A 57,081-nucleotide genomic window follows, 5' to 3' on the forward strand; every position below is an offset into this window, starting at 1 on the left:
CTTAAAACCCCAAACCCCCGAAAGAGCCTGAGATCGCAAGGCCAACGCCGCCTACGCTTCCCTTCCTTCAATAATCAAATTGTCAAAGAACCATTCGCCAATCAGCAAATGCGGCTTGAAAGCCTTCAACCAGAGACGCCTAACCACTATCCTGTTGCCAGGTCGATGCGGCAAAGTTGTCTGGTAGAACCAACAGCGAAGAGCGCCGTGTTGGCGGCGCCGCCGTCGATGGAGGGCGTTATACGCATGGCCTGAAGATGAGTCAACAGACTTTGTCAAAAAAGATTCACATAGCCAGAAACGCCCGGAATCCCCGAGGTAAATCATAGCCTTACCCCCCGTGGCATCACCGTACCTCGCGATTTTTTCTGGATTCTTTTGCCTCGTTTCTGACTGGGGCGGACCGATTGCTCCAAGCCGGCTGCACGAGCCCCTTATAAAGATGGTGTCAGGTCTCCTTGCGACCACAGAACCGACAAATTCTGCTCGTAACCCACCTTCGCAACGCAGTTCGCCCGTTGGGCATCCGTGCAGAAACAATTGACGATTTAAATCAAACACTGCATGTAGCAGGATCTGTTATGTTTATCGCTGCTGAAACAAACTGGCCGCACCTAAAGGATGCGGCCTTCGGATTGACGCGATAGCTTAAAAGGACCGGACAGGTATTAATGCATTTTGGGCCCTTCCATAGCGCGCAGTCCCATAGCATAGAGTTGGGTGAGGAACCGCCTCTGCGCGGTTACGAAGGCCGTAGTGGCATGTCTGACCGGCGTCAGGTGTCTCTGCGCTGGTTTGCCGGCACCGTCCTGACTGGCGTCACGTCACTGTTTCTGATGGGTGGCGCTCTCATGGCCGCGCTCGACGGACAGTATAGTGTCGAAGCCGCGCCCTCTTCCGAGGCATTTTGGAACGGCTTTTCTCTGTCCAGCGGCGGCACCAAGGGTGACCGGGCCCTGCGCACCGCTGCCGAATACTCCAGCAAGCATGTCATTGACGTCAACGTAGTCACACGCGACGGCGACCGGGATCATATCCGCGTCCAGCCGCATATCTTCGTCAGTGCAACTCTCGCGACCCGCAAGGATCCTGAACTCGCCGAGCAAATTCCGCCGTTCAATCCATTGAACATGTTCGCCGACAACGACGATGACGGCGGTGCAAATGTTGCGGAAACCGGCACCCCCCTTCCGGCAGATTCCATATACGGTGCGAAACTGGAAAGCGAAGTCAGCATTTCGCTTGCCCCCTTCCCATCCTCCAGTGAGGATATCGACCTGGACCGGACACCATCTGAGACCGAGGTCGAGCTGGCTGTTCGCGAAACCGCGCGCACCATGTCCATTGACGCTGTCGAAATGGCGGCGAAAACGCTTGTTGACCCGGGTCGCTTCGATTTCAATCTCGCTCTTCAGCCGGATCTGGAACGTTACGCCGTGCGTATCACGCCGGAAAACGTCTCCTTCGTTTCCAAGCAGGACGAGGATGTCCGCTTCGCCGGCATGGACGAAAGCATCGTCCCCGTGACCAAGGACCAGGATCTGGTCGATGTCATGATGGACTACGATGCCACCGAGGACGAAGCCGTTGCCATTTCGGACGCCTTCTCGAACCTGTTCGGCATAACCGAGCTGACAGAAGGCCAAAGGTTGCGGATCGCCTATGCGCCTTCGCCGGACGATATGGAGCGGATGCGGCCCGAGCGCGTCAGCCTCTACGAGAATACCGAACACCAGGCCACCGTCGCCCGTTCCGACAGCGGCGCCTATATCGAAGCCAAGGAGCCGAGCACGTTCCTGGCCGATGCGTTTGAAGAAGCCGACCGCGTCTCCTATGGCGGCCCGACGCCGGCCATCTACGACAGCCTCTACCAGACCGCGCTCGAGCAGGACATGCCGGAAGAAATCATCAACGATCTGGTGCGCATGTTCTCCTTTGATGTCGATTTCAATGCGCGCGTCCAGCCTGGAGATGCTGTCGAGCTGTTCTTTACCGATGGCGACGCCAATTCCCCGCCGAAGATCCTGTACGCCGCGCTTAACACCGGCAACACCACGCGGGAATTCTACCGCTTCCGCACACCTGACGACGGCGTGACCGATTTCTATGACGAAACCGGCCAGAGCGCGAAGAAATTCCTGATCCGCAAGCCGCTCAACGGCGGCAGGTTCCGCTCCGGCTTCGGCATGCGCCGGCACCCGATCCACGGATACACCAAGATGCACACGGGTGTGGACTGGGCGGCTCCGCGCGGGACACCGATCATGGCGGCAGGCAACGGCACGGTCATCAAGGCCGGCTGGAGTTCCGGCTACGGCCGCCGAGTGGAACTGCGCCACACCAACGGCTACACCACCACCTACAACCACATGAGTGGCTTCGGCAAAGGCATCAAGCAGGGGGCACGCGTCACCCAGGGCCAGATCATCGGCTATATCGGCTCGACCGGCCTGTCCACGGGGCCTCATCTCCACTATGAAGTGCTGGTCAACGGTCGCTTCATGGATCCAATGCGCGTCAAGCTGCCCAAGGGCCGGACGCTGGAGGGTGAAATGCGCACCGCGTTCGAAGCCGAACGCTACCGTGTCGATGCCTTGCTGGACCGTGTCCGCAAGCCTTCCCGGATCGCTGCAGTCAACTGACACGCGCGACACCTGTTCGGCCGGGTCTTCCTGACCACGGCCGAATAGAGGTATGTGTGATTTCCTGAAAAGTACCGATAGACGCATCGAACAATTCCGGTGCGACCCGTCCTTAGGCACCGGTCGGTTTTCGACCTGCGCTCAGGAGCGGGACAAAGGTCCAACCAGCCAGCCTGCCGCGCCCCGGCTGTTTGGAGCCGGGCGACGCTGAATGCTGCGGCGGCCCGTCAACTTTCCGCCTGTCCCGTTTCGGAAATCGGTTCCTGAGGCACCCGCCCATGGCGCAACGCCATATAGATGGCGGGAATCACCAGGACCGTCAGGATTGTCGATGACGCCAGACCGAACAGCAGCGAGATCGCCAAACCCTGGAAGATCGGATCGCTCAGGATCACCGCAGCACCGATCATGGCGGCAAGCGCCGTCAGCAGGATCGGCTTGAAGCGGATTGCCCCAGCTTCCAGCAAAACGTCCAGAAGCGGTTTTTCCGGTGTGCGCGAATGCTGGATGAAATCGACCAGCAAAATGGAATTGCGTACGATGATGCCGGCAAGCGCGATAAAACCGATCATCGATGTCGCCGTGAACGGTGCCGCGAACAGCCAGTGCCCCAGCATGATGCCGATCAGCGTCAGCGGAATAGGCGTCAGAATAACCAGCGGCAGCTTGAAGGAACCGAACTGGGCGACCACCAGAAAATAGATGCCCAGGATCGCGATCATGAAGGCGCTGCCCATATCCCGGAAGGTGACCCAGGTGACTTCCCATTCGCCATCCCAAAGCAGGGTCGGCCGTGTTTCGTCTTCGGGCTGACCGTGAAATGCGATCACCGGTGCTCCGTCGGCGCCCCAGTCCATATCACGGATCTTCTGGCCAACCGCCAGCATTCCATAGACGGGCGCTTCGAACGCACCGGCCAGTTCGCCGGTCACCATTTCAACCGCACGACCGTTGTGACGGAAGACGGGATAGGACGTCTTTTCCCGGCGAACCGTTACCACATCGCCAAGTTCGATCACGCCCCGGCCGCCGGGCAGAGCGTTGGCCGGCACCGGCGTTGCAAGCACCGCCTCCCCCATCACCATGTCGCCCTTGGCAAGATGGATCCGGATCGGAACGGGATAGCGCGCGCGTCCCCGGTGGGAATAGCCAACGTCGGTTCCAGCATAAAGACGCCGGATCGTGTCAAACACATCACCCTGTTCGACGCGGTGATATTCCAGCCGGTCCTGATCAATAGCGATGCGCACCCGGTCAGCCTGGGCTCCGAAGCTGTCGTCAACATCAACAATAAACGGCACATCCTCGAAGGCCTGGCGAACCTTGCTTGCAACAGCGCGTCTGCTGTCGGCATCGGGTCCATAGACTTCCGCAAGCAGCGTTGCCAGAACCGGCGGCCCGGGCGGCGGTTCCACAATCTTCAGAACGGTGCCGTCAGGCAGGTCGACGTCGGCAAGCATGTTCCGGATATCCAGCGCAATCTGATGGCTGGTCCTGTCCCGTTCGCCTTTCTCGGTGAGATTGATCTGCACGTCGCCCTGCTCAGGCAATGCCCGCAGGTAGTAGTGGCGCACTAGACCGTTGAAATTGAAAGGCGATGCGGTGCCGGCATAGGTCTGGAACGACAGGATCTCCGGAACCTCTCCCAATCGGGCAACAATCTCCTGCAGAATCCTGTCCGTGTCCTCGACAGAAGCCCCTTCCGGAAGATCCGCAAGCACCTGCAGTTCCGCCTTGTTATCAAACGGCAGCAGCTTCACGGTGACGTCGGTGGTGTAGAACAGCGCCAGCGAACCTATGGTGCAGATCCCGACGAGCAGCAAAAAGATCCAGGACCGCAGGCGCGAGCCGATCAGCGGCCTGGCTGCCAGAACGTAAAGCCGGCCAAGAGCCCCGCCATGGGCGGCCGGAACGTGGCTATGCCCTCCATCGCGGCCCGCGAATTTCATCATCAGCCAGGGTGTCAGTATCACCGCAACGAAAAAGGAAAACAGCATCGCTGCCGAAGCATTGGCCGGGATCGGTGCCATATAGGGTCCCATCAGGCCCGAAACGAACAGCATCGGCAGAAGCGCGACGATCACCGTCAAAGTTGCAATGATGGTCGGATTGCCGACTTCCGCCACGGCCTCCACCGCCGCTTGAGTACGGCTGCGGCCATCCGCCATGCCCCAGTGCCGGGCGATATTCTCGATCACCACAATGGCATCGTCCACCAGAATACCGATGGAAAAGATCAGGGCGAACAAACTGACACGGTTGATGGTGTAGCCCATCAAATAGGCTGCAAAAAGCGTTAGCAGGATCGTGGTCGGGATCACCACCAGCGTGACCAGCGCTTCACGCCAGCCAATTGCAAGCGCGATCAGGACAACGATGGAGACTGTTGCAAGGCCAAGGTGAAACAGAAGTTCGTTGGCCTTTTCGTTGGCTGTCTCGCCGTAGTTCCGGGTGATCTCCATATCCACGTCTTCAGGAAACAGATCTCCTCGGATCGCCTCCAGCCGGGAGACGATTTCATCGGAAATCACCACCGCATTTGTGCCCGGGCGCTTGGCGATGGCCAGCGACACGGCCGGAGCCCGGGTCAGTTGGCCCTCATCTTTCCGGATGTTGGCAACCCTGTGCTCCGCCGCGTGGGTGGTCAGGCCAATGCGGGCGACATCGCGCACATAAACCGGCCGGGCATCGCGGGCGGTCAGGAACAGGTTGCCGATCTCTTCGGCCGATTGCAGCGTCTCGCCAGCCACCAGCACACGCTGTTCGCCTGCCTCGCGCACATAGCCTGCGCGAAAGGACTTGTTGGCCCCTTCGATCTTGGCAGCCAGTTGCTGCAGCGTGATGCCATAGAGCGACAGCTTTTCAGGATCGGGCTCCACCTGGATGGCTTCCGGCTGCTCTCCGACAATGAAGGTCAAGCCGATGTCCGGCAGCTTGGCGATTTCAGTCTGAAGTTCGCGCGCAATCCGGGTCAACCCGTTCGCGGTCCATCGGTCCGCCGCCTCCGGTGCGGGTGTCAGCGTGACGACGACAATGGCAACATCATCGATACCCCGACCGACGATAAGCGGCTCGGGAATACCGACAGGGATCCGGTCCATGTTGGCGCGGATCTTTTCGTGCACCCGCAAAATGGCGGCATCCGCATCGGTCCCGACGAGGAACCGGGCCGTTACCAGCACACGGTCGTCCTGGGTCTGGGAATAGATATGCTCAACCCCGTCGATCGCCTTGACGATTGTCTCCAGCGGCTCCGTCACCAGTTTGACCGCATCTTCCGCATTCAGCCCATTGGCCTCCACATGAATGTCGACCATAGGCACGGAGATTTGCGGCTCTTCTTCACGCGGCAGAGCGACGAGAGCAATCAGCCCCAGAGCGAGGGAGGCCATCAGAAACAGGGGGGTGAGCGGCGACCCGATGAAAGAGCGGGTCAGCCATCCGGCAAGTCCAAGCCTCATGGCAGCACCACCAGGTCGCCTGCGCGCAGTCCGGTCAGGATCTCGACCAGAACCGTCCCGTCATGAAGAACACGGGCGCCCGGAACAACGGCAACATCCTGTGCGCCGCCGTCTACGGCAACCTGCACGTAATCGACACCGTGCCGGATGGAAAGGGCCGCCTCCGGCACGGCAATGACTTCGCGCGTGCCGACTGGAACATGAACGAGCGTGCGTTCGTTGACGAAATAGTCTCCCAGCCCCTCGACCTCGACGTCCGCCGTGACGCGGCCTTCGGCTATTTCAGGATAGATCTTGACGATGGTTCCGAAGGTTTGCTGGTTCCCGTCTGCATTTTGCGTTGGATCCAGGCCACGCCCGCCCAGCAGAACTTTCGCACCTGACGTGATTTGGGCGGCATGTCGCTCGGGAATGGAGAGGCGCAGGAAATAGCGGCCGCTCGCAATTCTGGCAACTTCCTCTCCCGGCAGAATAACCGAGCCTTCCGTGACCGGCACCGTCAGAACACGTCCGGCATTCGGCGCCAGGATATTCCCTTCGCTGGCACGCTGGCGAATGACCGCCATCTCCGCTTCCGCCGCCACCGTCTGGTTGGTGACCACATCAAACTGGGTCCGTACCTGATCAAGCCTGCTTTGCGCCGCGCTGCCGCGCGCAACCAGTTGCTCGGCCCGTTCAAGCTCGGTGCGGGCGTTGTGAAGCTGGGAGTGCAGAACCTCGATCCGGGCCTTGGCGGCCTCCAGTTCCAGTGCAATTTTTTCGTCGACGACCACGGCGATAACCTGATCCGCCGTCACCATGTCGCCTTCGCGCACGGAAATGGTCTTGATGGTTCCGCCTATCCGGGCGCGGGCGGGCACCACCGTCCGGCTCTTGACCTTGGCAAACACTGCCTTGGTTTCCGGCACGGTGATCGGCTCGGCCAGAAAGTCGTCGGCACGAGCCACCGACACGGCACCGGACGTTACCGCCAGCATCAGCAGCAGGAAAATGGAGATACCGCGCCTCATTTTGTCCCCCACCTTACGAGAAGGCCACTCCCGGCTTCATACCGAGCTTCTTGAGGATGATCGCCGCCGGGCAAAAGCCGGTGACAGATGCCTGCATCAGGTTCAGGCCGACAAAAGCATTGAGAAGGTACCAGTAGGGCGAAACGTAATATCCCAATGCCAGGGACAAGAGCACCATGGCACCCGCGAACATCATTACCGCACGATCGACTGTCATTTGACCCTCCTAAACCGAATTGGCCACCCTCGCGGTTACATCAAGGTACGGCTCTAGTTTCATATTTATGAATGTATGAATACCACATCTTTTCTCGGGCCCGTTTGACAAAACGCAAATGAGGCAGGCAATCGAAGCGCAAAAAGAAAAACCCGCGGAAGTTTCCTTCCGCGGGTTTTCTGTTCAATCGGTGCAGGCGGCGCTGATTAGGCGGCGACGCTTTCCGATCCGTCCACCTGGAACATCAGGCGGTCCGAACCGGCCGAGACTTCGACCGTCTGGCCGTCGAGGATTTCGCCGGCGAGCAGTTTCTCGGCAAGCGGATCCTGAACGTCCTTCTGGATCACCCGCTTCAGCGGCCGGGCACCATAGGCAGGGTCGTACCCCTTCTGCGCCAGCCAGCCGAGAGCACCGTCGTCCAGCTTCAGCGTGATCTTGCGATCGCTGAGGAGAGCCCGCAGACGCTCCAGCTGGATCTTGACGATATCGGCCATCTGCGCCCGCTGCAGGCGATGGAACAGCACGATCTCATCGAGACGGTTCAGGAACTCGGGCCGGAAATGGCCCCTCACGGTGCTCATGACCTCGTCGCGAACACCATCTGTATCCTGACCTTCCGGCTGGTTGACCAGATACTCGGCCCCCAGGTTCGAGGTCATGATGATCAAGGTGTTGCGGAAGTCGACCGTCCGGCCCTGACCATCGGTCAGGCGGCCATCGTCCAGAACCTGCAACAGCACGTTGAACACATCGCTATGCGCTTTTTCGATCTCGTCGAAAAGCACGACCTGATACGGCCGCCGGCGAACGGCTTCCGTCAACGCGCCCCCTTCCTCATAACCGACATAACCGGGAGGTGCGCCGATCAGCCGGGAAACGGAGTGCTTCTCCATGTATTCCGACATGTCGATCCGCACCATTGCGCTGTCGTCATCAAAGAGGAACGACGCAAGTGCCTTGGTCAGCTCGGTCTTGCCGACACCGGTCGGTCCGAGGAACATGAACGAGCCGATAGGCCGGTTCGGATCCTGCAGACCGGCACGGGACCGGCGCACCGCAGTGGCAACCGCATGGATGGCTTCTGCCTGGCCAATGACCCGGTTCGCCAGCATGTCTTCCATCTGAAGCAGCTTTTCGCGCTCACCTTCCAGCATCTTGTCGACCGGGATACCGGTCCATTTCGAAACCACCTGGGCAATATGAGCCGGCGTTACGGCTTCATCGACCATGGCATCGGCATCCTCGGAAGCTTCCGCTTCCGCGAGTTTGCGCTCCAGCTCCGGAACCACGCCATAGGCAAGCTCACCGGCCTTGGCCAGATCGCCGCGCCGCTGCGCGATTTCCAGGTCGATGCGGGCCTGTTCCAGCTGTTCCTTGATCTTCTGTTCAAGGTGCAGCTTTTCCTTCTCGCCCACCCAACGGTTGCTGAGTGCCTGCGATTTCTCTTCCAGATCCGTCAGCTCTTTCTCGAGCCTCGTCAGACGGTCCTTGGACGCGTCGTCGCTTTCGGCCTTCAGGGCTTCGCGCTCGATCTTCAGCTGGATGATCCGGCGGTCCAGTTCATCCAGTTCCTCCGGCTTGCTGTCGACCTGCATCCGTAGCCGGCTGGCGGCCTCGTCCACAAGGTCGATTGCCTTGTCCGGCAGGAACCGGTCGGTGATGTAGCGGTTCGAAAGAGCAGCAGCCGAAACAATGGCACTGTCGGTGATACGGACCCCGTGATGGAGCTCGTATTTCTCCTTGATGCCCCGCAGGATCGAGACCGTATCTTCAACCGTCGGCTCGCTCACGAACACCGGCTGGAACCGGCGGGCAAGAGCGGCGTCCTTTTCGACGTGCTTGCGGTACTCATCCAGCGTGGTCGCACCGACACAGTGCAGCTCGCCGCGGGCCAGCGCAGGCTTCAGCAAGTTGGACGCATCCATGGCCCCGTCTGCCTTGCCGGCTCCCACCAGCGTGTGCATTTCGTCGATGAACAGGATCACCTTGCCCGCAGCCGCCTGGACTTCGGACAGAACGCCCTTGAGGCGCTCCTCGAACTCACCGCGGTATTTCGCACCGGCAATCAGAGAGCCCATGTCGAGCGCCAGAAGCTGCTTGTCCTTGAGCGATTCCGGCACGTCGCCATTGACGATCCGCAAAGCGAGACCTTCGGCGATCGCGGTCTTGCCGACGCCGGGTTCACCGATCAGCACCGGATTGTTCTTGGTACGGCGCGACAGAACCTGGATGGTCCGGCGGATTTCCTCGTCACGGCCAATCACCGGGTCGAGCTTGCCTTCCCGGGCCACCTGGGTCAGATCCCGCGCAAATTTCTTCAGCGCATCGTACTGGTTTTCAGCAGTCGCGGTATCGGCCGTCCGGCCCTGACGAAGCTGGTTGATAGCCTCGTTCAGTGCATTGGGGGTGATGCCGTGCCGCTTCATCAGCTTGCCGGTTTCACTGTCGGTGTCCATGGCAAGCGCAAGCAGCAGTCGCTCGACGGTAACGAAACTGTCTCCCGCCTTGTCGGCGATCTTCTCCGCCTGCTCGAACAGCCGGGCAGTTGCCTGGCCCATGTAAAGCTGTCCGGAACCACCGGATACTTTCGGCATCTTGTCCAGAAGGCCTTCGAGATCGCCCTTCAGTGCCTTGGCGTTGCCGCCGGCACGGTCGATCAGGCCGCTGGCCATACCTTCCTGATCATCCAGAAGCACCTTCAGGATGTGTTCGGGTGCGAATTGCTGATGGCCCCGCCCCAGGGCAAAGGTCTGAGCAGACTGGACAAAACCGCGTGCACGCTCAGTGTATTTTTCAAAGTTCATAAGATACCTCCTACCCGTTCGCACCACCCGAAGCGTGGGGAACGATCTGGAATACGGACCCCTGATACGGGCATCCGCACAGCCTTTTACCGGGCTGCTCCTTCTATATAGTGTTGCATTTTCACCACAAAAGCCCCTGCGGCATCTTATTCTGCACTGCTGGGACAGATCGCAACAAGCCAAACAAAAACGGCGCCCATCACGGACGCCGTTTTATCTGTTTCAGCTTGTTAGAGGCTGACCCGCTACCGGATCATTCTCCGGCAGGTGCCTCGGCAGGAGCATCTTCAGTGGCCTTGGGGCGGCGCGGACGCGCAACCCGGCGGCGTGGCTTCGGCTGTTCCTCTTCTTCGGAACCAGCGGCAGCTTCTGTGCTTTGCGTGGCTTCGCCAGCAGCCTGACCTGCATCCGCCTGCTCGCCGGAAGCCCGGCGCGGCGTGCGTGCACGAGGTGTCCGGGCCCGGCGGCGCGGTTTTTCATCCGCTTCGTCGTCACCGGCTTCGGCTTTCTCCGCCTTCTTGGCAGCGCCGTTGACCTTGCCTTCCTGATCGATGACAGGCATGTCGTCGATAAAGGGCTGCGGGCTGTCGGCATCCATCAGGTCGCCATCCGAAGCGGACACATCCTGGGAAGGCCGTTCCGGCCGATCTGACCGATCACGATCCGGCCGATCCGCGCCGTTGGAATGGCCAGAGCCATTCGTTACCGCGGCTTCTGAACCGTCTTCGGCTTCGGAGCGGGAAGATGCATGCGCCGTCGGCTGCGGTTGCGGCTGCGCGGCAGCCACAATGCGCAGATAATGCTCCGCATGCTGGTTGTAATTCTCGGACATCACTCGGTCGCCGGATGCCTGGGCATCGCGTGCAAGCTGCTGGTACTTCTCTGCAACATGCATCGCAGTACCGCGGATCTTCACATCAGGACCGTTGGATTCGTAAGTCCGGGTTAACGGATTAGGGCCCTTGCGGCCCCGTCCGCGCATACGCTTATTGCTTTGATTTCCTGGTCTCATCCTGCCGTTTTCTCTTGCGGAACGGCGGTCAGCTTTACACTGACCCAACATCGGAATTGCCTAAAACCGACACGAAATACCCGCCGAAACCAACAATGCTGGTTAGCGGCTGTCATTGAAAACATACGCAGCGCGCTAAAGGCCGCTGGCCAACGCGATTGTCTTTTTCTTCGACAGTCCGAAACACCGGATAGTCCGATATACAACGGTTTCCAAAACGCTGAATTGGCGCCGGTACCCTGCTGCCGGATGCGCATGCCCCGCTAAACGCTGATAACATCTCCGGTTTCGGCAAGAGGAACGTACCCCTTTCCGTTACGATTTCCAAGTGCTTTTTCGACTTTGGATCAAATCCGCGAAATTAGGGTCTGCGGGCCACCACAACCCGGTCGTTTCCGGAAAGATCCCTAATGATTTCAATCTCTACAAAGCTATGATGACGCAGCTGTTTTTTTAGATCTTCCGCCTGATCAAAGCCAATCTCGAGCGCGATTCGCCCCCCTGGACGAAGCAATTTTTGCGCATCAGTGAGAATACGTACGTAGGCCGTCAGTCCGTCTTCGCCGCCATCAAGCGCAAGCTTTGGGTCATGCTGAATCACTTCGCGTGAAAGCTCCGCGAGCACGGCTGTGCGGATATAAGGCGGGTTGCTGACCACCCAGTCAAAACCGCCTTCAGGCCTGAGAGCCGACGTATAATCCGCGCGCACCGTCAGAAGCCGGTCACCGACCCCATGCAGCGCCGCGTTGCCCATAGCGCACTCCAGCGCCTGTTCCGAAAGATCCACAGCGATCATCCGGCTTCGGGGAAGTTCGGCCAGCAAGCTAACGGCGATGGCGCCCGTGCCCGTGCCGATATCGCACATGACGGGCGCCTCATCGGTGGAAGTTCTTTCCAGCACGGCATCGATCAGGGTTTCAGTGTCCGGCCGGGGTTCCAGCGTGGCCGGGTTCAACAGAAACCGTCGGCCGTAGAACTCCCGTTCCCCGAGTATCCGTCCGACAGGCATGCCGGCCAGACGTTTCTGCGCATGGGCTTCGGCAAGCCCGGCCGCTGCAAGCGCAGCGTCTTCATGTTCGCGAAAGACGAGATCCGAGAGAGGCAGGCCGAGGGCCGCACTGACCAGCAGCCTGGCATCCAGGTCCGGCGTCGGCAATCCGGCCACCCGGAACCGGTCACGCACGGACCGGTAAAGCTGGCCTATGGTCACCCTCAGGCCTCTTCTGTTGCCAGAAGGTTGGCCTGGTGATCCAGGGTCAACGGTTCGATGACCTCACCAAGCGCTTCGCCGGACAGGATCTGTTCCAGCTTGTAAAGCGTCAGACCGATGCGATGGTCGGTCACGCGGCCTTGCGGGTAGTTGTAGGTGCGGATGCGCTCCGAACGGTCGCCGGAACCAACCTGCAGCCGGCGCGCTTCTGTCCGTTCGCTCGCCGCCCGCTCACGCTCTTCATCGTAAATGCGTGCGCGCAAGAGCTGCATGGCCCGCGCCTTGTTCTTGTGCTGCGAGCGTTCATCCTGAACGGCAACGACGATCCCCGTCGGCAAGTGCGTGATGCGCACTGCGGAATCGGTGGTATTGACGTGCTGCCCCCCCGCGCCGGACGCGCGGTAGGTGTCGATCCGCAGATCGCTCTCCTGAACATCGATATCCACATTCTCGGCCTGCGGCAGCACGGCAACCGTCGCGGCGGACGTATGAATACGGCCACCCGATTCGGTCGCGGGCACACGCTGGACCCGGTGAACACCGGATTCGAATTTCAATTTGGCAAAGACGTTTTCACCCGAAACGGATGCGATCACTTCCTTGTAGCCGCCCACTTCGCCTTCGCTGGCAGACAGGATTTCAACCTTCCAGCCCTGCAATTCGGCATAGCGCTGATACATGCGAAAGAGATCGCCGGCAAAAAGCGCCGCTTCGTCGCCCCCGGTGCCGGCCCGCACTTCCAGAATGGCATCGTTGGAATCCGCCTCATCCTTCGGCAGCAGCCCGATGCGCACATCCTGGGCCAGTTCCTCGACGCGGCCTTCCAGCTCGTCGCACTCCATCTCGGCCAGCTCGCGCATTTCCGCATCGGAAGACGAATCCTGCAACAGTGCCTTCGCACCGGCCAGATCCTTTTCCGCCTTGATCAATGCACGGATCTTGCCGACAAGCGGCTCCAGCCCGGCGTATTCCCGCGACAGCTTGACATAAGCGCCCGGATCCGGATTGGCGGACATCATGTGTTCGAGTTCCGCGAACCGGTCCAGCAGGGTATCGAGTTTGTGACGCGCCAGCATACGCGCTGATTCTCCAGAAATAATCGCTATGACGGTGAGTTACGCCCGTTAGCGCTAAAGGGCAACATCGGTTTCGGCAGCAAACCGCTTCAACACGTCCCGGATGTTGCTGTCGTCGTGTCCCGGCTCCAGCCGCGGCAGCAACCTGGCAGACAGACGTCCCGCATCAAGGGTTCTCAGCATGGCCTTCACCGGACCAAGAGAAGCCGGTGACATCGAAAGGTCCCGGAAGCCGAGGCCGATCAGCGCCATGGCTTCCAGCGGCCGGCCTGCCAGTTCCCCGCACAAGGTCACGGGCACATGAGCCCTATTTGCGGCGTCGACGATGGATTTCAAGGCCCGCAGGAAGCCGACGCCCAAAGTATCGAACCGGTCGGCGACGCGTGTATTGCCCCGGTCGACCGCACAGAAAAACTGGAAAAGGTCATTGGAACCGACCGACACGAAGTCGACGTGGGACATCAGTTCTTCGAGTTGGAACAGCAGCGAGGGCACTTCCACCATTACGCCCAGGCGGATGTTCTCCGGCGTGGCGTGGCCATGGCGGCGCAGGTGCTTGACTTCCTTGTCCACCAGAGACTTGGCCTGCCGAAACTCGTCGACCATCGCCACCATCGGGAACATCAGCTTCAGGTCCCGCCCGGCAGCCGCATGCAGCAACGCCCGGATCTGGGTTCTGAGCAAGCCCGGCCGGTCGAGCCCCAGGCGCAGCGCGCGCCAGCCCATGGCCGGATTTTCTTCCTGGATGGAACGCAGATACGGCAGCACCTTGTCACCGCCGATATCCAGCGAGCGGAAGGTGACTGAACGGCCAGCAGCTGCATCCAGCACCTGGCTGTACTGCGACTGCTGCTCGCGCATGCGCGGGAACGAAGACGCCACCATGAACTGCAATTCGGTGCGGAACAGGCCGACACCGGCCGCGCCCGCCTCGTCCAGATGCGGCAGGTCAACCAGAAGGCCGGCGTTCATCTGCAGCGAGATGTCGACACCGTCCCGGGTAACAGACGGTTTGTTGCGCAAGCGCCGGTACTGGGCCTGGCGCCGCGCCCGGAAGCGGACCTTTTCCGCGTAGGCGTTTTCCAGATCCACGGCCGGGCGCAGATGCACTTCGCCAGAATCGCCATCGACGATGATCGCGTCGCCGCCATCAGCCAGGCTGACGATGTCGTCAACGAGACCGACCGTCGGAATGCCGAGTGCTCTGGCGACAATGGTTACGTGGCTGGTCGGCCCGCCTTCTTCCAGAACCAGACCGCGAATGCGGTCCCGGCCATAGTCCAGCAGTTCCGCCGCGCCCATGTTGCGGCCAACGACAATCGCGTCCTGCGGCAGTTCATCAATCCCGGGGCCGTGCTCGCGGCCCATGAGTTCGCGGATCAGCCGGTGGGCAAGGTCATCAAGGTCGTGCAGTCGCTCGCGCAGATAAGGATCGGTCTGGCGCAGCATGCGGGCCCGTGTGTCGCTCTGCACCTTTTCCACGGCTGCCTCGGCGGTCAGGCCGTTACGGATCGCTTCTTCGATCTTCCGGATCCAGCCGCGATCGTAAGCGAACATGCGGTAGGCTTCCAGCACCTCGCGATGTTCGCCAATGGCTGCAATTTCACCGCTCGCCAGCAGATCGTCGATGGAAAGGCGCAACCGGTTGATGGCCGCATCCAGACGGCTTTTTTCCCGGTCCGAATCTTCTGCAATCAGGTTGGTGACGACAACACGCGGCTCGTGCAGAACCACGTGCCCCAGACCAACGCCTTCCGCAAGGCCGGTACCTTTGGAGGTGATCGGCCGGGAAAGATCCAGGCCGGTGGCCTTCTGGGAAATGGCTTCCAGTTCACCGGCCGCCACCATTTCGGCGATCACCATGGCGGTCGTCTGCAGCGCTTCGACTTCGTCTTCCAGATAGGTCCGGTGAGACTGATTCTGAACCACAAGAACGCCAAGCGTACGGCCAGCCCGCAGGATCGGCACACCAAGGAACGAGTTGTAGGCCTCTTCGCCTGTTTCCGGCAGGTAGGCAAAGCCCGGGTGGGCACTGGCATTGGGCAGGTTGAGCGGCCGGGCTTCGGCTGCAATCAGACCGACAAGACCCTGACCGACGCGCAGCGACGCGTTGTGGACCGCTTCGCTCTTCAGGCCTTCGGTTGCATAAAGCTCAAGAACGCCGTCGGCGCGCAGGATATAAACGGAACAGACTTCTGCGACCACGTTCGAGGCGATTAAAACCACGATCTTGTCGAGTCGCTCCTGCGCCGTGATCGGCTCCGCCATGACTTCGCGAAGCCTGCGGAGCAAAAGGCGCGGTCCGGCTAGGTTGCTGCGCATTGCGCCCCCGTTGATCCCGCTTCAAACAGGCCCCATGCTCGCCGGGGCCTGCCTTTCGGATGAACTATCCGTCCAACCCGTATAGCGAATGCAGAGTCCGCACCGCAAGTTCCGCATATGCTGAATCAATAAGCACAGAGATTTTGATCTCGGATGTGGTGATGGCGCGGATGTTGATTCCCTTGGATGCAAGGCCCCGGAAACACTGTGCCGCGATACCTGCGTGCGAGCGCATGCCGATACCGATGACGGAGACTTTCACGACGTCTCGCGCACCTTCAAGGTTCTGGAAACCGATGGCACCCCGATTGTTTTCGAGCACCTGGTTGGCCCGTTCAAAGTCGCCTTCGGGAACCGTGAACGTGATGTCGGTGGTCTTGCCATCGGGCGAAATGTTCTGGACGATCATGTCGACGTTGATGTTGGCATCCGCCAGCGGGCCGAATACGGATTCAGCGACACCCGGCTTGTCGGCAACGTCACGGAGAGAGATCTGGGCTTCGTCCTTGGCATAGGCAATGCCGGTGACAACCTGCTGTTCCACGAGTTCTTCCTCGTCGCAAATGAGAGTTCCAATCGGAAGGCCGTTCTCGCCGACCTGGGGCGCATCCGGATCGTCAAAGCTGGAGCGCACGAAAGTTCTGACGCCATGAACCATGGCCATTTCCACCGAGCGCACCTGAAGCACCTTGGCACCAAGCGAAGCCATTTCGAGCATTTCCTCGAAGGACACCCGGTCAAGACGTTGCGCCTTGGGCACGATGCGCGGGTCGGTGGTGTAGACGCCATCGACGTCGGTATAGATATCACACCGGTCGGCCTTGATGGCAGCGGCAATGGCCACGGCACTGGTGTCGGAACCACCGCGGCCCAGGGTCGCGATCCGGTTGTCCGGCGCCACACCCTGGAAACCGGCAAGCACGGCCACCTGGCCCTGCTCGAGACGCTCGCTCAGGAAGCTGCCGTCGATGTCGCGGATACGGGCCGCGCCATGGTTCTCGTCGGTCTTGATCGGCACCTGCCAACCCTGCCAGGACCGGGCGTTCACACCCATGTCCTGCAGCACGATGGCCAGAAGGCCGGACGTCACCTGCTCGCCGGAAGCAACCACGGCATCATACTCGCGGGCATCGTGGAGCGGGGATGCCTCACGGCAAAACTCCACCAGCTTGTTGGTCTGCCCGGCCATGGCCGAAACTACCACCGCGACCTGATGGCCGGCGTCCACTTCCCGTTTGACATGGCGGGCGACGTTGCGGATGCGATCGAGATCGGCAACCGAAGTTCCGCCAAATTTTAAAACCAGTCGGGCCATACCACTCGTATTCTTCATAGTCGTGTCTGGAAGCGCCTGTTGCGCCTCTGGGATCGGCGCACATGCATACAGTCTGTGTTCCATTGCTGCAACTGGGTCTCTTGACAAATAGTCCCAGACCTTGGAACGACTTCGAACCGTTGAATGACCAGGCGAAGCGCAATGCCGCTTCAAGCTCTTGAAAGGACCGTCCGATGACTGGCAGGGCTCAGGAAACCAAAAGCACGATCGACAGCGAGGAAGTCGCGCGCTTTTCCGCCATGGCAGAGGAGTGGTGGGACCCGACGGGCAAATTCAAACCCCTGCACAAGTTCAGCCCGGTGCGGCTGGAGTACATCAAGGATCATGTCAGCCGGCATTTCGGCCGCGACCCGAAGGCATCCGACGCTTTCACCGGGTTGCGCTTCCTCGATATCGGCTGCGGCGGCGGCCTCCTGAGCGAACCGATGGCAAGGCTTGGCGCTGAAGTGGTTGGAGCGGATCCTTCCGAAACCAACATCAAGATCGCCCGCCTGCACATGAAGTCCTCCGGCCTTGAGATCGACTACCGGGCAGAGACGGCGGAAGCCCTGGCGGCGGCGGGCGAGACCTTTGACGTGGTGTTCAGCATGGAGGTGGTCGAGCACGTGGCCGACGTGCCGCTATTTCTGGAAGCCAACGCGCAAATGGTCCGTCCAGGCGGTCTGATGTTCGTTGCGACTATCAACCGCACGCTGAAAGCCTACGCACTTGCCATCGTCGGCGCCGAGTATGTTCTGCGCTGGCTGCCGCAGGGTACGCACACCTATGAAAAGCTGGTCCGCCCTTCGGAAATCGAAGGTTCGCTCCAGGCCGCCGGATTGAGCATGATCGACCGCTGCGGCGTCACCTACAATCCGCTGACCGACACCTGGGCCAAATCGCGGGATATGGACGTGAACTACATGCTGCTGGCGGAACGGGCGAAAGAGAACTGATGAGCGACCCGATCCTGTTCATTCCGGGCCTCCTGTGCACGGAGGCCCTCTATGCTCCGCAGATCGTTGCCTTTGCCGACCGGCCGATCATGGTGGCGAACCACCGCGAACACGACAGCATCGATGCCATTGCCGCCAGTATCCTGGAAAAGGCACCCCAGCGGTTTTCCGTGATCTCGCTGTCGATGGGCGGTTACATCGCCATGGAAATCATGCGCGAAGCGCCCGAGCGGGTCGGCAAGCTTGCCCTCCTGGACACCAACGCCCGGCCGGACACGCCCGAACAGTCCGAACGCCGGCAATTCCTGATCGACCTGACCCGCAAGAAGGGCTTTTCCAAGGTTCCGCATCTGCTTTACCCCGGCTTCGTTCACGAAAAGCGTGAGGAAGACGAGGATTTGAAGGCAATCGTCGTCGACATGGCAAAAGAGACCGGGCCCGAAGCGTTCATCCGCCAGCAGACCGCCCTGATCCAGCGCATCGACGCTCGGCCCCGCCTTGGCGAGATCGCCTGTCCGACGCTGGTTCTCGTCGGTGATGGCGACCGTCTGACACCAGTAGACATCTCTGAGGAGATCCACAGCCACATTCCCCAAAGCGAACTGGCCGTGATCGAAGGCTGCGGCCACCTGTCCACGCTGGAAGCTCCTGAAAAAGTGACGGCGGTCCTGCGCGATTTTCTCAATCGTCCATGAAGCCTTGAGACGCCTGAACACGCCGTATTCGACCAAAGAATCGGCAAGAGATTTGATCCGTGTCAAAGCTTGGCCTTGATGCCAAGCTACAGTTACGTCACCTTTGAGGCGGGGCCCTGCGCGTGTTGCTAAACCGTTTGCAGGTCGGGGGACGGCAAGCCGGCGAAAACCGTCGTGGCCAGCCGCAGGATATCAGACGAACAACCGGAGGATCTATCATGCCGACGAAAAGCAATACCGGTGCCTTCGACTTCAGCGCCATGATGGCCGAATGGCCGAAATTGCCAGAATGGCCGGTACCGACCGAGTGGCCCATGCCCACCTTTTCCAATTGGGCGTTCGCCGAACGGGAAGACCGGATCGAAGCCAAGGCAATCGAAAGTTTCCAGAAAATGGGCCAGACCATGTGGTCCCATGCCGAAAAGGCGTTTGACGATCACATGAATTTCGTCAGCCACCGGCTGCACGAAGATTTCGAATGCGCCAAATCCCTGAGCCAATGCGCCGCGCCGGAAGAAACGATGGCGAAGCTGCAGGAATTCTACTCCAGAATGGCGAGCGAATACCAAACCCATTTCGAAAAGCAGGCGACGCTGTTCCGCAACAGCTTTTCCGAAGGCGCAGCCACTGTCGAGGAACTGAACGAGACCGCGATGGAAAGCGTCAACGAAATGAGCCGGGCAGCGGAAGAAAGCCTGACCGAGGTGAAGGCGGCTGCGGCGGCAGCAGCAAAGCCGAAAACCTCCCCAAGGACGTCCAAAGCGAAGTCCTGACACAGACGGAGCATCCGCGTCAGCCCCGCGCGCGCCTGCGGCCTTCGTCCGGCGGCGAGGCTTCTGCCACCGCCGGTCTTGGTGGAAGCCCTGGTTGAATACACTGCCGAACCCGGCAGACGCCGTTGCACCGCTTTTACAATCGGTCAACGGCGCCGCCCAAGGTAGGTTAAGTCCTCAAGCTTCAAGCACCTGAGAGAACAGGGACGCCAGCACGTCCTTGTCGTAAGGTTTGCTGATCCTCAAGGCGTTCGCGAGCTCCTCCGGCGCGTCAAGGTCTTCTCCGTAACCGGAGGCAAAGGCGAACGGTACGTTAATCTCCATGAGACGACGGGCGATTTCATAGCTCGTGTCCGACCCGAGATTGACATCCAGAAGCGCGAACTGGAACGGAGACGTCCGGTTTTCGATTTCCATGATCGCAGCTTCGACGGTTGCCACAACGCTGACCTCATCGGCGCCGAGAGACTGGAAGATATCCTCTGCGTCCATGGCGATGATCAGGTTGTCCTCAACGACGAGTATCGATTGGGGAACGTCGATCTGCTGAATGGTTTTCGCGCTTTTCTTTGTGGCCATGGCAACGCCTGCACGGCCCGGGATTACATGGGTCGACGGCAGTTTGAAGAACGCGGTCACACCTTCAACTGGATACTGAATCTCCGCCTCGCCCTTCAGTTCGAAGGGCACCGTGCGTTCGATGATGGTGGAGCCGAAGCCGCGGCGCTCCGGCACCTTCACCGGCGGTCCGTCCACATCTTTCCAGGACACCAGCAAGGCCCCGGCGTCATCGATCTCCAGATCGATTTCGACACTGCCGTGTTGATCCGATAATGCTCCGTACTTCGCGGAATTGGTGATCATCTCGTGCATGACGAGCGCCATGGCGGAAAAGGCCGGCGGCGTGAGCAGGACTTGCGGACCGGTCACGATCACCCGGTCCTTCTTGTCCAGCAGATAGCTTTCCGCTTCCGTGTCGATCAGTTCCAGGAAAGAGGCCGGCGACCAGTTGTGCCGCGTGATCTGGTCATGCGCACGCGCCAGCGACTGAACCCGGCTGTCGAGTTTCCTGACGAAGTCCGCCGTCGAATCGATGCCCGAATTCGTCTGCGAAATCAGGCCGCGAACAAGACCGAGAATATTGCGAACCCGGTGGTTGAGTTCCGCGATCAGCAGTTCCTGCTTTTCATTGGCAGCCTTCCGTTGTCGCCCGGCTTCGTCGGCCATCCGCAGCACGACTTCAAGCAGCATGATCCGCAGTTGCGACGCCACCCGCATGTCGGAGGAATTCCAGTCTTCGCTCTGTCCATGAACCGTCTGCTGCCAGGCCTCGAAACTCTTGCGAGGCGTCAGGCGCGAACCGTTCGGCCCCACGGTCACCGGCTTTTCCGGGTTGCCCGCCCAATTGACCTTCTGCAAGACTTCCTCGCGGAAAAACAGGATGTAGTCACGGGGCGAGCGGGAAATCGGGATCGCCAGCACACCGGCGATCGACGCACCCCCGCCATCCCATCCTTCGATGATCGACGCAAGGCTGTTGGTCGCGAAAACCTCGTTCCCCGGAAAGGCGTTCAGAGCATCGCACACGGCGCGCACGGCATCGTCTTCGGGGGTAGATCCGGAGTGCTGAATAACATCTTCCTGGACGACGCAGAAACCGTCAGCCTGCAGTATTTCCCTGAAAGCATCCGCAGAAGACCGCAGGACCTCCGGCGAAGACACCTGTGAGGACAAGGCCCGTGAGATTTCCGTGGTCAGTTCGGCGACGCGCGCGTCCTTCGATTTCTCTTCCGCTGCCAGCCGGCTCTGCAAGACAAGTGAGAGCATCTGCCCGAACAGGAGCGCGCAGTTCCGGTAGCGCATGCTCGGCACAAGAGCGGTGTTGTGATGGCAGGCAATAAGCCCCCACAGTTCACCGTTGACGATCACGGAGATCGACATGGACGCACCCACACCCATGTTGCGCAGATATTCCAGATGGATCGGAGAAACTGAACGCAAACGGCTGCCGGAGAGGTCTATCGGCACACCGGCTTCCGACTTACGATGCTCGATTACAGGGTATCCGTCGTCGGCTACGTCCGCGATCAGCCGTATCGGGTTTTCCAGGTAGAGTGCGCGGGCCTGCTTGGGAATATCCGTTGCCGGATAGCGCAGATTGAGAAACGGCTCCATACCGTATTTCTTTGCTTCCGCAACGACTTCGCCGCTGCCATCTGTCGCAAACTTGTACAGCATGACACGGTCGAACCCGGTCACCATCTTGATGAAGCGCACAGCCTGGGAATAGATCGCCTCGACCTTCGGAAGGTCGGCCATCCTGTCGATGGCGTTGCGCACATTGGCAGTATCGTTGCTCTCGCTCTCGCGGGCACCGGCAGGCTCGAACTCCATCACGATGTTGGATTCGAGCGCGTGAATCGAAACGTCAAAAAGACGATCCGTTCCCTCCAGATTCAAATTGTAGACAACCTCCACACCGCGGCGCGGATGGATGAACTGCAGGCGATTTCGGATCGCGTGAATGCTCTCGGCCGGGATGAAGTCAAGCGCCCGCTTGCCGAGCAGGTCCTCTGGCGTAACGGGCACATACTGTGCAACATTTCTGGAAACGTGAGAAATAATCCAGTCCGGTGTCGTCGCGATCAGGAAACCGAAGGACTGGACCTTACCAAGCAGATGAATCGGCTCTCGGTCACAGTTTGTGAGATCAACTTGTTCCAAACACTCGCTTCCTGTTGTTGTCCTGTTCGAGCAGCGCCTTGAGATAGCTATCGAACACCTGTCTTGCAGAGAAGACGGCCCGGCCGGTCGCTAACCCTGAGCGATCCTGCTCCGTCAACCACCCCAAAAAGGTCTTCCAATGGCTGCGCCCGCTACCGTGACGCAGAAACGCCGTTGGTAGGGTCGCGTCCGATTTGCCAAGCAAGGAGCACAGATAGGCGGCACCCAGCCGGGAGCCCTCAAGCACGTAACAAATACCTACTACGGAGGACTCGTCATTTAAAAAAGACATATCTCGCATCTTGGGCATGGGCAGCTTCAAGGCACTCAGGTCGCGCCGCAACGCATCCGTGCGCAACCGGTCCCGGAACTCGGGCAGGGTTGCAAAGTCGCGAGACCGCAGCAGCCAGTCTTCGACCGCAGGCAAGATCTCGGCGTGCATCGACAAAAACCTTGCGTAACCCGAGAGCGTTTCGATCGGCTGCGCGGAGACCGCATTGTCAAGACGGCGGTGCAGAGGCCCTGTGGCCTCTCGTAGAGCTTGGAGGAGTTGCATGGAACCTGACCCGGGAACCGGCGCCTAGGAGGTGAGGCGGCTGCAGGCGTCTTCAACGACACTCTGAAGCTTGGTCACGTTCGAGGGCTTCAATACCACGCAGGACCCGTCATAGCGCCCCTTCAGATCGACACGATCCGTATTCGCCGTGTGAAATATGATCGGGACGTTCTTCTTGTACAGCGCATCCGCAAGCGGATAGACCACCCCGTCAGCGAGATCGACGTCCAGAACGGCAAGCTGAGGCTCCTCGCTCATGGCACATGTGCTTGCCTCTGCGACAGTCGCAAACGGCCCGACCACCTCAAGACCCATTCCCGATAGGGCATCTTCCAGCATCCAGGCGATAAGAGGCTCGTCCTCGGCCACGATAACCTTTATACTCTCGGAATTATTCAGCAAGGACAACGACATACTGGGGCCTCGGCACAGATCAGGTATGATTTCTATTTTGCTCTTCGGAAAGTCAACGCCTGAAGTCTATTTGAGTTCCCCTAATAGCAAAAGATTTTCATAAAAAGCAACACATTAACGAATATTAACATTACCTGATAGAATAATAAATATCCGACTTCCTCTACCAGATCAGCAATATTTGCTACGCAAGACTGAAGTAATCGTAATGTTGCATTCGAAAATCTTCTAATATCGCATACATCACAGAAACGGCCGGCTGACCGGCGTAGTATCGCCCCAGCCAGCAACTTTACACAGGCCCTCAATGTCCAGCACTTCACAACGGCTGCCCAGCCAGCGGATCAACCCGCCTTGCGCGAGCTTGCGCAGTGTCTTGTTCGTGTGAACCAGCGACAGGCCGAGCGTGTCGGCCACATGGGCCTGCGTGAGCGGAAGCACCCTGTCCACTTTGGTCAGGTTCTGGAGCTTGTCTATGCGCTGCTGCAGAAAGGCCAGTAGATAGGCGGCGCGTTCCGAGGCCGAGCGCCGTCCGATACTCAGAAGATGCTCGTCCAGGATACGTTCCTCCCGCGCCGCCATCCAGGTGACGTCGAAGGCAAGCGAGCCAAACCGCTCCCAGATCTCCCCCAGCCGGTTCCGGTCGAAGACACAGACCCTCAACGGTGTCAGCGCTTCGACCGTGTGTTGCATTTCACCGAGCAGCGACCCCTGCAAACCAATCAGATCTCCCGGCAGTGCATAGTTCAGGATCTGGCGCCGTCCGTCTTCCAGCGCCTTGGAGCGGAAAGCCCATCCGGACAGGATCGTGTAAAGGTGTGCGGACCGCGCGCCCTCCATCAACAAGGTAGACCCCTGATTGATGGTCAGTTCGCCCGTCTTGAACCGGCTGATGAACGCCAGCTCTTCCGGAGTGAATTCCCGGAAGTGACTGTTCGAACGCAAAGGACAATTGCTGCAGGATATCTTTCCGCCCTTCGCAGCACTTTGCATTTCCATCTTATTGCCCCCGATCGGTCTCCCGAACAGCGAAACCGGTTCCGGGATAGAAACTTCTTTTTGCCGCCCCGCACCCTGTTCGGCAAGTCTGGCGGTTCAACGAGCCGGTACTTCCGGCTCAGTTCTTGTCTTCCGGAAGAGTTGGCAGTGGCACCACTGCGATTCCTTCTTCCATCAACTCTTGTGCGTCTGCAGGCGTTGTTTGTCCGTATATGCTGCGCTTTTCCGCTTCACCATAGTGGATCTTGCGCGCCTCGTCCGCAAACCCGGAACCAACGTTTTCAGACGTCTCCAGAATGTGGCTCCGAATCAGGCGGAGCGCCTCCACAACTTCACTCTGCCGCAAATCGTTGGGAATCAGCGCAGCCGATTGAGCAGGCGCACCGGAATCGGACACTGGCACCGGATCGGAGCCCGTTGCCGAGGCGGACGGCGTCTCTGCCGCAGGAGGTTGCTCCGGCGGCCGGTTGGCCTTCTTTCTGGAGGTCGCAACCGCTGGTGCCATCAGGGCCTTGCGAACCTCGGCGCTGCCACAGGCCGGACAGGTTACGAGCCTGCGGGCGCACTGCCCCTCGAAATCCTCGGAATTGCGAAACCAGCCTTCAAAGCTATGCGACGCCTCACAGACGAGCGTGTATCTGATCACGCGGGCATCTCCCCGGCGGGTTCTCTCAGCGTGCAGGAAAACCCGCGCTCGTTCGCAATGGCGGGAATGCGCTGGCGGGCCTTGGCGACAGCGTCCGTGTCGATGTCCGCGAGCACGTAGCCCGGCTCGTCGTGATCAAGTTCTGCGATCACCGATCCCCACGGATCGACGATCAGGCTGTGGCCGAAGGTCTCCCTGCCGTCTTCATGGGTACCGCCCTGGGCTGCAGAAATCACGAACGCGCCGTTTTCGATTGCCCGGGCCCGTTGCAACACGTGCCAATGCGCTTCGCCCGTCTGCCGGGTAAAGGCCGCCGGCCCCGTCAGAACCTGTGCCCCCTCGCGGGCCTGGGTACGGAAAATCGCCGGAAACCGGATGTCGTAGCAAACAGCCATCCCGACCTTCGCAAACGGCAGATCGGCGATCACCGACTGCGTTCCCGGCTCATAGGTTGCCGACTCGCGCCAGCTCTCGCCATTGGGCAAATCCACATCGAACATGTGGATCTTGTCATAGGTCGCCAGGATATTGCCATTCGGCTCGATCAGAAACGCGCGGTTGGCGATCTTGCCATTGCCCGCAAGAACGGCCAGCGATCCCAGATGCAGATAGATCCCCAGGTCGGCGGCAAGCGCACGCGCTCTCTTCAGGAACCGATCGTCTTCGGCATCCGAGATCCGCTCCTGCAATTCCTGACGACTGCGCACCAGAACGTTGGACATCTCAGGCGTTTGCACAAACTGCGCGCCATCCTTCGCCGCTGCCCGGATCAGGCTTTCCGCGACATCCGCGTTGTCCGAAACTGTCTTGCCGGTGCGCAACTGAATGCATGCTGCCGTGAATGAAGTCATCCCACCACTGTCTCCGTCCTGGTAGGTAAAATTATGCAGTCAGTAAATCAGGACGCAAGCAGGGCGTCCAGTTTGCCCGCACGTTCCAGATCGTGAAGATCATCGCAACCGCCCACGTGGGTCTTGCCGACGAAGACCTGCGGAAACGTGGAATGTCCGTTGGCTTTCTGCACCATTTCCTTGCGCAGACCCGGATCGAACGTGGCATCGTGTTCCGTGTAGGCTACGCCCTTCTTGTCCAGCAGCCGCTTCGCCGCCGTGCAGAAGCCGCAGAGCTGGCGCGTATAGATCACCACTTCAGCCATCAGATCTCTTCCTTGTTCTTGGCAGCAGCACGCTTTTCCGCACCGCCGCACACCAATTGCCGGGCGTTATATGCGGGTGCGTGAAAAAAACTCAAGAGGAAGCGTAACAAGATCAGGTCTTGTTGCCTGCCCGCAAGGCAGGGTCAACCTGCGCAAACGTGAGCACATCGACAGACGCTGCGCCCGCAGACAGCAGGCATTTGCAGCAGGCGGACACAGTGGATCCGGTCGTCAGCACATCATCGATCAACACAACGTGACGCCCCTGAACCAGATCAGCCCGAGAGCCGTCGACAGTAAAGGCGGACCTGACATTCCTGTGGCGGTCCTTGGCCGACAGGCCAACCTGCCGGCGAGTTCTCTTTTGCCGCCTGAGCAGCTGCGGCTCGAATTGCCCGCCGCATTCGCGGGCAACTTCCCTCGCCAGATCCGCCGCCTGGTTGAAGCGACGGGACAGCAACCGCAACCAGTGCAGCGGCACTGGCACCAGCAGGCTGTCCTTGCCGAGAAGCTCGCTGCCGGAACGCGCCATCCAGCGCGCCATCGGCCGGGCCAGCTCACGCCGCCCGGAAAACTTCAGCGCATGAACCATCTGCCGGGCCGGACCATCATAAAAGGCAACCGCCCGCAGCCTGTTGAACACCGGCGGCGCAGCAATCGCCTGCGGGCTCCATGCACCTTCACCAACATCATAGGCGAACGGAATGCCGAGCCGCTGACACCAGGGCCGTTCCAGAAAAGGCACCTGAGACCAGCACTCGGCGCACAGTCCGGTCTGCTCGGACACACGCGCATCGCAACTGAAACAGCGTTGCGGCAGCACAAAATCGAGCGCGAACCGCGCCGCGATTTCCGGAAACCCGGCTATGTTCATCGCAAGACTTCGCAAAACCACTCCCGAAAAACGCCTGCAGAAAATGCACCTTCCATCCAGCAGCCACCTTGGCACCGAAACCGCAATCGATGCCAGCCCAAACAGGCAACAACTGTCCTGATGGCACCGGAAGACGGCTTATCAGACAGCCGGTGCGACCTTGCACCTTTGACCTTGGCGAACGGATACCATATGTGACCGCGAGAGTTAGTCCACAGCCGGGATTGCCGTGACCGCACAACCAGATCTCTTCGACCGCCCTTTCTTTCGCGCCTGCCGTCTGCGGGCGCTGAAGGCTGCCAAACCGGGTGCGGATTTTCTTTTGAAAGCTGTCAGCGAAGATCTTCAGGACCGCCTGTTGCTGGTCAACCGACGGTTCCCGGTTGCAGTTGATCTAGGCGGCCATCGTGCGCACGTAGGCGACGCAATCCGGCAATCCGGCAAGGCTGACCTTGTTCTGCGAGCCGATCTCTTTGCCGCCGACCCCGGCCTGCCCGCGCCTGATCTCATCTTCGATGATGCGCTGATCCCCTTTGGCGACCAGACCGTGGATCTGATGGTCTCGGCGCTCAACCTGCAATTCGTCAACGATCTGCCCGGCACGCTCGTGCAGATCCGCCGTGCCCTCAAACCGGATGGCCTGTTTCTGGCCACCCTGCCGGGCGCCGGCACCTTGAGCGAGCTGCGAGACAGCCTCACGCGGGCGGAACTGGAAATCAAAGGCGGCGCAGCCGCGAGGGTTCTTCCGTTTGCCGACACGCGTGATCTGGGCAGCCTGCTGCAGAGGGCGGGTTTTGCCCTGCCGGTAACCGACCTGGACAATCTGACTGTACGCTACGACAGCATGTTCGCTCTTCTGGCAGATCTCAGAGCCATGGGCGCAACCTCCGTCCTGAAAGACCGCAGCAGGCTTCCCCTGTCTCGTCAGGTTCTCTTGCGCGCGGCCCAGCTTTATGCCGAAAACCACGCCGATGCGGACGGACGGATCCGGGCGACGTTTTCGCTGGTGACCCTGTCGGGATGGGCACCGCATGAAAGCCAGCAGAAACCGCTGCGTCCCGGCTCCGCCAAGACACGGCTTGCCGACGCCCTCGGCGTCCAGGAACGCAAAATCGGCGACTAGAGTGTCGGGTTCAGGTGGAAGTATCCTGCATCGCTTCTTGCGTTGAAATCTCTGATTTCAGACAGTGAAAAGTGGTGCTGACAAAACAAGGCATGTTCTGAAGAACGGCTTAAGTGGAGCCGAGCACACCTTGAAGGGTGGTCGTGACTTTACCGAAGATGTCGTCGCGCATGGTGGTACCGATTGTGGCCATCGAGATCAGGATGATGATGCTGATGAAACCGACAATCAGGCCATATTCAATCATGGTAGCGCCACGCGTATCGTGGACGAACTCCCGCCGCCTGGAAAAGGCCGAAAAAACACGGTCTGTGACGGATTGAAATCGAAACGGCATGCGCCCCCCGGGGAAATGAACAAACGGCCTTAAACAGCATCCTGCAAGTGCGGTATCAGAGGTTCATCGGCGGCAGGCATCGGGTAATCCCTCAACCTGACAGCACGCACCCACTTCAACGCCTGATTTTCCTTGCCCTGCGGTGTTCCATTCCACCTGCGGCAAATAAACAATGGCATAAGTAGGTGAAAATCTTCGTAAGAATGACTGGCAAAGGTCAACGGCGCCAGACACGCTTCGTTAACCTCTATACCGAGTTCTTCGTCCAGCTCCCGGATCAGCGTTTCTTCCGGACGCTCGCCTTCCTCAACCTTTCCGCCGGGGAATTCCCACAATCCGGCCATGGATTTTCCTTCGGGCCGTTGCGCCAGAAGAATGCGGCCATCCGCATCCACAAGGGCGCAAGCGGCAACGAGCACGATCTTGGTCATTGGCAAGGTGTCCAATCCTGGAACGCTGGTTTAAGGCACGGTTAAGCACGTTGGTGGACAACACCGTCAGAACTGCGAATGTCGTTCAGCTCCGGTAGTCGCCGTTGATGGCGACATATTCCTTGGTGAGGTCACAAGTCCAGATCGACGCCTGGCCGTCTCCCAGGCCAAGATCGACCCGGATGACGATGTCTTCCTGCTCCATCACGGCAGAGGCAGCAGCTTCGCTGTAGTCGGGATCTCGCTCGCCTTCGACCGCCACGCGCACATCACCAAACCAGATGGCCAGCTTGTCGCGGTCGGCCGGCTCGCCGGCCTTGCCGACAGCCATCACGACGCGGCCCCAGTTGGCGTCCTCGCCGGCGATTGCCGTCTTGACCAGCGGCGAATTGGCAATCGACAGTGCGATCTGCTTGGCGGACGCATTGCTTTCCGCGCCTTCCACCCGCACTTCCACGAATTTGCGCGCGCCTTCGCCATCCCGGACGATCTGATGGGCGAGGTCCAACATGACATCACCAAGGGCGGCCCGCAGGATGTCGACACGCGGATCGTCGAGAGAGGCAACACTCTCCACGCCCTTGTCGGCGGCTGCGCCGGTTGCGAACAGAAGCACCGTGTCGGACGTGGACGTGTCGCTGTCGACCGTGACCGCATTGAAGCTGCCGCCAACTTCGCTGCTGAGCAGCGCTTGAAGAACCGCCGGAGCAATCGGAGCATCGGTGTAGACGAAGGACAGCATGGTGGCCATGTCCGGCGCGATCATGCCGGCCCCCTTGGCGATGCCATTGATCGTCACGGTGACGCCATCCAGCTCGACACTTGCAGTGGAGACCTTGGGATAGGTGTCGGTGGTCATGATTGCCTTGGCCGCATCCAGCCAGCTTGCGCTGCCCTGGTTGGTCTTCAGCTCCTCGATGACGCCGGAAAACTTGTCGGCCGGCAGCGGTTCGCCGATCACGCCGGTCGATGCCAGGAAGATTTCGCCTTCGCTGCAACCAAGCGCCTTGGAAACGATTTCCGCAGACAACTCGACGGCCGCCTTGCCCTTCTTGCCGGTGAAGGCGTTTGCGTTGCCGGAATTGACCAGCAGAGCACGGGCCTTGCCGCCGCCAACCCGCGCCTTGCACCAGTCAACCGGTGCGGACGAGCATTTGGAGCGGGTGAACACCCCGGCCACCGCCGTTCCCTCGGTTACCGTCGCCAGCAGAACGTCGGTCCGGCCCTTGTACTTGATCCCGGCGGACGCGGTCGCGAACTGAACGCCCTCGATCTCCGGCATCTCGGGATAGGACTTGGGCGCAAGGGGAGATACGGTGGTCGACATCGAAGCGGTCCCGGTCAGATGATATTAAGCTCCGGATCAACCGGCGCTCAGTCGAGATCGTTTGACCGTCCGCAAATTGATCCATTCAAATGGATGCGAGCACCTTGTCCGCACTCGCCTGAACACAGGATGCTCTTGCCGTAAGCATGTGACAAACGCAAGCCTTTTCAAGCCGTGTCGGGCGTGGTGCACAGCGCTGTAAAAAAGCCCGGCAGCCTGGCTGCCGGGCTCATCACGCGTTTCAGGCAAAGCCTGCCTTATTCGGTTTTGGCCGCACCGTCTTCGGCTGCAGCCCCTTCCTCTTCAGCAGCCGCGGCACCGGCCTCTTCGGCCTTGGCAAGGTTTTCATCGAGAATCTCGACGGCAACCTGATCCTTCAGCTCGGTCATACGGGCGTCATAACGCTCACGCATCAGCTGCTGACGCAGACCGTCGGCAACGGCCTCAAACGGAGGCTTTTCCTGTTGGCGCTTGTCTTCCAGCTTGATCACGTGCCAGCCGAACTTCGTTTCAACCGGTTCCTTGGTGTAGGTGCCGGGCTCCAGAGCGAAGGCTGCGGTTTCGAACGTGGGAACCATCTGGCCCTTGACGAAGTAACCCAGGCTACCGCCGTTCGGACCGGACGGGCCGGTGGACTTTTCGCGGGCCAGTTCAGCAAAATCCGCACCGCCGTCCAGCTCGGCAATGATGGCTTCGGCCTCAGCCTTGTCCTTCACCAGAATGTGGCGGGCGTTGATTTCTTCCGGACCTTCGAAATCGGCGAATTCCTTGTCGTAGGCCGCCTTAACCTCTTCGTCGGTCACTTCAGCGTTGATTTTCTGGGCGAGGTAGGCGTTGCGCAGGGCGCGCAGCTTCAGGAAGTCCAGCTGACGCTGGAAGTCCGGATCCTTGTCTAGGCCATCTTCACGGGCGGCCTTCGCCATCAGCTCCATATCGACCATGACGTCCAGCAGAAGCTTGCGCCATTGTGCCGGCGGGAACCGCTGCAATTCCTTGCCCAGGTCCTGTGCGGCAAAGGCGAGATCGGCTTCGGTGATTTCCGTATCGCCAACTTTCGCGACCACATCGTCCGGCTCTGCAGCGGACAGGACGGTGGATCCGAGCGACAGCGCCAGGAGAGAAACGGCAAGCGCCTGAGCCGGCCTGCGCATCGAAATTCGGAACATGAGTAGTCCTTTACGTATCGGAACAGTAATCTTTCTTACCCCTGTATTACAGGGGCGTGGGTACATTGCGCATTCCTGCGGCGTTGACAAGCATTCAGCCCCCTCTTATCTGTCGGGCGTCCTGGCAGTCGTGCCGGGAAGGCATCTTTTCGGCCGCGATTGCCGGCCAGCGCTCTGCGCCAGGCGGCAACGTGGACAGCAATTGAGACGATTTCATGGGCAGGCGCCTCTTTGCCAGTTGGCGCCGCCTTGTAGGGAAGGACCGCCACATGGCTGGCCTTGGCGCATTAGCACGTAAGATTTTCGGTTCGGCGAACGACCGTAGAGTGAAGTCATTTCGGGCAAAGGTCGATCAGATCAACGCCCTGGAGCCGGAGATTCAGGCTCTGTCGGACGAGGCCCTCAGAGCCAGAACCGACGAGTTCCGAAACCAGCTGAAAAACGGCGCAAGCGTCGACGATCTCCTGGTCCCCGCCTTCGCCACAGTTCGCGAAGCGGCGCGTAGAGCGCTCGGCCAACGTCATTATGACGTGCAGTTGATCGGCGGCATCGTGCTCAATTCGGGCCAGATCGCCGAAATGCGCACGGGTGAGGGCAAAACCCTCGTCGCCACCGCACCGGTCTATCTGAACGCCCTGACCGGAAAGGGCGTTCACGTCGTCACCGTCAACGACTACCTGGCACAGCGCGACAGCGACTGGATGGGCCAGGTCTACAGATTTTTGGGCCTCAGCGTCGGCTGTATTACCCACGGCCTGAGTGACGAGGAACGCCGGGCGGCCTATGCCGCCGACGTCACCTACGGCACCAACAACGAATTCGGCTTCGATTATCTCCGTGACAACATGAAACATGACCGCGAGTCCATGGTTCAGCGCGGACATGCCTATGCCATCGTTGATGAAGTGGATTCGATCCTGATCGACGAAGCCCGGACACCGCTGATCATTTCCGGTCCGCTGGAAGACCGGTCCGAGTTCTACAATTCGGTCGACGCCTTCATTCCGCATCTGACCGAGGAAGACTACGAACTCGACGAAAAGCAGCGGTCGACCTCTTTCACCGAAGCCGGTAACGAAAAACTGGAACAGCTGCTCGGCGAAGCCGGTCTGCTGAAGGGCGAGTCGCTTTACGACGTCGAGAACGTCGCCGTCGTGCACCACCTGCAACAGGCGCTGAAGGCGCACAAGCTCTTCCAGCGCGACAAGGACTACATCGTCCGCAACGATGAAGTCGTCATCATCGACGAATTCACCGGCCGCATGATGCCGGGCCGCCGTTTTTCGGAAGGCCTGCACCAGGCATTGGAAGCTCGCGAAAAAGTGCGCATCCAGCCGGAAAACCAGACGCTGGCTTCCATCACGTTCCAGAACTACTTCCGCATGTACGGCAAACTGGCCGGCATGACCGGTACCGCTTCCACCGAAGCCGACGAATTCGCCGACATCTACAAGCTGGAAGTGGTCGAGATCCCGACCAATGTGTCCGTCAAGCGTATCGATGACGACGATGAGGTCTACCGGACCGTTCAGGAAAAATTCCAGGCCATCGTCAAGCTGATCGACGACTGCAAGAAGCGTGCGCAGCCGATCCTGGTCGGCACCACGTCCATCGAGAAATCCGAGTATCTCGCCGAGATGCTCAAGAAGCACGGCTACAAGCAGATCGATCTCAGCGATCCGGCGGCCTTTGCCGCCGCGCAGAAGAGCGAAGGCGGCAAGAGCGAAGTCTTCGCGGTTCTCAATGCGCGCTACCACGAGCAGGAAGCCTTCATCGTCGCGCAGGCCGGTCTGCCGGGCGCCGTCACCATCGCCACCAACATGGCCGGCCGCGGTACCGACATTCAGCTCGGCGGTAACGCCGACATGCAGATCGCAATGGAACTGGGCGACATGCCGGAAGGCGAAGAGCGCACGGCGCGCGAAACCCAGATCCGTGCTGAAGTCGAAGACATGAAGCAGAAGGCACTGGCTGCCGGCGGTCTTTACGTCATCGGCACAGAGCGTCACGAAAGCCGCCGCATCGACAACCAGTTGCGCGGCCGGTCCGGCCGTCAGGGCGACCCGGGCCATTCCAAGTTCTTCCTGTCCCTGCAGGACGACCTGATGCGCATCTTCGGGTCCGAGCGCATGGATTCCATGCTGCAGAAGCTTGGCCTGGAAGAAGGCGAAGCCATCATCCACCCCTGGATCAACAAGGCTCTGGAAAAGGCGCAGCAGAAGGTCGAAGCCCGCAACTTCGACATTCGTAAGAACCTTCTGAAATTCGATGACGTGATGAACGACCAGCGCAAGGTGGTCTTCGATCAGCGTATCGAACTGATGGACAGCACGGCGATCCAGGACGCGGTTGCCGAGATGCGTCACGACGTGATCGACGATCTCGTTTCCGGGCATATTCCCGAACGCGCCTATCCCGAACAGTGGGATACGGAAGGTCTTCAGGAAGAAGCGCGCAAGTATCTCAACCTCGACCTGCCGATCAAGGATTGGGCGGAAGAGGAAGGCATCGCCGACGAAGAGGTCAAGGATCGCCTGCGTAAGGCCGCAGATGCCGCCATGGCCCAGAAGGTCGCCAAATACAGCCCGGACATCATGCGCCAGGTGGAAAAGGCCGTGTTGCTGCAGACACTCGACAATCTGTGGCGCGAGCACCTGGCCAATCTCGATCACCTGCGCTCCGTTGTCGGGTTCCGTGGCTACGCCCAGCGCGATCCGCTGCAGGAATACAAGACCGAAGCCTTCACGCTGTTTGAGTCCATGCTCACCCAGCTTCGCCAGATAACCACCGCGCAGTTGATGCGGGTTGAGCTGGTGACGGAGCAGCCGCCGCAGATGCCGGCCGAACCGGAGATGCACCCGCATCACATCGACCCCTCGACCGGGGAAGACGAAATGGCCATTGCCGACGCCCAGTTGGCGGTGTCCCCGGCACAGCGCGACCCGAACGACCCTTCGACCTGGGGCAAGGTTGGCCGCAACGAGGCCTGCCCTTGCGGCTCCGGCAAGAAATTCAAGCATTGCCACGGCGTGCTAGTCTGACGGCAATCGACCCAAATGACCATGACGAAGGCCAGCCTGTTAAAGGGCTGGCCTTTTTCGTGAAATTCCGGCAGGTTGCCGCCGACTTCAACCGGCTAACGAATGTTCATGCACACCACAGCGGCTAACACAGTCTATGTCACCCGGCGGGAAAGCGCCCGCCCGCAGGCACCGCTGCTGAGCATCATCGTGCCGGTCTACAACGAAGAAGAGGTCATTCTCCCCTTCCTGCAGGCGACCCGCCCGGTGCTCGAGCGGACCGGTCTTCAATACGAATATGTTTTCATCGACGACGGCAGCCGCGACAGGACGGCCGATATCCTCTCCGAACAGCTGGCGAACGACCTGCCCGGACGGCTTCTGGGCCTGTCCCGCAATTTCGGCAAGGAAGCAGCCCTGTCCGCGGGGCTGGAAGCAGCCAAGGGAGATATCGGCATCATCATCGACGCCGACCTGCAGGATCCGCCTGAGCTCATCCTGCAGATGCTGGACGGATGGCGCGCGGGCTACGACGTCGTTTACGGTCTCAGGGTCGACCGCTCTTCCGACACAGTCATGAAGCGCTCCACGGCGGGCATGTTCTATAGCCTTTTCAACCGGCTCGCCAACATCGACATGCCCGCGAACGCCGGTGATTTCCGTCTGATCGACCGCTGCGTGATTGACGCCCTGCTGCGCCTTCCAGAGCGCAACAGGTTCATGAAGGGGCTGTTCGCCTGGGTCGGCTTTCCGGCCATGGCGCTGCCTTACGAACGCCCTCCGCGCCTCGCCGGTACGGGCAAGTTCAATTACTGGAAGCTCTGGAATTTCGCGCTGGACGGCCTGACCGGCTTCACCACGCTGCCGCTGCGCGTCTGGTTCTATGGCGGAGCGCTGATCTCCGCCGGCGCCTTCGCCTATGCGCTTTATCTGACCCTGCGGGTTATTATCGAGGGCATCGACCTTCCGGGCTATGCCTCGCTCATGGTCGCGATCCTGTTCTTTTCTGGCGTGCAACTGCTATCGATCGGCATGATCGGGGAATATGTCGCGAGGCTCTTCAACGAAGCAAAGCAGCGGCCGGTGTTCATCGTTCAGGATGTGATCGAGGGCAGCTCCGCTCCCCAACCTGCCAAAAAACCGGACGACGCCGCCAATGGTGCCTGAGGCCCGTCACGGCAAGCTGAAGACGGAGACCGCGGCGGCCGGCAAGTTTGCGGTGATCGGCGTACTGGCGACCCTCACCCATGCCTCGGTAGCCGGCAGCCTGCTGCAATCGGGATTGCTATCGCCCTATCCGGCCAACATCTGCGGCTTTCTGGTGGCCTTCTGCGTTTCCTTCACCGGCCATTATTTCTGGAGTTTCTCGCATTTGCGCCGGAAGGGAACCGCGATCAGAAGCATGCTCCGCTTCCTGGTGATCGCCGTCTCCGGCTTTCTGCTGAACACCACCGTTCTGGCCCTGTGGCTGACCCTGACACCCTGGCCGGATCTCATCGGCCTCCTGTTTTCCATCGCGATTGTGCCCGCCCTTTCCTTTGCCGGTGCCCGGCTCTGGGCGTTCTCGCACCATCCAGCCGGAACCTGACCCCTGATGCGCCTGATCGACACTAAGCCCGCACGGGCCGCCGTCTATTACGCTGCAGGTCTCTGCCTGCTCTATGCCCTGGTACCGGCCCTGACCTTTCCCAATCCGCCACTAGATGTGGTGGAGGGTTTCGCCTGGGGACGGGAGCTTCAGCTCGGCTACACCAAACACCCGCCGATGCAGGCCTGGCTTCTGGAGCTGACCTATCGCCTGACCGGTGGCACAAGCGGCGGCTATTGGCTGAGTGCGGCGTCGGTCGCCCTTGGCTATCTGTTCATCTGGCGGCTCGGCCGCCGTCTTGGCCTTTCCGGCCAGCAGGCCTTCTGGTCTCTCGTTCTGACCAGCGTAACCTTCTACTTCACGCTGCCCCTGCCCGAATTCAACCCGAACATCCTGCAGATCCCGATCTGGGCCGGCATGATGCTGCTGTTTCACCGGGCATTGGGAAAAGGCCGGCTGCTCGACTGGGTCCTGCTCGGCGCACTTGCCGCGTTCGGTCTCTATACGAAATATTTCGTGCTTCTTCTGATTGGCGCCATTGGACTCTACGCCCTGGTGTTCGCCGACGCCCGGCGGCACATCCTGCGCCCCGGCCCCTGGGTGGCGATTGCCGTCTGTCTCGTTCTCTTGCTGCCGCACGCCGCCTGGCTTCTGGATACGGATTTCCTGACGCTGCGCTACGCGGCAAGCCGCAGCAAGCCGGCAACCGGCTTCATCGACCACCTGTTCAATCCGCTGAACTTCCTGGCCGCCCAGATCGGCAATCACGCCGGCCTGTTCCTGGTCATCCTGACCGGTCTTGGCTGGCGTGGCCTGAAACGGATTCGACAGCGCAGACGCGAAACAATCACGACCCTGCCCGTACCTTCGGACCGCTTTCTGCTCTGGTTTGCCATCCTGCCGCTAGCCGTCGTTCTTCTGGCTTCGGCCATCACCGGCAACGAGTTCGAACACATGTGGGGCACACCCATGTTCGTGCTGTCCGGCATCCTGGCGGTGCGGCTTCTGGCGTTGCCGGATCTGTGGCCCTTTCCCGCCCGCGCGCTCGCCGCGGCCATCGCGATCCAGGCGATTTTTCTCGGTGTCCTCTTCGGGCAGGCGGTTCTGGAGCCCTATTGGAAACACAAGCAGACCCGGCTCCACTATCCCGGCAAGACAATCGCGGAAGAGTTGGCCCGTGTCTGGAAAGACCGCATGGGCACCGATCTTGCCTATGTGGCCGGCGACATGTGGTCGGCCGCCAATGTCACCATTCAGGCGCCCGTCCGTCCCTCCATGTTCTATCTGCATGACCTGACCCTCAGCCCCTGGATCGATCCCAAGGACGTTCAGGAAAAGGGCCTTATGATCGTCTGGCGCGGAGACCGGGAAACGCCGCTTGAGGAAATCCGGCGCTACTATCCCGACGCCGTCCGTGAGGGGGCGCAGACCTTCGCTTACCAGACCTACGGCAGCATCCCAGATGTGACCGTCAACTGGCTCATCGTCCCGCCCGGCAAGGTGAATTTCGAACCGGGGCAATAATCGCGCAACGCCCGCACAAGCTGTCTGGAAACCGGACGAAAACCCCACTACCTTGGCGCCATGATCAGTATGGCGGAAATTGACAACGTCGAGGACTGGTTGATCGACCAATCTCTTGGCTCGCCCGATCTCGGGTCCATGTTCGGCGAGATGTGTGAACGCCTGCGCACCTGCAAGGTGCCGGTCGATCGCGCGATGATCGGCTGGTCAACCCTGCACCCGTTGATCGAGGCAGAGACCGCCATCTGGGAAAACGGCTCCGAAATCTACCGCGAACAGATTGCCCACGACGCCGAGGAATCCAACGAGTGGCTGCAAAGCCCTGTCCGTGCTGTGCTGGTGAATCAGGAGCCGGTCCTGCGGCGGCGGCTCGCGAATGCCAATTCTGCGCCCGAATTCCCGCTGCTCGTCCGTCTGAAGGAAAGCGGGTACACCGACTACATCGTGATCACCACGGAATTCGACCTGCCAACCATCAAGGACCCGATCTCCGCTTCCGGCATCGTGATCAGCTGGGCAACGCGGGAAACGGAGGGCTTTTCGGACGAGGCGCTGACCGCGATCCGCTACATTCAAAAACGCTTTGCCCTGGCCGCCCGCGCCACGATCCAGGGACAGATCAACCAGACAATCGCCGAGACCTATCTGGGCAAGATCGCAGGCAACAAGGTGCTGAACGGTCAGATCCGCCATGGCGACGGCCAGACCGTCGATGCCGTGATCTATTTCAGCGACATGCGCGATTCGACCGCCATTGCCGAACTGCTCGGCCCCGATGCCTACCTGTCGTTCCTGAACACCTATTTCGACGCGACAGCGGGCGCGATTCTGGCCAGTGGCGGCGAAGTGCTCGACTTTATTGGCGACGCCGTTCTGGGCGTTTTTCCCATCGGCTCACAAACTCTGGACAAGGCCGTGGTGCAGGCGCTTTCGGCTGCCGATGAAAGCCGGAACCGTCTGAAGGCAATCAATGCCGACCCGGGGCTGCCGCATCTTCTGAAGGCGGGCATTGCCCTGTCCGTCGGGTCTGTCATGTTCGGCAACATCGGCGTGCCGCATCGGCTCACCTTTTCGGTGATCGGCCAGACAGTGCACGCTGCTGCCCGTATCGAAAGCCTCACCAAGACCGTTGGAGCCGACGTGCTGATGACCGAAGACGTCGCCCGCTTCGCCAGTGAAAGATCGAAGCCGGCCGGGTCGTTTGACCTCAACGGCTTCACCGATCCCCAACCCCTGTTTATCCTGGACCCGCTTTCCTGAGACGTTTCCCGCCTTCGGACAATTCCCCATTCCCTCGACAAGCAAAGACCGACATGACCGATTTACGTCCCGACGCCCCTTCCCACCTGCCCTTCAGAGACCAGGCTGCCACCGGTCCAGACGACGGCGCTCCGGTCGTGCTTCTGCATGGGTTCGGCGGCGACCGGCAGACGTGGCTCAACATCCAGACGGCGCTGGCCTCGAAGAAACGCTCCATAGCCTTCGACCTGCCGGGTCACGGCGAGGCTCTGGACTGGCCACGGATCGGCAACGCAGGCGTTTCCGCAAAGGCCGTTGGCCAGTCGCTCAAGGCGCTAGGCCTGACGGAGGTCCACCTCGTTGGTCATTCCATGGGCGGCGCGGTCGCCGCGCTGATTGCCCTGCGCAATCCTGAAATGGTCGCCAGTCTCACCTTGCTGGCACCAGGCGGTTTCGGCCAAGAGATCAACCACCGCCTGCTGCGCCGCTATGCGGCCGCAACCGATGCCGACACCATGGAAACCCTGCTCGAACAATTCTTCGGGTGGGAGTTCAAGCTGCCGAAATTCCTCGCCAGAACGGCTGCCGAAAGCCGCGCACGACCGGGAGCGGCGGTAACGCTGGAGGCAATCGCGGACGAGATCATCGACGGCAGCGTGCAAAGGACCCTGCCGCGCGACGAGCTGGCAGCCCTGCCCATGCCGATCAAGGTTCTCTGGGGCACGCAGGACCGCGTCCTGCCAACGCGCCAGGCCCACAAGCTGCCGGGCGTCGTTGCCACGCATATCTTCGAGCGAACCGGCCACATGCTGCATCTGGAACTGCCCAAGGAAGTGACCCGGCTCATCCTCCAGAACGCAGGGTGCTGAGCCAGGCCATCGTCCAGCCTCCAGAAATTTTCGCCATGATATGGCCCCCGGGCGCGGTTTGGGATAGGTAGCAGGCCGAAACCCGGCCAGCCAGTCGCCGGGGCCAGTTTGAACCGAGCCGGAGCGCGCATGTCAGCCGAATTGTCCTCAGCCAACGATGTCATCGTCACGGCGGTGTCAGGCTATGAGCCGAAACACATGGCTGCCTGGTACAATTCCCTGAAGGCAACGGGATATCGCGGCCGGACGGTCGCCGTGGCTTATGACGTCAGCGAAGCCCTCGTGGAGTACATGAAGCACATGGGCTCGCTCGTCATCACGTTCAATCATGACGCGGGCAAGAAGCGCTATTCCTACTCGCAGCTTCAGGAAGAGATCGCCGACCATTCCGATGGCGGCAAACTTTATACCGACAGGCGCTGGACCTGGAACAAGCGCTTCCTGCGCTTCAAGGACAAGATCTACGATCGGCGCTTCTTTCACGCCAGCCACCTGGTGAAACAGCGTCTCGATGCAATTGGCGAGCCCGTGCGTTTCGTCGCCTTCTCGGATGCCCGGGACGTGGTCTTCCAGTCAGATCCATTTGCCTGGATGGAAGATAATCTTGCTCCCGCCAAAGATCTGCTGATCGGCGAGGAAAGCATCACCCATGAAGATCCCTGGAACCGTCGGAACGTTCTGAAAACCTATGGTCGCCATGCCTATGATCGTGTGGCCAAGGTTCCCGTATGCTGCGCGGGCTATTTCGCAGGCCGCTATGAGGCCATGATGGATTTCATGCTGGCGGTCTACTATTTCGACCAGACAAAACGCAGTGGCGATCAGGCCGCCTTCAACCAGCTTCTGACCTTTTGCGGCTGGAAGGAAAAGGCAGAGAAGGTGAACTGGCAGGTTCCCTGGCTGCTGCATGCGGTCAGTGCGAACGTCGGCCCGAATGCGCCGGGTTTCTGCATGCCGAGGGAAACCGCACCGGTGTTCGAGGACGGCTTGGTCAAGACCTTCGACAAGCAGCCCTACGCGATCGTCCACCAGTACGACCGCAACGAGGACATGACCGCCTATTTCCTGGAGAAATTCGGCAAGGTCGAATAATCGGCGCTATCGGCCGCGGGCAGTGAGACCACCTGGATCCCAGGCCCGCCGCCTCCGTCAATCCTTTCAGACCGGGGAGCTCAGGCCTCCGGCAGCAGATCGTCGCGCCATTGCTCGCCGACGACCCGGCGGGCCATCATGTGCGAACGCGGCGAATTGATGCTGTCGACAGCAATCAGCCGGCCGTCCTGCAGATAGGCAACATAGAACTTGTTGTTCTCAGTCGACCCCACGACGCGGATATCGTCATAGCCTTCCGACAGACCCGCGATCTGCAGCTTGATGTCATACTGATCGGACCAGAACCACGGCAGCGGATCGTAATCGACCTCGTGCCCCAGAAGGGCCTGGGCAACCGCCTTGGCCTGGTCGATCGCATTGTGCACGCTTTCCATGCGAACCGAGCGCTGGTAGCGATTGGAGTAAAAGCGCGTGCAGTCGCCTGCGGCAAAGATGTCCGGATCGCTGGTCTGGCCGCAGCCATCCACCAGAATCCCGTTGTCGACCTCCAGGCCGGCTTCGGCGGCAAGGTGATCATTGGGCTCGGCGCCAACGGCAACCAGCACCAGCCCGGCCGGAACCGTCTCTCCCGTCGACAACCGCACACCGGTGACGCTGTCACCGCCCTCGATTGCCTCAATGCCCGTGTTGAGAAGCAGGTTGATCCCATGCCCCTTGTGCAGGCCGGAGAAATAGTCGGACACGGCCTGGCTTACCACACGCTTCATCGGACGGTCCTGCGCCTCGATGACCGTGACCGACTTGCCGAGGGTCTTGGCGACGGCGGCAACTTCCAGACCGATATAGCCTGCACCGATGATGGCAACCTGGCTGTTCGTCTGCAGGATCTCCCGAATCTTGTCGACATCGGCAATCGAACGCAGGGTGACCACGCCCTTCTTGTCGGCACCGTCCAGTTTCAGCATACGGGCGTTGGTACCGGTCGTCAGAACCAGCTTGCCATAGGATAGCGTGTCACCGTTCGCCAGGGTCAGCCGTTTGGCGCCCCGGTCGATGGCAACGACTCTCGTGTTGGGAATATGGTCGATGTTGTTGGTCGTGAAGAAAGCCGGCGGGCGCAACCACAGGCCTTCGGCGCCGATCTCCCCGGCCAGAAATTTCTTGGAAAGGGGCGGGCGTTGATACGGAGGATGCGGTTCGTCGCCGATCAGGCGCAACGGCCCCTCGAATCCACCCTGCCGCAGGGACTGAGCGACCTGGGCTCCGGCTTGTCCTGCTCCGATGATGACGATGTCTTCCTGCATTCCGCTTCGCCCTCTTTGCGCTTGGCCGGTCCGGCGGAGTGCATGCCGGCCGATTGTTTGTGTGCATGGCTAGCACGAAGAAACGCGGGCCGCCAGAATGGCGAAACGCCGCGTCGGGTTCGACACGGCGTTTTTGTGATTTTCTGCGCTTGAGGCGAAGCAGTTCGGGCTCAGGCGCTGCGCACGCCTTGCAGGAATTCGGCAACTTCCTGCCGGATCAAGGCCCCCTGCTCGCCCAGCGATTCCGCAAGCTGTTCCACCTCGGAACCATTGCAACGCGCAATCTCGGCCGCTGAGCCGACAGCCTCCATGCTCGAAACCCCCTGTTCTGAGCGGGCGGAGGCACTGGACACATTCTGCGAGATCGCCTGAACGGCTTCGTCCTGCTGCTGCACCGCGGCCGAAACGGCCGAAGCCAGGCCTTCCATGTCGGAGATGATCCGGTTGACGTCCTCGATAGCCTGAACCGCCTGACCCGAAGATCCCTGGATGGCCTCAATCTGGATGGCGATATCCTCGGTGGCTTTTGAGGTCTGGTCGGCAAGCTGTTTCACTTCGGCGGCAACCACCGCAAAGCCTTTGCCGGCTTCACCCGCGCGGGCGGCCTCGATGGTCGCGTTCAGTGCCAGCAGGTTGGTTTGATCGGCAATATCGCGGATCAGCCCCATGACCTCGCCGATCCGGTCGGCCGCGCTGGACAGTTGCTGCATGGTGGCCACGGTGGAAGACGCACTCTGCACCGCCTGCTGCGCCACTTCGGTGGATTTGTTGGCCTGCCCCGCAATCTCGGCGATGGACGCGGCAAGCTCTTCTGCCGAATGCGCGGCGGAGGTGACGTTTTCCGCAGCCGTGCGCACGGCCCCGGCGGCCTCTCCGGACTGGGTGGCAACATCGTCGGCCGACTGTTCCATAGACTGGGAGGTCTGGCGCAACTCATCGTTGGCCCGGTCGAGACTGTTCAGCGCGGAAGACACTGTGCCTTCGAACCGGCCGATTAGCGCATCGAGACGGGCAACGCGCTCTTCGCGCCGGCGGTTTTCCTGATCCTGGGCCGATGCAAGCTCTGCCCGCTCCACAGCATTGTCGCGGAAGACCTGAACGGTCCGGCTCATGGAGGCCAGCTCGGTGTTGCCGTGATCGTCCGGCAGGTCGAGGTCGGTCTGGCCACTGGCAAGTGCCTCCATGGCCGACTGCAGCCGCGCCAGCGGACGCGCCACCGATTGACCGATCACAAGAGCGATGGCCGGAAGCAGCACAAGCAGGACCAGGATAGTCCCGCCGATTGCGTAGGTTGCGATAGCCCGGGCTGTCTCAAGCTGCTCGGCGGCTTCTGCCTGGATCCTCTTTGCGGCAGCGCTCAGGGCGTCAACATGCGGCGGAACAAGTTCAAACAGGCTTCCCAAAAGCTCCGAATGTTCGCTCCGCTCCTTCTTGGTGGCGGTGTAGTCGTCAAAAGTCGTCTTGTATTTGGCCATGTTTTCGGCCAGCTCCGCCTTGACGGCGTTGGACATGTACACTTTCTGCAAGAACTCTTCGAAGGCGGTGTACTCGCTTTGAAATGCCTCCTGCGCGGCCTCTGTGTTGGCGAGTGTGAACTCCCTTTCGGCCAGTTGTACGGCCAGAATGGCGCGGGCCAGCTTCTCGAAATCCGGCCCACCGCCGAACTTCATCTCTTCCGACAGGCGATGCTTGAACGCCCCGGCGTAATCGTTGAGCGCCGCCAGATAGCCCTGCGTCGCGTCATATCCGATCTTCTGCTGTGCCGCGTCGAGCATTTCGAAAGCACCCCGAGTACCTTCCAGCGTATCCCTGACATCGGCAATCTCTGCGGCATAGGCGGCCGCCGCGGGATTGGTCGAGACCGTCTGAAGAACCACGCCGGCTTCGTCGAGCTTGACGTTGAAGCTCTGGAACGTCTCGACAGACGGTTTGCTGAGGTAACGCTCTTCAATCGCACGCAGTGTCGCGGCGCCTTCCGACAAAGTACTGACCTGCTCAGCCAGTTCCGAACTGCTGCTCATACGGGCGAAGGCTGAATTCAACTCCCCCTGGCTCCAGAAGAAGACGCCGCCGATGGCCAACAGCCCGACAATGGTGAAAAGACTCAGGGCCAGGATTCGGGCCTTGACGGACAGGTTTGAGAATAATTGAAAAGACGATTGAGATCTGACGTCCACCAGCGTATGTCCTCTGGACCAACGGATGGGCCATCGCCATCGATGTTTGCATCCACATGTTGATCGATCTGAAAGTGTCCACGCACTTTGTCTACGCTTGTTTTCCCGTAGGGTGAGCAAACACTTATGTTTGCGCGTAAGTTACGATTATAAGTGCCAATTTACGGTTAACATGCCCGTAAACACTGCCGAACCGACGTTAACCTAGGTGTGGACCCTTAACTCTCGTCATCTTCGACATCGTCACTGAGGCTGCAATTGAATCTCCTCGCCAGAGCCGCACCGGCCATTTTTGTTCTTCTGTGGTCAACGGGCTTCGTCGGGTCGAAACTCGGCGCACCCTACATTGAACCCATGGTGTTTTTGACCGTACGCTTCGCTGCGGTGCTGCCGGTGCTTGTCCTGCTGGCAATCGTCCTGTCGAAGTCCTGGCCGAAAACGCCCGCCACAATTCTCCACTGCATCTTCACCGGCATGCTGGTTCACGGAATATATCTTGCCGGCGTGTTCTGGGCGATAAAGCAAGGCATGCCGGCTGGTGCATCTTCGATCATCGTCGGTCTTCAGCCCGTGACGACCGCCCTGATTGCGGTCGCGATGGTTGGAGAAAGCATTTCCCGCAGGCATTGGCTCGCGATGGCTATCGGCGCCATCGGCCTTGCATTCGTTCTTGGCCCGAAACTTGACCTGGCCGGATCGGGCATCACGCCTGTGACGATTTTCGTCGTTCTGCTTTCCGTGGTGGCTATCAGTCTGGGGACCGTCTACCAGAAGCGCTTCGTGCAGCAGACCGACCTCATGTCGGCAACCGTCTGGCAATACGTCGGCGCTCTTCTGGTCACGATCCCCCTCAGCCTTACGGAAAGCTGGCAGATCACCTGGTCGGGTGAACTGATTTTCGCAATGACCTGGCTTGTGCTCGTCCTGTCGGTCGGCGCGATACTGCTGCTGATGCTGCTGATCCGCGAAGGCGCTGTCTCCCAGGTCGCCAGCCTGTTCTATCTGGTGCCCGTGGCAACAGCGGTGGAAAGCTATTTTCTCTTTGAAGAATCTCTTTCACCCATGCAGATCGCCGGCATGGTTCTGGTGATCAGCGCGGTTTTGACCATCCGCAAGCGGCCTGCAAAAAGTTAGAGCCGGCTTACTGCAAATCCGCGGTCAGGCTTCGGTTTCCAGCGCCAGTGCAAGCTGCTCCTGACGGCGGCGCCAAAAGCGCCGCTGGCGGGCAATCGCGGCATTGAGCTCGCCCCCCAGAATGAACACCAGCGAGCAGATATAGAGAAAAATCAGCGCGGTCATGATCCCCGCCAGACCGCCGTAGGTGGACACGTAATTGGCAAAGCTGGCGAGATAGGCACCGAAGGCGCTGCCTGCGATGATCCACATGAACAAAGTTGCGAACACTCCCGGCCAAAGATCGCGGAAGGTGCGATGCCCCGCCGGCAACAGCCAGTGGGTAATAAACAGGCCGATGATGAGCAGCGATCCCGCCAGTGTGTATCGGGCGACGTTGATGGACAGCAGGAAGGTCTCGATCTGCGGCACCACAACCTTCAGCCCCTCGATGGCGAGCGGCGCCAGAATCACCAGAAACGTGTAGGAAAGCAGGATAGCGGCCCCCAGCAGCACAAGCCCGATCGACTGCAGCCGCAACAGCACGAAGGAGCGGTGTTCATGCTGCCGGTAGGCCCGGTTGAGCGCGGTGCGCAGCGCCTCCACCCCGTTGGAGGAAAACCACAGGGCGGCAACGGCACCGAACGTCACGAGGTCGCCGCGGCGAATGGTCAGGACGTTCTGGATTTCCTGCACGACCGGTGAGGCGACACTTTTCGGCCAGGCGTCGAACAACAGTTCCGACACCGTATCGGCAGCTCCGTTCATTCCCAGAAAGGCCGCCAGAGAGGCGATGAAGATCAAGAGCGGAAAGATGGCCATCAACCCCGACAGCGCCACGTGACTGGCCATTGCAAAGCCGTCGTCACGGGCGAAGTGACCTATGGCGTCTTTCAGCACGGCATAGATCAAGAAAACTGTCTGTCTTGCGCTCATGGTTCATGATGTGGCCCGCGCCGGCGCAATTCGTCAAGTCTGGGTGGCGAAAACCGCATCCTCCAAAAGGTCTATAAATTCAGGCTCGACAAATGAGGGTGTGCAACGCAACATAGCTTCAACAAGAAGCGCTGCTGCGCAACAAATGAAAACGGAGACCGCCATGCCAACCGCAGCCATGCCAGCCGCAGACACACCCGCAAGCCTGAGCGAGCGTACGGAAGCCGCTGTCGCTACGCTTGACCATCTGCTCAATCTTGCAGCGCAGCGGGTGCGCGCCCGCGTGAGCGAAGACGGCCGTATCTCCTCCCGGCGGATGGAAGAAGAACAACGGGCAACGCACGGCCTGGCCTGGTTCGCAACCTATGTGGAATCCCTACGCCAACTGGATGCCTATGCGAAACGGCTGAGTTCCGAGGGCCGCTACGGCACTCTTGAAGACCAGATCGTCCAGCTGGGATTTGCGGAATTCCTGGCTCAGATCTTCGGTGGCATTCCCATGAATCAGGGCGAAATCGTGCGCCTGCCGGATCTGGGCGTCTCGAGCCAAGAAGCGCTGGATTTTCAGACAGCGGAGATTCTGTCTCTGATCGAAAGTGGAAGCCGGCCGGAGATCCGCAGCGAAATCACGCGCCTGATCCGCGACCAGGCCGGTCATTCCACCTTCGGCGACCCGGGTCTCGACGAGACCATGGAGCAGATCCGCAACGAAATGCGGCGCTTCGCGGAGGACAACGTCGTTCCCAACGCCCATGATTGGCACCTGAAGAACGACTACATCCCGCTAGAGATCATCGAGCAGATGTCCGAACTCGGCGTGTTCGGTCTCACCATTCCCGAGGAATACGGCGGCCTCGGGCTTGGCAAGGAGGCGATGTGCGTGGTCTCCGAAGAACTTTCCCGCGCCTACATCGGTGTCGGGTCACTTGGCACACGGTCGGAAATCGCGGCGGAACTTATCCTGTGCGGCGGCACCGAAGAGCAGAAGCAGCATTGGCTGCCGAAGATCGCCTCCGGCGAGATCCTGCCGACAGCCGTCTTCACCGAACCCAACACCGGCTCCGACCTGGCCTCCCTGAAGACCCGCGCCGTGAAGGATGGAGACGTCTGGAAGGTGTCGGGCAACAAGACCTGGATCACCCATCCGGTTCGCGCCGATATCATGACCCTGCTGGCGCGCACGAACCCGGAAGAGCCCGGATACAAGGGCCTGTCGATGTTCATCGCGGAAAAGCCGCGCGGCACCGACGAGGAGCCCTTCCCGGCGGAAGGCATGAGCGGCGGCGAGATCGAGGTGCTCGGCTACCGGGGCATGAAGGAATACGAAATTGCTTTCGACGGCTTTGAGGTGAAGGGCGAAAACCTGCTCGGGCAGGTCGAGGGCGAAGGCTTCAAACAGCTTATGCAGACCTTCGAGGGCGCCCGCATCCAGACTGCCGCCCGCGCGTTGGGCGTCGCCCAGTGTGCGCTGGACCTCGGGCTGAAATATGCGGAAGAACGTGTGCAGTTCGGCAAGGAGCTGGTCAACTTCCCGCGTGTTGCCGACAAACTGGCCATGATGACGACCGAACTGATGATTGCACGACAGCTCACCTATTTCTCGTCCTGGCAGAAGGATTCCGGCAAGCGCTGCGATCTGGAAGCTGGAATGGCAAAGCTGCTCGGAGCCCGCGTTGCCTGGGCGGCGGCGGACAATGCGCTGCAGATCCATGGCGGCAACGGTTTTGCGCTGGAATACGCGATTTCCCGCGTCCTGTGCGATGCCCGCATCCTGAACATTTTCGAAGGCGCGGCCGAAATTCAGGCGCAGGTCATAGCCCGCCGCCTGCTGGAGACGCGCGGAAACGCCTGATATTCAGCGCACCGCACGTTCGCCTGCAGGCGTTTCGGCCTGCGAATGGCGATCCCTGTCTGATCCCTTGTCCGGGGCACTGCCCCGGACAAGGGGACCGAGTGAGCCTTGCACACGGCCGATGACCGCCAGGACAATCACCACCATGAGTGTTGCAAGGCCAGCTAGTCCGATCTGACCGACGCCACAGGCCGTACCGATCGCGCCGGCAAGCCACATGGATGCACCGGTGGTGACATTCTTGACCGAACCGTTGCGGGAAAAGATCAGACCGGCAGAGAGAAAGGCGACGCCAGCGGTGACCGCTTCGACCAGGCGGAGCGGATCCACGTTGACATTGCTCGCCCCGGAAAAGGGAAGATCGGCAAGTTCCTGACTGATCAGGAGAAACAGGCACGAAGCAAACGCGATCAGCATGTGGGTCCTGAGCCCGGCATCCTTACCGCGCTCTTCGCGCTCGAACCCGATGACACCGCCCAGAACAATAGCCGCAATCATCCGCAAAACCAGCACGTCCAGAGGCACCGCTCCGAACCCGAGGTCCATCTCAGCGACAAGCCGGTCTACCATGGTCGTTCCTTGTTGCGGGTCAGTCAGCATGAGAGAGCAACGCCGCAACAAGGTGTTCGTTCCGGAAAACTACCGGTGCTGGCAGCCCCTATTCGACGGTAACAGTGATCTTTTCGGACATCACCGGCGGGTTGTGCGGAATGTGCGACCAGTCGCCCAGAACAAGTTGCAACGTGTGCGTGCCTGCCGGAAGCTCGATGGTGGTTTCCGTCTGCCCGCCGCCAAAATGCCTGTGGTTGTCATCGGCCGGAATGGGTTCGTTGAGCTCCTCACCCTCAAGGCTGTCATCGATAATCAGATGATGATGACCGGTGTTTTCCTTTTCCGTACCAGCCGGTGCGACACCCATGCCGGCAAGGCCAAACTTGATGTTGACCGGATTTTTGACGGTATCGCCGTCTTTCATATTGATGAAATAGAGCTTCACGCCGTCCGGCGCCGGCGTTTCCCCAGCCTGGGCCGCAACACTGGCGAGGCCGAACACGGCGGCAGCTGCAAACCCGATTGCAAGTTTCTTCATGGTTTTTTCCTTTCAAGAACGGATTGCGTGATTGGTCCGTATGACCTTTTTCAAATAGGGCGTAACAGCAGTCACCGTAAGCCCCGTTCCGCCTTTCCCGCGCAGGTCGTCTTATCACGCGTCCAAATTGTCACAGGCATTCGCAGGAACGCTTCCGGCAGTTCGGCGTTTTCAGATAACGAACCCAAAACTGCAGGAGTGCGACATGAAGGATTCGATCCGACTGAAACATGATGGCTGGGTGGTCGTCGCCGACGGCTCCAAGGCACTTTTCCTGACCAATGCTGGCACGGCGCAGCATCCCAACCTTACGGTGTTCCGGAAGGAAACGCAGGACAACCCGCCCAATCGCGAACAGACGTCAGACCGCCCCGGGCGCATGAGCGATGGCCCCCAGGGGCATCGCAGCGCCGTACAGGAAGCTGACTGGCACGCACTTGCGGAAGACGATTTTGCCACTGACCTTGCCGACTTGCTCTACAAGCGCGCGCACAAGGGCAAATTCGACGAGATCGTGCTGGTTGCCGCACCTTCGGTTCTTGGGCAGGTTCGCAAACACCTTCACAAGGAAGTCAGCGACCGCATCGTTGCGGAAATCGACAAGGATCTGACCAACCATCCCGTCGACCGCATCGAAAAGCTTGTTTTTGGCGGATAGCCCCAAACCCGGCTGACTACGGACACGCTGCCCGGCAAACTCAGGCCGGGCGGCAAACGGTCCGCCGCAGCGACATCGCTGCCGAACAGATCTCCCCCACCCGAACAGGAAAGACGATGACCGCTGATCCGGACACGGACCGGCCCCTGACATCGATTATCGACCGGGTCGCAGAAATCACGAGAGAGGGCCCGGTCTCGCTGGATCGCGTCGTCGGCGCATTCGAGCACGCCGGATTTGCAGCGATGCTGCTCGTGCCCGCGGCAGCGGTCGTGACCCCGCTGAGCGGCATTCCCCTGTTCTCAAGTCTGTGCGGAGTGACCATCTGCCTGATCGCGGCGCAGTGGCTGCTGAAACGTGACCGGATCTGGCTACCAACCTGGCTGGGCCGGCAGAGCCTTGAGGGCGACAAGGTGCGGCTGGCAATGCTCAAGTTGCGGCCTGCCGCCCGATGGCTGGACGACCATTCCAGAAAGCGGGCCCGGTTTCTTTTCCGGCAACCGATGCGGGCCCTGTTACCGGTCGCCTGCCTCATGTTCGGCGCCCTGATGCCTCTTCTGGAGCTGGTGCCATTTTCATCATCGCTTCTGGGCGCGGCGGTCTGCCTGATTGCTGTCTCGCTCCTGACGCGGGATGGGCTGTTCGCCCTGATTGCGCTTCTGCCCGTCGCGGCCGTCGCCTGGGCGTTGACTGTCTTGCTGTAACCGCTTCGGTTGACGAATCAACCCAGTGCCTGCAGGGCGATTGCACCGCCATAGATGCCGAGCAGGCTGACACTTTCAAACCCGATCCCGCCTGGGCCGGACTTCTGGCGCACAAGCAACCCCAGAAGAAGGATCGCGGTCATCACCAGCCCGATTGCCAGCCAGAAATAATCCTGCGAGGAGACGGCCTGATACAACGAGCCGTCGCGATACGCGATATCCGAGAGGGTGAGAAACAGCGTATCGAAGGTGTTGCCGCCCACAATGCCGCCGATGGCGAGCTGCAAGGCACCCCGATGCACAGCAGCGAGCGTCGTCACCAGCTCGGGCAGCGACGTGACGACGGCGGTCATCAACGCTCCGACCAGAGACGCATTGAGATTGAAGCGGTCCGTCAGCTCACCGGCCACCTCGGCCAGAACCCATCCCATGGACGCAAGAACAAGCATCAACCCTGAAAAACCGGCAATCAGCCACATGTTGCCGTGCAGATCCTGTTCCGCCTCATCCGGGCTGTCCGGATGCGTCTCGGACGTATGCACTGCCTGCCACATGGGCTGTTGATGCACGCGCCGTTGCGCCATCAGACCGCCAAAGTAGACAACGACCAACGCATAGGAAGCCGGATGAACGCCGAGGAACGTGATTTCCGGAGTGGTGTAGGCAACCAATGGTATTGCCAGCAACAGCACCAGAAGAGCGCATTGAAAAAGATTGGAGACATCCGCGGCGACATGCTCCAGGTTCGCGCGCCGGTAGACGATATCGGCAATAGCCAGAAAGGCTGTCTGTGCAGCAATTCCACCCACACCATTCGAAAAAGCCAAAGACGCACGACCGTCCAGAGCCGACGTCACTGACACAACGGTGCCGGCAAGAGACGTCGCGGCCCCCAGCAAAACACCGCCGACAAGCGCCTCGCCCAGACCGGTCCGGTCGGCGATGCGGTCGGCCTGCCCCGTAAGGCGAATGCCGCTCACCAGAATGACGCCTCCCGCGCCAGCGAAAATCGCTAGCAAGACCCACAACGGCAGACTGTCGAAACTCATATGAACGGTGTCTCCCTTGAGATGCACGGACGTCTGGGTGGTCGACTTGGGGGGTAGCCCCTGAGGCAAACGGTTGCCGCGATCTGAAGTTCCCTCAGGGAACGATCTGACGCCTTGTGCGTTTACGAAGCGATGCGGTCTGCAATGCAGGCTGCCAGATGGCAATATCGCGAGGTAGTGACGATGATCTATCACGGCTTTAATGACGATGCGGACAGGCACCTTGCCATACTGCGTGAACGGATCAGGGACAGGGAGGCTTCCAGTTGGAAACAACTGGCACTTGGCTTCGGTTTCACCGGCGTCATTTTTTCGCTGCTCGCTCTGATTTTCCTGATGTCCTACTGACCGCATAGCGTGCGCCACTTGCGGCTCCTGGACTTGAAAATCCAATGTGAGCGCATCGCGCAGGCCGCAGGACAGACGTGGCGCCAGGTGCTTTCGCAAAGTCGATGCACCGGGAGAGGCTGACCGGTAGAGCGCTGAGCCGAAGACGCCTTCGGCGATTGCCAACCCCTTGAACCAATTGAGGAAGATATGTCTTATAATGATCGTGCAGAAGCACAGGACGAAAAGGTCGTACTGAAGGAGAACGAGGCCAAGCAGGGCCTTGAACTTGGCGAGATGCGCTATGTCCTGGCCATCGGAACGGCAGGTGCTGTGGCCGCGTTGGCGGTTGCTGGGTACGTTTTTCTGTAAGGCACCATTTGTGGAACATTCATGCCCGCATCAGTGCGGCGAGTGAGAAATGAACAATCGCGGGCCCCTTCGGCCTGCGGCCATCCACAATACGATCGCCCCGATTGCCTGTTACACCAGGAGTATCCATCATGACCGACACGACCAACGAAGTTATTGCCCATATTCTGAAGGACGACACACGCAGCAAGAACGAGCGGGTCGAAGAACTTCTTAAAATGCGTGAAGATGCCCGGGCCCTTCAGCGAGCTGCAACGGAAAGCCCGATGGGCAGCGATACGCCCGACACCTCCGGCCTTCGGGAAATCGACCGTGCGCTGGAACGCCTTGGCCAGACCGACCCGGCAGAGGCGGAGGAAAACAGCGCCGCAACGCTCTAAGTCACGTGTCCTCGAGCACACCTGCATCTCCGGCGCAGGTGTGCTCAAAGTTGAATAGCACGGGCACCAAGCCTATCTTTACCAAAGGGACAACCATCACAGGCGGCACGATGAGCACCACCTTTGAAGACCTTGGCTTCGACCCCGAGATCCTCGGACCGGAAGAAGAGCAGAAGAAAACGATCCGGCAGAAGCTGATGTCGACAGCCCGAAAGGCTGCGCGCCAGGTGCCCTTCATGGAAGATGTGGTGGCCGGTTATTTCTGCGCGCTCGATCACACGACGCCCAGCAAGGTGCGCGCGACGCTGTTGGCTTCACTGGCGTATTTTGTGCTTCCTCTGGATACGATCCCCGATTTTCTGATCGGCATCGGCTTTGGCGATGATGCCACCGTGCTTCTGGCCGCAATTGCGATGATCCGCAGCCACATCCGGCCGGAACACTATGAAGCGGCGAAGGAAGCTTTGAGAGACGGCGAAATCTGACTGTGCTCTTGATGCGGAGGCGCTTGGCCTGATCGCTCCATGCCCGGTCAGGCTCCGTTGGGCCTGTCCCTTTGCTCCACCCCCTTGCCTCCAAACCAGCAGCCGGACGTCCTTCCGGCAATCAACCAGTAAATGCCACCGGCAATGAAACCGGCTGCAAGCGCAACGGCGCTGCCGGGCCTGAAGGCAGTGTCCGGAGTCTCGGCACCAAGTGTCCAGACAGCAAACGCGATCAGGCCGGCTGCGCCAACATGAAACAGGAAACTGCGCAGCCTTGCCGCCTCCGCCACAGCAATTGCCACGGCGGCTGGTGCCAAGGCCGTGGCACCGACAACGCTTGCGCCGACGAGACCGCTGCCGACCATGGTCGCAAACGCGATTGGATCGGTTTCAGGATGCCCGGCCCGGAAAAAGCCCCAGGCCAGGAACAAGCCGCAAGACAAAACCGCGAAGATGAAACCGAACGCGATTCTGAGAAGCTGCAACATGAATTTCCCGCCGTCCAAATCGGTATCCTTCCTTGATATGGGCAAGCTGACTGCTTACTTGACCATCTGCCGGTGCGATTGCAACCTTTGCAAACCGGCAGGCACCTGACTGGCCCTGAACCGGCTGGCCAGCGCTTAAGGCCCTGAAAATGTGACCGCCTGTCGAAAACGGTGTTTTCGCTTGACTTTTTGCCGGTTTCGCAGGACTTTGAGAGATGGTGTTAGGCCATAACCATATCAGCACCTTGGTACCAGCGTTCCGAGGTTTTTTGTGTATGGATCGTAGCCAAGACCTAACGCCAAGTAGAAACGAAAGAGGAGTTTGCGACCATTCGCCGTCCGTTCCGCGCCCCGCCTCCTACGAAGGAAGGCCCGCGCACAAACCATGAAATTCGCGTTCGCGAAGTCCAGTTGATCGATCATGAAGGCGCCAACCGTGGCGTCATCCCGACAGAAGAGGCGATGGGCATCGCCATGGATGCCGGGTTGGATCTAGTTGAAATCCAGCCGAATGCGAATCCGCCTGTCTGCAAGATCCTGGACTATGGCCGGTACAAGTACCAGGCTCAGAAGAAAGCAGCAGAAGCCCGCAAGAAACAGAAGACCGTCGAGATCAAAGAGATCAAGATGCGTCCGAACATCGACACGCACGACTACGAAGTGAAGATGAAGAGCATGTTGCGGTTCTTTGACGAAGGCGACAAGGTGAAGGTCACACTCCGTTTCCGGGGCCGCGAAATGGCCCACCAGGATCTGGGCATGAATCTGCTCAACAAGGTCCGTGAGGAAACCAACGAAATCGCCAAGGTCGAATCCTCGCCGAAGCTGGAAGGCCGCCAGATGGTGATGGTGTTGGCGCCGATCAAGTAAGCCTCAGCGAATTAGCGCATTCGAATGTCTGAAAACCCCGCTTCGGCGGGGTTTTCTCGTTTTCAGGCGGAAAAACCCGCCCTTTTGAAAAATGCTCCTCCGGCATGTCACATCGACTGCTGCTGTCTTGTCATTCCCCGCGAGCCGCAAGCGTGTGCAGGAGAAGATGATGAGGAACGAAGGGAATGCCTTGACCGGACTTCGAAAGCCAAACCCGGCAAACGATCGTGAAAAGATAAACATCGCCGTCGTTTTTCACAGTGGCTATGGGCACACGGAACGTCAGGCAGCGGCAGTCAGGAATGGTATCGAGGATATCGACGGACTGCCGGGATTCGGTGACCGAGGAAGATGGCGGCATCGTCCAGACCACCGCGCTGCAGATCCAGGACGGCAAGATCTGCGCGGTCTCTGTTATCCGCCCCCCGAAAAACTCCGCCACCTGACGGCAACTATGCAAGACGCCGTGCTCAGACCTATTTTTTGACCTGAGCAGCACAGGGCGTAACACATCTTGCAGCTTTATCCGATCAGCCGGTTCACATCCACGACCGGCATCCCAGCGTTATGCGCTGCCTCAAGTCCCTGGTGGCTGTCTTCGAACACAAGGCACTGCTTGGCCGCAACACCAAGCCGGGAAGCTGCCTCAAGGAAGAGATCGGGCGCCGGTTTGGCGTGGGCAACATCATCGATAGTGACCACCGTTTCGAACAACGGCAGCAGCCCCGTCTCCTTCAGCGACGCCAGCACCACCTCCCTCGGCCCGCCCGAGGCGACCGCCATCGGCATTTTGCCGTGAAACCTCCGCGCGATAGAGCTTATGACTTCGATCTCGCTGACGTCGCCAATCCGGGCCAGCACCGCCGAGCGCATTTCGCGAACCGCCAGATCGCGATCCACCGAAACGCCATGCTCGGCGTCATAGTCATCCAGAAGCACATGTTCCGACATGCCGGCGCGGGCGTGGTACCAGTCCGGCTCCATATGATGACCGGCAGCCTTGAAAGCATCCTGCCAGGCGCCGGCATAAAGGGCCGGCGTTTGCACCAGCGTTCCGTCGCAATCGAAAATCAGGGCCTGCGCCTGTTGAAGACGCGTCTCCAGCTCGTTCATGTCAGTCAGCTTTCAGTGTGGCTTGTACGCAATTCGATATTGCCAGGGATAGTTGACGGGTCGGAGCGAAGCCGCCCGTCAATGCCGGCAACGAGGCCTCGCGAGAACACCCGGTCATTCATCGAAGCCCAGTGTTGACTGCCGTTTTATCAGTTCAACCGGATAATGTTTCGTGTCCGGCGGCCTGACGCCGTCGACAATCCAGGCCAACATCGCTTCGGCAGCATTGCGGCCGAACAACGCGGTGTCGCACCGGACTGAGCTCAGCCTGGGATAGGCCAGCGAACATTCCTCGATATCGTCAAAGCCGATGATCCTGAATTCCTGGCCGACCTTGACGCCAAGTTCGGCAAAACCGCTGAGCATGCCGAGGGCAACCAGATCGCTGAAACAGATCGCGGCTTCCAGACCCTCATGTTCTTCCAGGATCTTCAACGCGATTTCCCTGCCGGACTGTCTGGACGGCCGTCCGTGAAAGATGGTCGGCGCAAGTCCGTTCGCCTGCATCACGCTTCGATAGCCGGACATGCGTTCCAGCGTGATCGGCCGGTCCGCAAGACCGCCGGCAAAGGCGATCCTACGACATCCCGTATCGATGAGGTGCTGCGTGGCAGCTTCGCCTCCAAAGGCATAGTCATGCGAGGCGAAGGGAAACAGATCCGTGCGGTCGTCCAGCTGGCGCAGCACCTGCATGGTCGGGATGCCGGCCCGCTCGATCCGCTCGAACGGGCTTTCGTCACCGCCATAGGTCGGCGAGATGACGAAGGCCGATACGCCATGCTCGATCATGCTGTCGATCACCTGCGCCTGGATTTCCGGATCCTCGTCCGTGTTGGCGATGACTGTGGAGTAGCCCTTGCTGGCGAAAGTCATCTGCGCACTGGCGGCAAATTCGGTGAAGAACGGGTTGCGCAGGTCATTGATGATCAGGCCGATGAGACCGGAGGCTGCCCCGCGCAGGCCCGCTGCGGAGCGGTTATAGACGTACCCAAGCTCATCGATGGCTCTGGTCACCTGGTCCCGCGTCGACTGTTTCACCAGCGACGAATTCTGAAGCACCAGCGAAACGGTGGATTTCGAAACCCCCGCCTGTCTCGCAACATCCAGAATTGTCGGTCGCTTTTTCATGAAAGGTCTATCCGATCCCGTGCAGTTTCAGAAGCAGCCCCATGCGCTCCTCGGCGATCTCCGGCTTTGACAACAATCGAGCCTGATCTGCAAGCCGGAAGACTTCCGCATAGTGAGCAATTTCACGCGAGGACTGGAAACCGGCCGGCATGATGAAGTGGCTCTGGGCATCGTTCAACCAGGCAAGGAAGGCGATTCCGGCCTTGTAGAACCGGGTCGGCGCCTTGAAGATTTCCCGGCTCAGCGGAACGGTGGGTGCAAAGAGGGCGTGATAGGTTTCAAGATCACCTTCCGCCAACGCCTCCAGGGCCTGGCTCGCCACCGGCGCAATCGCCGCGAAGGCACCGAGCAGCGCATGCGAATAGTGTTTGCCGTCACCTGCGATCAGATCCGCATAGTTGAAGTCGTCACCGGTATAAAGCCGCACACCGTCCGGCAGACGCGCCCGGAAGGCTTCTTCGTGCGCCTGATCGAGCAGCGAGATCTTGATGCCGTC

At 60.0% G+C, this 57,081-nt stretch carries 54 protein-coding genes (1 of these 54 only partly in view); 23 read left to right on the plus strand and 31 right to left on the minus strand.

Annotated elements, in window-relative coordinates:
* Together AC2A6O_RS07890 and AC2A6O_RS07895 are read left to right on the plus strand one after the other, a co-directional pair.
* Window positions 1–255 (plus strand): hypothetical protein (locus AC2A6O_RS07890; protein WP_498926376.1); only part of this gene is annotated, 255 nt, incomplete at its 5' end.
* Window positions 256–761: 506 nt separating this feature from the next.
* Entirely contained in the window at window positions 762–2,642 is a 1,881-nt protein-coding gene (locus AC2A6O_RS07895) for a M23 family metallopeptidase (RefSeq protein WP_498926377.1), read from the plus strand.
* Between the two features lie 227 nt (window positions 2,643–2,869).
* Here the strand turns inward: AC2A6O_RS07895 and AC2A6O_RS07900 are convergent, their stop codons facing one another.
* The 9 genes from AC2A6O_RS07900 to AC2A6O_RS07940 form a co-directional block, all read right to left on the minus strand.
* On the minus strand, window positions 2,870–6,103 hold the full coding sequence (locus AC2A6O_RS07900; protein ID WP_498926378.1) for an efflux RND transporter permease subunit: 3,234 nt from the start codon (window positions 6,101–6,103) through the stop codon (window positions 2,870–2,872).
* On the minus strand, window positions 6,100–7,113 hold the full coding sequence (locus AC2A6O_RS07905; protein ID WP_498926379.1) for an efflux RND transporter periplasmic adaptor subunit: 1,014 nt from the start codon (window positions 7,111–7,113) through the stop codon (window positions 6,100–6,102). Before AC2A6O_RS07905 ends, AC2A6O_RS07900 begins: the two co-directional genes overlap by 4 nt.
* Before the next feature lie 13 nt (window positions 7,114–7,126).
* Window positions 7,127–7,330 (minus strand): YgaP family membrane protein, encoded by a 204-nt coding sequence (locus AC2A6O_RS07910; protein WP_148583480.1) that lies wholly within the window; start codon window positions 7,328–7,330, stop codon window positions 7,127–7,129.
* 206 nt (window positions 7,331–7,536) lie between these two features.
* The gene (gene clpB / locus AC2A6O_RS07915) at window positions 7,537–10,134 is read right to left on the minus strand and encodes an ATP-dependent chaperone ClpB (RefSeq protein ID WP_148583481.1); all 2,598 of its coding nucleotides are present in this window, start codon (window positions 10,132–10,134) and stop codon (window positions 7,537–7,539) included.
* Window positions 10,135–10,387: 253 nt separating this feature from the next.
* Entirely contained in the window at window positions 10,388–11,197 is an 810-nt protein-coding gene (locus AC2A6O_RS07920; protein WP_498926380.1) for a DUF4167 domain-containing protein, read from the minus strand.
* A gap of 310 nt (window positions 11,198–11,507) precedes the next feature.
* Window positions 11,508–12,356, minus strand: coding sequence for a peptide chain release factor N(5)-glutamine methyltransferase (gene prmC, locus AC2A6O_RS07925; RefSeq protein ID WP_498926381.1), 849 nt, complete (start codon window positions 12,354–12,356; stop codon window positions 11,508–11,510).
* A 2-nt stretch (window positions 12,357–12,358) separates the two neighbouring features.
* Complete coding sequence (gene prfA, locus AC2A6O_RS07930; protein WP_498926382.1) at window positions 12,359–13,432, minus strand: peptide chain release factor 1; 1,074 nt, start codon at window positions 13,430–13,432, stop codon at window positions 12,359–12,361.
* A 54-nt stretch (window positions 13,433–13,486) separates the two neighbouring features.
* Window positions 13,487–15,754, minus strand: coding sequence for a phosphoenolpyruvate--protein phosphotransferase (ptsP, locus tag AC2A6O_RS07935; protein WP_498926383.1), 2,268 nt, complete (start codon window positions 15,752–15,754; stop codon window positions 13,487–13,489).
* A 64-nt stretch (window positions 15,755–15,818) separates the two neighbouring features.
* Window positions 15,819–17,069, minus strand: a complete 1,251-nt coding sequence (locus tag AC2A6O_RS07940; protein WP_498927063.1) for an aspartate kinase — start codon at window positions 17,067–17,069, stop codon at window positions 15,819–15,821.
* A 194-nt stretch (window positions 17,070–17,263) separates the two neighbouring features.
* Between AC2A6O_RS07940 and ubiG the strand changes: the two genes are divergently transcribed.
* The 3 genes from ubiG to AC2A6O_RS07955 all read left to right on the plus strand — a co-directional run bounded on the left by ubiG (window position 17,264) and on the right by AC2A6O_RS07955 (window position 19,493).
* Complete coding sequence (ubiG, locus tag AC2A6O_RS07945; RefSeq protein ID WP_498926384.1) at window positions 17,264–18,025, plus strand: bifunctional 2-polyprenyl-6-hydroxyphenol methylase/3-demethylubiquinol 3-O-methyltransferase UbiG; 762 nt, start codon at window positions 17,264–17,266, stop codon at window positions 18,023–18,025.
* Window positions 18,025–18,720, plus strand: a complete 696-nt coding sequence (locus tag AC2A6O_RS07950) for an alpha/beta fold hydrolase (protein ID WP_498926385.1) — start codon at window positions 18,025–18,027, stop codon at window positions 18,718–18,720. Before ubiG ends, AC2A6O_RS07950 begins: the two co-directional genes overlap by 1 nt.
* Window positions 18,721–18,938: 218 nt before the next feature.
* Complete coding sequence (locus tag AC2A6O_RS07955; protein WP_498926386.1) at window positions 18,939–19,493, plus strand: phasin family protein; 555 nt, start codon at window positions 18,939–18,941, stop codon at window positions 19,491–19,493.
* Window positions 19,494–19,670: 177 nt separating this feature from the next.
* Here the strand turns inward: AC2A6O_RS07955 and AC2A6O_RS07960 are convergent, their stop codons facing one another.
* The 8 genes from AC2A6O_RS07960 to AC2A6O_RS07995 form a co-directional block, all read right to left on the minus strand.
* The gene (locus tag AC2A6O_RS07960; RefSeq protein WP_498926387.1) at window positions 19,671–22,217 is read right to left on the minus strand and encodes an HWE histidine kinase domain-containing protein; all 2,547 of its coding nucleotides are present in this window, start codon (window positions 22,215–22,217) and stop codon (window positions 19,671–19,673) included.
* The gene (locus tag AC2A6O_RS07965) at window positions 22,204–22,773 is read right to left on the minus strand and encodes a biliverdin-producing heme oxygenase (protein ID WP_498926388.1); all 570 of its coding nucleotides are present in this window, start codon (window positions 22,771–22,773) and stop codon (window positions 22,204–22,206) included. The genes AC2A6O_RS07960 and AC2A6O_RS07965 overlap by 14 nt, the downstream gene beginning before the upstream one ends.
* A 24-nt stretch (window positions 22,774–22,797) precedes the next feature.
* A complete protein-coding gene (locus tag AC2A6O_RS07970; RefSeq protein WP_498926389.1) occupies window positions 22,798–23,187 on the minus strand; it encodes a response regulator in 390 nt (129 codons plus the stop codon).
* A 243-nt stretch (window positions 23,188–23,430) separates the two neighbouring features.
* Complete coding sequence (locus tag AC2A6O_RS07975; RefSeq protein WP_148583493.1) at window positions 23,431–24,186, minus strand: Crp/Fnr family transcriptional regulator; 756 nt, start codon at window positions 24,184–24,186, stop codon at window positions 23,431–23,433.
* Window positions 24,187–24,304: 118 nt separating this feature from the next.
* A complete protein-coding gene (locus AC2A6O_RS07980; RefSeq protein ID WP_498926390.1) occupies window positions 24,305–24,832 on the minus strand; it encodes a DUF1178 family protein in 528 nt (175 codons plus the stop codon).
* On the minus strand, window positions 24,829–25,683 hold the full coding sequence (locus AC2A6O_RS07985; protein WP_148583495.1) for a carbon-nitrogen hydrolase family protein: 855 nt from the start codon (window positions 25,681–25,683) through the stop codon (window positions 24,829–24,831). The genes AC2A6O_RS07980 and AC2A6O_RS07985 overlap by 4 nt, the downstream gene beginning before the upstream one ends.
* Window positions 25,684–25,730: 47 nt before the next feature.
* Complete coding sequence (gene grxC, locus AC2A6O_RS07990; RefSeq protein WP_006932400.1) at window positions 25,731–25,988, minus strand: glutaredoxin 3; 258 nt, start codon at window positions 25,986–25,988, stop codon at window positions 25,731–25,733.
* Between the two features lie 112 nt (window positions 25,989–26,100).
* Complete coding sequence (locus AC2A6O_RS07995; protein ID WP_148583496.1) at window positions 26,101–26,862, minus strand: ComF family protein; 762 nt, start codon at window positions 26,860–26,862, stop codon at window positions 26,101–26,103.
* A gap of 223 nt (window positions 26,863–27,085) precedes the next feature.
* Here AC2A6O_RS07995 and AC2A6O_RS08000 point away from each other — a divergent pair, with 223 nt between their 5' ends.
* A complete protein-coding gene (locus AC2A6O_RS08000; protein ID WP_498927065.1) occupies window positions 27,086–27,985 on the plus strand; it encodes a methyltransferase domain-containing protein in 900 nt (299 codons plus the stop codon).
* A gap of 109 nt (window positions 27,986–28,094) precedes the next feature.
* On the opposite strand, the gene AC2A6O_RS08005 is transcribed toward AC2A6O_RS08000, so the two are convergent.
* From AC2A6O_RS08005 to AC2A6O_RS08020, 4 genes are all read right to left on the minus strand, one after another.
* Window positions 28,095–28,322, minus strand: coding sequence for a Flp family type IVb pilin (locus AC2A6O_RS08005; RefSeq protein ID WP_148583498.1), 228 nt, complete (start codon window positions 28,320–28,322; stop codon window positions 28,095–28,097).
* Between the two features lie 29 nt (window positions 28,323–28,351).
* Window positions 28,352–28,753 (minus strand): 8-oxo-dGTP diphosphatase MutT, encoded by a 402-nt coding sequence (gene mutT / locus AC2A6O_RS08010; RefSeq protein ID WP_498926391.1) that lies wholly within the window; start codon window positions 28,751–28,753, stop codon window positions 28,352–28,354.
* An 85-nt stretch (window positions 28,754–28,838) separates the two neighbouring features.
* Window positions 28,839–30,080, minus strand: a complete 1,242-nt coding sequence (gene argJ / locus AC2A6O_RS08015; protein ID WP_148583500.1) for a bifunctional glutamate N-acetyltransferase/amino-acid acetyltransferase ArgJ — start codon at window positions 30,078–30,080, stop codon at window positions 28,839–28,841.
* A gap of 257 nt (window positions 30,081–30,337) precedes the next feature.
* Window positions 30,338–31,246 carry a peptidylprolyl isomerase gene (locus AC2A6O_RS08020; protein ID WP_286192559.1) on the minus strand — a complete coding sequence of 303 codons (909 nt, stop codon included), beginning with the start codon at window positions 31,244–31,246 and terminating at the stop codon, window positions 30,338–30,340.
* A 269-nt stretch (window positions 31,247–31,515) separates the two neighbouring features.
* On the opposite strand from AC2A6O_RS08020, the gene secA reads away from it, so the two are divergent.
* The 7 genes from secA to AC2A6O_RS08055 all read left to right on the plus strand — a co-directional run bounded on the left by secA (window position 31,516) and on the right by AC2A6O_RS08055 (window position 40,578).
* Window positions 31,516–34,287, plus strand: a complete 2,772-nt coding sequence (gene secA / locus AC2A6O_RS08025; RefSeq protein WP_148583501.1) for a preprotein translocase subunit SecA — start codon at window positions 31,516–31,518, stop codon at window positions 34,285–34,287.
* A 108-nt stretch (window positions 34,288–34,395) separates the two neighbouring features.
* The gene (locus AC2A6O_RS08030; RefSeq protein ID WP_498926392.1) at window positions 34,396–35,433 is read left to right on the plus strand and encodes a glycosyltransferase family 2 protein; all 1,038 of its coding nucleotides are present in this window, start codon (window positions 34,396–34,398) and stop codon (window positions 35,431–35,433) included.
* Window positions 35,423–35,854 (plus strand): GtrA family protein, encoded by a 432-nt coding sequence (locus tag AC2A6O_RS08035; RefSeq protein WP_498926393.1) that lies wholly within the window; start codon window positions 35,423–35,425, stop codon window positions 35,852–35,854. The genes AC2A6O_RS08030 and AC2A6O_RS08035 overlap by 11 nt, the downstream gene beginning before the upstream one ends.
* 6 nt (window positions 35,855–35,860) lie before the next feature.
* On the plus strand, window positions 35,861–37,378 hold the full coding sequence (locus AC2A6O_RS08040; RefSeq protein WP_498926394.1) for a glycosyltransferase family 39 protein: 1,518 nt from the start codon (window positions 35,861–35,863) through the stop codon (window positions 37,376–37,378).
* 69 nt (window positions 37,379–37,447) lie between these two features.
* Window positions 37,448–38,638: an adenylate/guanylate cyclase domain-containing protein gene (locus tag AC2A6O_RS08045; RefSeq protein WP_498926395.1), complete on the plus strand. Its 1,191-nt coding sequence runs from the start codon at window positions 37,448–37,450 to the stop codon at window positions 38,636–38,638.
* A gap of 53 nt (window positions 38,639–38,691) precedes the next feature.
* Window positions 38,692–39,486 (plus strand): alpha/beta fold hydrolase, encoded by a 795-nt coding sequence (locus AC2A6O_RS08050; RefSeq protein ID WP_498926396.1) that lies wholly within the window; start codon window positions 38,692–38,694, stop codon window positions 39,484–39,486.
* A gap of 129 nt (window positions 39,487–39,615) precedes the next feature.
* Entirely contained in the window at window positions 39,616–40,578 is a 963-nt protein-coding gene (locus tag AC2A6O_RS08055; RefSeq protein WP_148583507.1) for a hypothetical protein, read from the plus strand.
* Window positions 40,579–40,658: 80 nt separating this feature from the next.
* Here the strand turns inward: AC2A6O_RS08055 and AC2A6O_RS08060 are convergent, their stop codons facing one another.
* Both AC2A6O_RS08060 and AC2A6O_RS08065 read right to left on the minus strand, forming a co-directional pair.
* Window positions 40,659–41,843, minus strand: a complete 1,185-nt coding sequence (locus tag AC2A6O_RS08060) for an NAD(P)/FAD-dependent oxidoreductase (RefSeq protein WP_498926397.1) — start codon at window positions 41,841–41,843, stop codon at window positions 40,659–40,661.
* A gap of 170 nt (window positions 41,844–42,013) precedes the next feature.
* Window positions 42,014–44,020 (minus strand): methyl-accepting chemotaxis protein, encoded by a 2,007-nt coding sequence (locus AC2A6O_RS08065; protein WP_498926398.1) that lies wholly within the window; start codon window positions 44,018–44,020, stop codon window positions 42,014–42,016.
* Between the two features lie 258 nt (window positions 44,021–44,278).
* On the opposite strand from AC2A6O_RS08065, the gene AC2A6O_RS08070 reads away from it, so the two are divergent.
* Entirely contained in the window at window positions 44,279–45,154 is an 876-nt protein-coding gene (locus AC2A6O_RS08070; protein ID WP_148583510.1) for a DMT family transporter, read from the plus strand.
* A gap of 24 nt (window positions 45,155–45,178) precedes the next feature.
* On the opposite strand, the gene AC2A6O_RS08075 is transcribed toward AC2A6O_RS08070, so the two are convergent.
* Window positions 45,179–46,069, minus strand: coding sequence for a YihY/virulence factor BrkB family protein (locus AC2A6O_RS08075; RefSeq protein ID WP_148583511.1), 891 nt, complete (start codon window positions 46,067–46,069; stop codon window positions 45,179–45,181).
* 163 nt (window positions 46,070–46,232) lie between these two features.
* On the opposite strand from AC2A6O_RS08075, the gene AC2A6O_RS08080 reads away from it, so the two are divergent.
* A complete protein-coding gene (locus AC2A6O_RS08080; protein WP_498926399.1) occupies window positions 46,233–47,921 on the plus strand; it encodes an acyl-CoA dehydrogenase family protein in 1,689 nt (562 codons plus the stop codon).
* Window positions 47,922–47,924: 3 nt separating this feature from the next.
* On the opposite strand, the gene AC2A6O_RS08085 is transcribed toward AC2A6O_RS08080, so the two are convergent.
* Entirely contained in the window at window positions 47,925–48,491 is a 567-nt protein-coding gene (locus AC2A6O_RS08085; RefSeq protein WP_498926400.1) for an MgtC/SapB family protein, read from the minus strand.
* Between the two features lie 88 nt (window positions 48,492–48,579).
* Window positions 48,580–49,011 carry a DUF4399 domain-containing protein gene (locus AC2A6O_RS08090; RefSeq protein WP_148583513.1) on the minus strand — a complete coding sequence of 144 codons (432 nt, stop codon included), beginning with the start codon at window positions 49,009–49,011 and terminating at the stop codon, window positions 48,580–48,582.
* A 205-nt stretch (window positions 49,012–49,216) separates the two neighbouring features.
* Between AC2A6O_RS08090 and AC2A6O_RS08095 the strand changes: the two genes are divergently transcribed.
* Window positions 49,217–49,669 (plus strand): host attachment family protein, encoded by a 453-nt coding sequence (locus AC2A6O_RS08095; protein ID WP_148583514.1) that lies wholly within the window; start codon window positions 49,217–49,219, stop codon window positions 49,667–49,669.
* 116 nt (window positions 49,670–49,785) lie between these two features.
* Window positions 49,786–50,373: an exopolysaccharide biosynthesis protein gene (locus AC2A6O_RS08100; RefSeq protein WP_498926401.1), complete on the plus strand. Its 588-nt coding sequence runs from the start codon at window positions 49,786–49,788 to the stop codon at window positions 50,371–50,373.
* 17 nt (window positions 50,374–50,390) lie between these two features.
* On the opposite strand, the gene AC2A6O_RS08105 is transcribed toward AC2A6O_RS08100, so the two are convergent.
* A complete protein-coding gene (locus AC2A6O_RS08105) occupies window positions 50,391–51,422 on the minus strand; it encodes a sodium:calcium antiporter (protein WP_498926402.1) in 1,032 nt (343 codons plus the stop codon).
* 114 nt (window positions 51,423–51,536) lie between these two features.
* Here AC2A6O_RS08105 and AC2A6O_RS08110 point away from each other — a divergent pair, with 114 nt between their 5' ends.
* The 4 genes from AC2A6O_RS08110 to AC2A6O_RS08125 all read left to right on the plus strand — a co-directional run bounded on the left by AC2A6O_RS08110 (window position 51,537) and on the right by AC2A6O_RS08125 (window position 52,986).
* Window positions 51,537–51,770, plus strand: a complete 234-nt coding sequence (locus tag AC2A6O_RS08110; protein WP_498926403.1) for a hypothetical protein — start codon at window positions 51,537–51,539, stop codon at window positions 51,768–51,770.
* Window positions 51,771–51,959: 189 nt separating this feature from the next.
* Window positions 51,960–52,121 carry a hypothetical protein gene (locus tag AC2A6O_RS08115; RefSeq protein ID WP_153297096.1) on the plus strand — a complete coding sequence of 54 codons (162 nt, stop codon included), beginning with the start codon at window positions 51,960–51,962 and terminating at the stop codon, window positions 52,119–52,121.
* Window positions 52,122–52,252: 131 nt separating this feature from the next.
* The gene (locus AC2A6O_RS08120; protein WP_498926404.1) at window positions 52,253–52,501 is read left to right on the plus strand and encodes a hypothetical protein; all 249 of its coding nucleotides are present in this window, start codon (window positions 52,253–52,255) and stop codon (window positions 52,499–52,501) included.
* 110 nt (window positions 52,502–52,611) lie between these two features.
* Window positions 52,612–52,986, plus strand: a complete 375-nt coding sequence (locus tag AC2A6O_RS08125) for a YkvA family protein (protein ID WP_148583519.1) — start codon at window positions 52,612–52,614, stop codon at window positions 52,984–52,986.
* A 47-nt stretch (window positions 52,987–53,033) separates the two neighbouring features.
* Here AC2A6O_RS08125 and AC2A6O_RS08130 read toward each other — a convergent pair whose 3' ends face one another.
* Window positions 53,034–53,474, minus strand: a complete 441-nt coding sequence (locus AC2A6O_RS08130) for a translation initiation factor IF-3 (protein ID WP_498926405.1) — start codon at window positions 53,472–53,474, stop codon at window positions 53,034–53,036.
* Window positions 53,475–53,804: 330 nt separating this feature from the next.
* Here AC2A6O_RS08130 and infC point away from each other — a divergent pair, with 330 nt between their 5' ends.
* Together infC and AC2A6O_RS08140 are read left to right on the plus strand one after the other, a co-directional pair.
* Complete coding sequence (gene infC, locus AC2A6O_RS08135; RefSeq protein WP_148583521.1) at window positions 53,805–54,344, plus strand: translation initiation factor IF-3; 540 nt, start codon at window positions 53,805–53,807, stop codon at window positions 54,342–54,344.
* Between the two features lie 302 nt (window positions 54,345–54,646).
* Entirely contained in the window at window positions 54,647–54,790 is a 144-nt protein-coding gene (locus AC2A6O_RS08140) for a hypothetical protein (protein WP_498926406.1), read from the plus strand.
* A 76-nt stretch (window positions 54,791–54,866) separates the two neighbouring features.
* Here AC2A6O_RS08140 and AC2A6O_RS08145 read toward each other — a convergent pair whose 3' ends face one another.
* The 3 genes from AC2A6O_RS08145 to AC2A6O_RS08155 all read right to left on the minus strand — a co-directional run.
* Window positions 54,867–55,457 (minus strand): HAD family hydrolase, encoded by a 591-nt coding sequence (locus AC2A6O_RS08145; protein ID WP_498926407.1) that lies wholly within the window; start codon window positions 55,455–55,457, stop codon window positions 54,867–54,869.
* Window positions 55,458–55,571: 114 nt separating this feature from the next.
* Window positions 55,572–56,585, minus strand: coding sequence for a LacI family DNA-binding transcriptional regulator (locus tag AC2A6O_RS08150; protein ID WP_148583523.1), 1,014 nt, complete (start codon window positions 56,583–56,585; stop codon window positions 55,572–55,574).
* A 7-nt stretch (window positions 56,586–56,592) separates the two neighbouring features.
* Window positions 56,593–57,081: the 3' end of a dihydrodipicolinate synthase family protein gene (locus AC2A6O_RS08155; RefSeq protein WP_498926408.1), read on the minus strand. 675 nt of this gene lie beyond the right edge of the window; only the last 489 of its 1,164 coding nucleotides appear in the window; its start codon lies off the right edge, out of view; it ends in the stop codon at window positions 56,593–56,595.

The organism is Labrenzia sp. ATLA3 (assembly GCF_057180185.1).

Bases quoted from the DNA above. Each gene is read 5' to 3' on its own strand.
- AC2A6O_RS07905 (WP_498926379.1), bottom strand. From the start codon at position 7,113: ATGAGGCGCGGTATCTCCATTTTCCTGCTGCTGATGCTGGCGGTAACG.
- AC2A6O_RS07950 (WP_498926385.1), top strand. From the start codon at position 18,025: ATGAGCGACCCGATCCTGTTCATTCCGGGCCTCCTGTGCACGGAGGCC.
- AC2A6O_RS07955 (WP_498926386.1), top strand. From the start codon at position 18,939: ATGCCGACGAAAAGCAATACCGGTGCCTTCGACTTCAGCGCCATGATG.
- AC2A6O_RS08150 (WP_148583523.1), bottom strand. From the start codon at position 56,585: ATGAAAAAGCGACCGACAATTCTGGATGTTGCGAGACAGGCGGGGGTT.
- AC2A6O_RS08100 (WP_498926401.1), top strand. From the start codon at position 49,786: ATGACCGCTGATCCGGACACGGACCGGCCCCTGACATCGATTATCGAC.
- secA (WP_148583501.1), top strand. From the start codon at position 31,516: ATGGCTGGCCTTGGCGCATTAGCACGTAAGATTTTCGGTTCGGCGAAC.
- AC2A6O_RS07940 (WP_498927063.1), bottom strand. From the start codon at position 17,069: ATGGCCCGACTGGTTTTAAAATTTGGCGGAACTTCGGTTGCCGATCTC.
- AC2A6O_RS08130 (WP_498926405.1), bottom strand. From the start codon at position 53,474: ATGTTGCAGCTTCTCAGAATCGCGTTCGGTTTCATCTTCGCGGTTTTG.
- ubiG (WP_498926384.1), top strand. From the start codon at position 17,264: ATGACTGGCAGGGCTCAGGAAACCAAAAGCACGATCGACAGCGAGGAA.
- AC2A6O_RS08045 (WP_498926395.1), top strand. From the start codon at position 37,448: ATGGCGGAAATTGACAACGTCGAGGACTGGTTGATCGACCAATCTCTT.
- AC2A6O_RS08035 (WP_498926393.1), top strand. From the start codon at position 35,423: ATGGTGCCTGAGGCCCGTCACGGCAAGCTGAAGACGGAGACCGCGGCG.
- argJ (WP_148583500.1), bottom strand. From the start codon at position 30,080: ATGTCGACCACCGTATCTCCCCTTGCGCCCAAGTCCTATCCCGAGATG.
- ptsP (WP_498926383.1), bottom strand. From the start codon at position 15,754: ATGCGCAGCAACCTAGCCGGACCGCGCCTTTTGCTCCGCAGGCTTCGC.
- clpB (WP_148583481.1), bottom strand. From the start codon at position 10,134: ATGAACTTTGAAAAATACACTGAGCGTGCACGCGGTTTTGTCCAGTCT.
- AC2A6O_RS08005 (WP_148583498.1), bottom strand. From the start codon at position 28,322: ATGCCGTTTCGATTTCAATCCGTCACAGACCGTGTTTTTTCGGCCTTT.
- AC2A6O_RS07985 (WP_148583495.1), bottom strand. From the start codon at position 25,683: ATGACTTCATTCACGGCAGCATGCATTCAGTTGCGCACCGGCAAGACA.
- AC2A6O_RS07965 (WP_498926388.1), bottom strand. From the start codon at position 22,773: ATGCAACTCCTCCAAGCTCTACGAGAGGCCACAGGGCCTCTGCACCGC.
- AC2A6O_RS08085 (WP_498926400.1), bottom strand. From the start codon at position 48,491: ATGGTAGACCGGCTTGTCGCTGAGATGGACCTCGGGTTCGGAGCGGTG.
- AC2A6O_RS07920 (WP_498926380.1), bottom strand. From the start codon at position 11,197: ATGTTGGGTCAGTGTAAAGCTGACCGCCGTTCCGCAAGAGAAAACGGC.
- AC2A6O_RS08030 (WP_498926392.1), top strand. From the start codon at position 34,396: ATGCACACCACAGCGGCTAACACAGTCTATGTCACCCGGCGGGAAAGC.
- AC2A6O_RS08090 (WP_148583513.1), bottom strand. From the start codon at position 49,011: ATGAAGAAACTTGCAATCGGGTTTGCAGCTGCCGCCGTGTTCGGCCTC.
- prfA (WP_498926382.1), bottom strand. From the start codon at position 13,432: ATGCTGGCGCGTCACAAACTCGATACCCTGCTGGACCGGTTCGCGGAA.
- AC2A6O_RS08075 (WP_148583511.1), bottom strand. From the start codon at position 46,069: ATGAGCGCAAGACAGACAGTTTTCTTGATCTATGCCGTGCTGAAAGAC.
- AC2A6O_RS07975 (WP_148583493.1), bottom strand. From the start codon at position 24,186: ATGGAAATGCAAAGTGCTGCGAAGGGCGGAAAGATATCCTGCAGCAAT.
- AC2A6O_RS08050 (WP_498926396.1), top strand. From the start codon at position 38,692: ATGACCGATTTACGTCCCGACGCCCCTTCCCACCTGCCCTTCAGAGAC.
- AC2A6O_RS08095 (WP_148583514.1), top strand. From the start codon at position 49,217: ATGAAGGATTCGATCCGACTGAAACATGATGGCTGGGTGGTCGTCGCC.
- AC2A6O_RS08115 (WP_153297096.1), top strand. From the start codon at position 51,960: ATGTCTTATAATGATCGTGCAGAAGCACAGGACGAAAAGGTCGTACTG.
- AC2A6O_RS07900 (WP_498926378.1), bottom strand. From the start codon at position 6,103: ATGAGGCTTGGACTTGCCGGATGGCTGACCCGCTCTTTCATCGGGTCG.
- AC2A6O_RS08105 (WP_498926402.1), bottom strand. From the start codon at position 51,422: ATGAGTTTCGACAGTCTGCCGTTGTGGGTCTTGCTAGCGATTTTCGCT.
- AC2A6O_RS08125 (WP_148583519.1), top strand. From the start codon at position 52,612: ATGAGCACCACCTTTGAAGACCTTGGCTTCGACCCCGAGATCCTCGGA.
- mutT (WP_498926391.1), bottom strand. From the start codon at position 28,753: ATGACCAAGATCGTGCTCGTTGCCGCTTGCGCCCTTGTGGATGCGGAT.
- AC2A6O_RS08060 (WP_498926397.1), bottom strand. From the start codon at position 41,843: ATGCAGGAAGACATCGTCATCATCGGAGCAGGACAAGCCGGAGCCCAG.
- AC2A6O_RS08145 (WP_498926407.1), bottom strand. From the start codon at position 55,457: ATGAACGAGCTGGAGACGCGTCTTCAACAGGCGCAGGCCCTGATTTTC.
- AC2A6O_RS08140 (WP_498926406.1), top strand. From the start codon at position 54,647: ATGGTATCGAGGATATCGACGGACTGCCGGGATTCGGTGACCGAGGAA.
- AC2A6O_RS08040 (WP_498926394.1), top strand. From the start codon at position 35,861: ATGCGCCTGATCGACACTAAGCCCGCACGGGCCGCCGTCTATTACGCT.
- AC2A6O_RS07895 (WP_498926377.1), top strand. From the start codon at position 762: ATGTCTGACCGGCGTCAGGTGTCTCTGCGCTGGTTTGCCGGCACCGTC.
- AC2A6O_RS08120 (WP_498926404.1), top strand. From the start codon at position 52,253: ATGACCGACACGACCAACGAAGTTATTGCCCATATTCTGAAGGACGAC.
- AC2A6O_RS08020 (WP_286192559.1), bottom strand. From the start codon at position 31,246: ATGTTCCGAATTTCGATGCGCAGGCCGGCTCAGGCGCTTGCCGTTTCT.
- AC2A6O_RS08080 (WP_498926399.1), top strand. From the start codon at position 46,233: ATGCCAACCGCAGCCATGCCAGCCGCAGACACACCCGCAAGCCTGAGC.
- AC2A6O_RS07970 (WP_498926389.1), bottom strand. From the start codon at position 23,187: ATGTCGTTGTCCTTGCTGAATAATTCCGAGAGTATAAAGGTTATCGTG.
- AC2A6O_RS07995 (WP_148583496.1), bottom strand. From the start codon at position 26,862: ATGAACATAGCCGGGTTTCCGGAAATCGCGGCGCGGTTCGCGCTCGAT.
- AC2A6O_RS08055 (WP_148583507.1), top strand. From the start codon at position 39,616: ATGTCAGCCGAATTGTCCTCAGCCAACGATGTCATCGTCACGGCGGTG.
- grxC (WP_006932400.1), bottom strand. From the start codon at position 25,988: ATGGCTGAAGTGGTGATCTATACGCGCCAGCTCTGCGGCTTCTGCACG.
- AC2A6O_RS07910 (WP_148583480.1), bottom strand. From the start codon at position 7,330: ATGACAGTCGATCGTGCGGTAATGATGTTCGCGGGTGCCATGGTGCTC.